General features: G+C 69.3%; 55 protein-coding genes (1 of these 55 running past the window's edge). 27 read left to right on the top strand and 28 right to left on the bottom strand.

Features of this window, described 5'->3' with window-relative positions; all coding sequences use genetic code 11:
• On the top strand, positions 1-974 hold the 3' portion of the coding sequence (locus VHS75_RS02330) for an MFS transporter (RefSeq protein ID WP_329636988.1). 313 nt of this gene lie to the left of the window's left edge; the window shows 974 of its 1,287 coding nt (coding positions 314-1,287); the start codon falls outside the window, past its left edge; its stop codon occupies positions 972-974.
• Complete coding sequence (locus VHS75_RS02325) at positions 971-3,376, top strand: glycoside hydrolase family 31 protein (RefSeq protein ID WP_329636987.1); 2,406 nt, start codon at positions 971-973, stop codon at positions 3,374-3,376. The genes VHS75_RS02330 and VHS75_RS02325 overlap by 4 nt, the downstream gene beginning before the upstream one ends.
• A gap of 64 nt (positions 3,377-3,440) precedes the next feature.
• Here the strand turns inward: VHS75_RS02325 and VHS75_RS02320 are convergent, their stop codons facing one another.
• Positions 3,441-5,675, bottom strand: a complete 2,235-nt coding sequence (locus tag VHS75_RS02320; protein WP_329636986.1) for a TonB-dependent receptor — start codon at positions 5,673-5,675, stop codon at positions 3,441-3,443.
• 234 nt (positions 5,676-5,909) lie between these two features.
• Here VHS75_RS02320 and VHS75_RS02315 point away from each other — a divergent pair, with 234 nt between their 5' ends.
• Both VHS75_RS02315 and uidA read left to right on the top strand, forming a co-directional pair.
• On the top strand, positions 5,910-6,626 hold the full coding sequence (locus tag VHS75_RS02315) for a FadR/GntR family transcriptional regulator (protein ID WP_329636985.1): 717 nt from the start codon (positions 5,910-5,912) through the stop codon (positions 6,624-6,626).
• A gap of 56 nt (positions 6,627-6,682) precedes the next feature.
• Entirely contained in the window at positions 6,683-8,620 is a 1,938-nt protein-coding gene (uidA, locus tag VHS75_RS02310) for a beta-glucuronidase (RefSeq protein ID WP_329636984.1), read from the top strand.
• Positions 8,621-8,748: 128 nt separating this feature from the next.
• Here uidA and VHS75_RS02305 read toward each other — a convergent pair whose 3' ends face one another.
• The 7 genes from VHS75_RS02305 to VHS75_RS02275 form a co-directional block, all read right to left on the bottom strand.
• Complete coding sequence (locus VHS75_RS02305; RefSeq protein WP_329636983.1) at positions 8,749-10,914, bottom strand: TonB-dependent receptor; 2,166 nt, start codon at positions 10,912-10,914, stop codon at positions 8,749-8,751.
• Positions 10,915-11,016: 102 nt separating this feature from the next.
• Positions 11,017-12,243 carry a beta-ketoacyl-[acyl-carrier-protein] synthase family protein gene (locus tag VHS75_RS02300; RefSeq protein WP_329636982.1) on the bottom strand — a complete coding sequence of 409 codons (1,227 nt, stop codon included), beginning with the start codon at positions 12,241-12,243 and terminating at the stop codon, positions 11,017-11,019.
• A gap of 14 nt (positions 12,244-12,257) precedes the next feature.
• Positions 12,258-12,515, bottom strand: a complete 258-nt coding sequence (locus VHS75_RS02295) for an acyl carrier protein (RefSeq protein WP_329636981.1) — start codon at positions 12,513-12,515, stop codon at positions 12,258-12,260.
• Between the two features lie 134 nt (positions 12,516-12,649).
• Complete coding sequence (locus tag VHS75_RS02290; RefSeq protein ID WP_329636980.1) at positions 12,650-13,750, bottom strand: GNAT family N-acetyltransferase; 1,101 nt, start codon at positions 13,748-13,750, stop codon at positions 12,650-12,652.
• Positions 13,751-13,758: 8 nt separating this feature from the next.
• Entirely contained in the window at positions 13,759-14,607 is an 849-nt protein-coding gene (locus tag VHS75_RS02285) for an alpha/beta hydrolase (RefSeq protein ID WP_329636979.1), read from the bottom strand.
• Positions 14,604-15,524, bottom strand: coding sequence for an arginase family protein (locus VHS75_RS02280; protein ID WP_329636978.1), 921 nt, complete (start codon positions 15,522-15,524; stop codon positions 14,604-14,606). Before VHS75_RS02280 ends, VHS75_RS02285 begins: the two co-directional genes overlap by 4 nt.
• Before the next feature lie 11 nt (positions 15,525-15,535).
• Positions 15,536-16,930 carry an aspartate aminotransferase family protein gene (locus tag VHS75_RS02275; RefSeq protein WP_329636977.1) on the bottom strand — a complete coding sequence of 465 codons (1,395 nt, stop codon included), beginning with the start codon at positions 16,928-16,930 and terminating at the stop codon, positions 15,536-15,538.
• 333 nt (positions 16,931-17,263) lie between these two features.
• Between VHS75_RS02275 and VHS75_RS02270 the strand changes: the two genes are divergently transcribed.
• Entirely contained in the window at positions 17,264-17,548 is a 285-nt protein-coding gene (locus VHS75_RS02270; RefSeq protein ID WP_329636976.1) for a hypothetical protein, read from the top strand.
• A 118-nt stretch (positions 17,549-17,666) separates the two neighbouring features.
• Here the strand turns inward: VHS75_RS02270 and cysK are convergent, their stop codons facing one another.
• Positions 17,667-18,719: a cysteine synthase A gene (cysK, locus tag VHS75_RS02265; protein WP_329636975.1), complete on the bottom strand. Its 1,053-nt coding sequence runs from the start codon at positions 18,717-18,719 to the stop codon at positions 17,667-17,669.
• A 142-nt stretch (positions 18,720-18,861) separates the two neighbouring features.
• On the opposite strand from cysK, the gene VHS75_RS02260 reads away from it, so the two are divergent.
• A complete protein-coding gene (locus VHS75_RS02260; protein ID WP_329636974.1) occupies positions 18,862-19,479 on the top strand; it encodes a sulfotransferase family protein in 618 nt (205 codons plus the stop codon).
• Between the two features lie 11 nt (positions 19,480-19,490).
• Here VHS75_RS02260 and VHS75_RS02255 read toward each other — a convergent pair whose 3' ends face one another.
• The 5 genes from VHS75_RS02255 to VHS75_RS02235 form a co-directional block, all read right to left on the bottom strand.
• Positions 19,491-19,754, bottom strand: coding sequence for a hypothetical protein (locus VHS75_RS02255; protein WP_293365778.1), 264 nt, complete (start codon positions 19,752-19,754; stop codon positions 19,491-19,493).
• 4 nt (positions 19,755-19,758) lie between these two features.
• The gene (locus tag VHS75_RS02250) at positions 19,759-19,920 is read right to left on the bottom strand and encodes a hypothetical protein (protein ID WP_293365777.1); all 162 of its coding nucleotides are present in this window, start codon (positions 19,918-19,920) and stop codon (positions 19,759-19,761) included.
• A gap of 356 nt (positions 19,921-20,276) precedes the next feature.
• A complete protein-coding gene (locus tag VHS75_RS02245) occupies positions 20,277-20,585 on the bottom strand; it encodes a UBP-type zinc finger domain-containing protein (protein ID WP_329636973.1) in 309 nt (102 codons plus the stop codon).
• Between the two features lie 52 nt (positions 20,586-20,637).
• Positions 20,638-22,065 (bottom strand): efflux transporter outer membrane subunit, encoded by a 1,428-nt coding sequence (locus tag VHS75_RS02240; protein ID WP_329636972.1) that lies wholly within the window; start codon positions 22,063-22,065, stop codon positions 20,638-20,640.
• Between the two features lie 11 nt (positions 22,066-22,076).
• Complete coding sequence (locus VHS75_RS02235; protein ID WP_329636971.1) at positions 22,077-23,711, bottom strand: DHA2 family efflux MFS transporter permease subunit; 1,635 nt, start codon at positions 23,709-23,711, stop codon at positions 22,077-22,079.
• A 79-nt stretch (positions 23,712-23,790) separates the two neighbouring features.
• Between VHS75_RS02235 and VHS75_RS02230 the strand changes: the two genes are divergently transcribed.
• The 3 genes from VHS75_RS02230 to VHS75_RS02220 are packed head-to-tail and all read left to right on the top strand — an operon-like array spanning position 23,791 to position 25,960.
• Positions 23,791-24,387 carry a TetR/AcrR family transcriptional regulator gene (locus VHS75_RS02230; RefSeq protein WP_329636970.1) on the top strand — a complete coding sequence of 199 codons (597 nt, stop codon included), beginning with the start codon at positions 23,791-23,793 and terminating at the stop codon, positions 24,385-24,387.
• The gene (locus VHS75_RS02225) at positions 24,384-24,833 is read left to right on the top strand and encodes a PaaI family thioesterase (RefSeq protein WP_329636969.1); all 450 of its coding nucleotides are present in this window, start codon (positions 24,384-24,386) and stop codon (positions 24,831-24,833) included. Before VHS75_RS02230 ends, VHS75_RS02225 begins: the two co-directional genes overlap by 4 nt.
• Entirely contained in the window at positions 24,830-25,960 is a 1,131-nt protein-coding gene (locus VHS75_RS02220; RefSeq protein ID WP_329636968.1) for an HlyD family secretion protein, read from the top strand. Before VHS75_RS02225 ends, VHS75_RS02220 begins: the two co-directional genes overlap by 4 nt.
• 20 nt (positions 25,961-25,980) lie before the next feature.
• On the opposite strand, the gene VHS75_RS02215 is transcribed toward VHS75_RS02220, so the two are convergent.
• Positions 25,981-26,541 (bottom strand): HNH endonuclease, encoded by a 561-nt coding sequence (locus VHS75_RS02215; protein WP_329636967.1) that lies wholly within the window; start codon positions 26,539-26,541, stop codon positions 25,981-25,983.
• An 828-nt stretch (positions 26,542-27,369) separates the two neighbouring features.
• Here VHS75_RS02215 and VHS75_RS02210 point away from each other — a divergent pair.
• Genes VHS75_RS02210 through VHS75_RS02200 form a run of 3 tightly spaced genes read left to right on the top strand, consistent with a single transcriptional unit; the run spans position 27,370 to position 29,762 of the window.
• Complete coding sequence (locus VHS75_RS02210) at positions 27,370-27,999, top strand: TetR/AcrR family transcriptional regulator (RefSeq protein ID WP_329636966.1); 630 nt, start codon at positions 27,370-27,372, stop codon at positions 27,997-27,999.
• 15 nt (positions 28,000-28,014) lie between these two features.
• Complete coding sequence (gene gluQRS / locus VHS75_RS02205; RefSeq protein ID WP_329636965.1) at positions 28,015-28,863, top strand: tRNA glutamyl-Q(34) synthetase GluQRS; 849 nt, start codon at positions 28,015-28,017, stop codon at positions 28,861-28,863.
• Positions 28,860-29,762: a DMT family transporter gene (locus VHS75_RS02200; protein WP_329636964.1), complete on the top strand. Its 903-nt coding sequence runs from the start codon at positions 28,860-28,862 to the stop codon at positions 29,760-29,762. The genes gluQRS and VHS75_RS02200 overlap by 4 nt, the downstream gene beginning before the upstream one ends.
• A 122-nt stretch (positions 29,763-29,884) precedes the next feature.
• Here the strand turns inward: VHS75_RS02200 and VHS75_RS02195 are convergent, their stop codons facing one another.
• The 6 genes from VHS75_RS02195 to VHS75_RS02170 all read right to left on the bottom strand — a co-directional run bounded on the left by VHS75_RS02195 (position 29,885) and on the right by VHS75_RS02170 (position 34,274).
• The gene (locus VHS75_RS02195; RefSeq protein ID WP_329637025.1) at positions 29,885-31,312 is read right to left on the bottom strand and encodes a protein adenylyltransferase SelO; all 1,428 of its coding nucleotides are present in this window, start codon (positions 31,310-31,312) and stop codon (positions 29,885-29,887) included.
• Between the two features lie 74 nt (positions 31,313-31,386).
• Entirely contained in the window at positions 31,387-31,917 is a 531-nt protein-coding gene (locus VHS75_RS02190; RefSeq protein ID WP_329636963.1) for a hypothetical protein, read from the bottom strand.
• A 67-nt stretch (positions 31,918-31,984) separates the two neighbouring features.
• Positions 31,985-32,281: an SDR family oxidoreductase gene (locus tag VHS75_RS02185; RefSeq protein WP_329636962.1), complete on the bottom strand. Its 297-nt coding sequence runs from the start codon at positions 32,279-32,281 to the stop codon at positions 31,985-31,987.
• Positions 32,262-32,813 (bottom strand): SDR family oxidoreductase, encoded by a 552-nt coding sequence (locus VHS75_RS02180; RefSeq protein ID WP_329636961.1) that lies wholly within the window; start codon positions 32,811-32,813, stop codon positions 32,262-32,264. Before VHS75_RS02180 ends, VHS75_RS02185 begins: the two co-directional genes overlap by 20 nt.
• Positions 32,810-33,706, bottom strand: coding sequence for a hypothetical protein (locus VHS75_RS02175; RefSeq protein WP_329636960.1), 897 nt, complete (start codon positions 33,704-33,706; stop codon positions 32,810-32,812). Before VHS75_RS02175 ends, VHS75_RS02180 begins: the two co-directional genes overlap by 4 nt.
• Before the next feature lie 7 nt (positions 33,707-33,713).
• Positions 33,714-34,274 (bottom strand): carboxymuconolactone decarboxylase family protein, encoded by a 561-nt coding sequence (locus VHS75_RS02170; RefSeq protein ID WP_329636959.1) that lies wholly within the window; start codon positions 34,272-34,274, stop codon positions 33,714-33,716.
• Between the two features lie 64 nt (positions 34,275-34,338).
• Between VHS75_RS02170 and nhaA the strand changes: the two genes are divergently transcribed.
• Positions 34,339-35,556, top strand: coding sequence for a Na+/H+ antiporter NhaA (nhaA, locus tag VHS75_RS02165; protein WP_329636958.1), 1,218 nt, complete (start codon positions 34,339-34,341; stop codon positions 35,554-35,556).
• Here the strand turns inward: nhaA and VHS75_RS02160 are convergent.
• Both VHS75_RS02160 and VHS75_RS02155 read right to left on the bottom strand, forming a co-directional pair.
• Positions 35,553-36,485 (bottom strand): alpha/beta hydrolase, encoded by a 933-nt coding sequence (locus VHS75_RS02160; RefSeq protein ID WP_329636957.1) that lies wholly within the window; start codon positions 36,483-36,485, stop codon positions 35,553-35,555. The two genes, nhaA and VHS75_RS02160, sit on opposite strands and share 4 nt — an antisense overlap.
• A gap of 168 nt (positions 36,486-36,653) precedes the next feature.
• On the bottom strand, positions 36,654-38,090 hold the full coding sequence (locus VHS75_RS02155) for an aldehyde dehydrogenase family protein (protein WP_329636956.1): 1,437 nt from the start codon (positions 38,088-38,090) through the stop codon (positions 36,654-36,656).
• 322 nt (positions 38,091-38,412) lie between these two features.
• On the opposite strand from VHS75_RS02155, the gene VHS75_RS02150 reads away from it, so the two are divergent.
• The 5 genes from VHS75_RS02150 to VHS75_RS02130 all read left to right on the top strand — a co-directional run bounded on the left by VHS75_RS02150 (position 38,413) and on the right by VHS75_RS02130 (position 42,392).
• Positions 38,413-39,150 (top strand): SDR family oxidoreductase, encoded by a 738-nt coding sequence (locus VHS75_RS02150; RefSeq protein WP_329636955.1) that lies wholly within the window; start codon positions 38,413-38,415, stop codon positions 39,148-39,150.
• A complete protein-coding gene (gene folB, locus VHS75_RS02145; RefSeq protein ID WP_329636954.1) occupies positions 39,150-39,533 on the top strand; it encodes a dihydroneopterin aldolase in 384 nt (127 codons plus the stop codon). The genes VHS75_RS02150 and folB overlap by 1 nt, the downstream gene beginning before the upstream one ends.
• 67 nt (positions 39,534-39,600) lie before the next feature.
• Positions 39,601-39,996, top strand: coding sequence for a hypothetical protein (locus VHS75_RS02140; protein ID WP_329636953.1), 396 nt, complete (start codon positions 39,601-39,603; stop codon positions 39,994-39,996).
• A gap of 13 nt (positions 39,997-40,009) precedes the next feature.
• Positions 40,010-40,705, top strand: a complete 696-nt coding sequence (locus VHS75_RS02135; RefSeq protein ID WP_329636952.1) for an isoprenylcysteine carboxylmethyltransferase family protein — start codon at positions 40,010-40,012, stop codon at positions 40,703-40,705.
• A gap of 70 nt (positions 40,706-40,775) precedes the next feature.
• On the top strand, positions 40,776-42,392 hold the full coding sequence (locus VHS75_RS02130; RefSeq protein WP_329636951.1) for a pyrroloquinoline quinone-dependent dehydrogenase: 1,617 nt from the start codon (positions 40,776-40,778) through the stop codon (positions 42,390-42,392).
• A 4-nt stretch (positions 42,393-42,396) separates the two neighbouring features.
• Here the strand turns inward: VHS75_RS02130 and VHS75_RS02125 are convergent, their stop codons facing one another.
• Entirely contained in the window at positions 42,397-43,284 is an 888-nt protein-coding gene (locus VHS75_RS02125; RefSeq protein WP_329636950.1) for a branched-chain amino acid aminotransferase, read from the bottom strand.
• Between the two features lie 92 nt (positions 43,285-43,376).
• On the opposite strand from VHS75_RS02125, the gene VHS75_RS02120 reads away from it, so the two are divergent.
• The 3 genes from VHS75_RS02120 to VHS75_RS02110 all read left to right on the top strand — a co-directional run bounded on the left by VHS75_RS02120 (position 43,377) and on the right by VHS75_RS02110 (position 46,181).
• Positions 43,377-44,075, top strand: a complete 699-nt coding sequence (locus VHS75_RS02120) for a response regulator transcription factor (RefSeq protein ID WP_329636949.1) — start codon at positions 43,377-43,379, stop codon at positions 44,073-44,075.
• Entirely contained in the window at positions 44,075-45,433 is a 1,359-nt protein-coding gene (locus tag VHS75_RS02115) for an ATP-binding protein (RefSeq protein WP_329636948.1), read from the top strand. Before VHS75_RS02120 ends, VHS75_RS02115 begins: the two co-directional genes overlap by 1 nt.
• Positions 45,434-45,557: 124 nt before the next feature.
• Positions 45,558-46,181: a class I SAM-dependent methyltransferase gene (locus tag VHS75_RS02110; protein WP_329636947.1), complete on the top strand. Its 624-nt coding sequence runs from the start codon at positions 45,558-45,560 to the stop codon at positions 46,179-46,181.
• On the opposite strand, the gene VHS75_RS02105 is transcribed toward VHS75_RS02110, so the two are convergent.
• From VHS75_RS02105 to VHS75_RS02090, 4 genes are all read right to left on the bottom strand, one after another.
• The gene (locus VHS75_RS02105) at positions 46,178-46,870 is read right to left on the bottom strand and encodes a hypothetical protein (RefSeq protein WP_329636946.1); all 693 of its coding nucleotides are present in this window, start codon (positions 46,868-46,870) and stop codon (positions 46,178-46,180) included. The two genes, VHS75_RS02110 and VHS75_RS02105, sit on opposite strands and share 4 nt — an antisense overlap.
• Positions 46,871-46,872: 2 nt before the next feature.
• A complete protein-coding gene (gene proC, locus VHS75_RS02100; RefSeq protein ID WP_329637024.1) occupies positions 46,873-47,667 on the bottom strand; it encodes a pyrroline-5-carboxylate reductase in 795 nt (264 codons plus the stop codon).
• 54 nt (positions 47,668-47,721) lie between these two features.
• On the bottom strand, positions 47,722-48,225 hold the full coding sequence (locus VHS75_RS02095; protein WP_329636945.1) for a YbjN domain-containing protein: 504 nt from the start codon (positions 48,223-48,225) through the stop codon (positions 47,722-47,724).
• A gap of 138 nt (positions 48,226-48,363) precedes the next feature.
• A complete protein-coding gene (locus VHS75_RS02090; RefSeq protein WP_329636944.1) occupies positions 48,364-48,633 on the bottom strand; it encodes an accessory factor UbiK family protein in 270 nt (89 codons plus the stop codon).
• 123 nt (positions 48,634-48,756) lie between these two features.
• On the opposite strand from VHS75_RS02090, the gene lgt reads away from it, so the two are divergent.
• The 6 genes from lgt (at position 48,757) to VHS75_RS02060 (ending at position 54,392) form a co-directional block, all read left to right on the top strand.
• Positions 48,757-49,632, top strand: coding sequence for a prolipoprotein diacylglyceryl transferase (gene lgt, locus VHS75_RS02085; RefSeq protein WP_329637023.1), 876 nt, complete (start codon positions 48,757-48,759; stop codon positions 49,630-49,632).
• Positions 49,619-50,677: a class I SAM-dependent methyltransferase gene (locus VHS75_RS02080; RefSeq protein ID WP_329636943.1), complete on the top strand. Its 1,059-nt coding sequence runs from the start codon at positions 49,619-49,621 to the stop codon at positions 50,675-50,677. Before lgt ends, VHS75_RS02080 begins: the two co-directional genes overlap by 14 nt.
• Complete coding sequence (pgeF, locus tag VHS75_RS02075) at positions 50,674-51,444, top strand: peptidoglycan editing factor PgeF (protein WP_329636942.1); 771 nt, start codon at positions 50,674-50,676, stop codon at positions 51,442-51,444. Before VHS75_RS02080 ends, pgeF begins: the two co-directional genes overlap by 4 nt.
• Before the next feature lie 59 nt (positions 51,445-51,503).
• On the top strand, positions 51,504-52,439 hold the full coding sequence (locus tag VHS75_RS02070; protein WP_329636941.1) for a ribose-phosphate pyrophosphokinase: 936 nt from the start codon (positions 51,504-51,506) through the stop codon (positions 52,437-52,439).
• 116 nt (positions 52,440-52,555) lie between these two features.
• Positions 52,556-53,644 (top strand): hypothetical protein, encoded by a 1,089-nt coding sequence (locus VHS75_RS02065; protein WP_329636940.1) that lies wholly within the window; start codon positions 52,556-52,558, stop codon positions 53,642-53,644.
• Positions 53,645-53,777: 133 nt separating this feature from the next.
• A complete protein-coding gene (locus VHS75_RS02060; RefSeq protein ID WP_329636939.1) occupies positions 53,778-54,392 on the top strand; it encodes a 50S ribosomal protein L25/general stress protein Ctc in 615 nt (204 codons plus the stop codon).
• Positions 54,393-54,485: the final 93 nt, after the last annotated feature.

Below are 54,485 nucleotides of genomic sequence, written 5' to 3'. Positions count from 1 at the left end.
GCTGGATTTCCTTGGCCTTCTTCCGGGGCCTTCTGGGGCTCAGCGAATCCGCGGCGATCCCCGCCGGGGTGAAGGCGGTGAGCGAGTGGTTCCCGGCCCGGGACCGCTCGGTCGCCATCGGTTTCTTCAACGCCGGCACCTCCCTGGGCGCCGCCATCGCCCCGCCGATCGTGATCTTCCTGTCGCTGGCCTATGGCTGGCGCTCAGCCTTCGTGGTGACCGGCGCGCTCGGCCTCGTCTGGGCTGCGGCCTGGTACCTCTTCTATGACAGCCCGGCCCGGCATCCGGCGCTGAGCCCGCAGGAGCGCGCGCTGGCGCCCTCCATCGTGGAGGCGTCCACCCAGCCGCCCGTTACGCTCCGCTCGCTCTTCGCTCAACGGAGTTTCTGGGGGTTGGCGATTCCCCGCTTCCTGATCGAGCCGGCCTGGCAAACCTTCAGCTTCTGGATCCCGCTCTATCTGGCGCGCGAGCGGGGCATGGACCTGAAGTCCATCGCGCTGTTCGCCTGGCTGCCGTTCCTGGCCTCCGACGCCGGCGGCATCCTCGGCGGCTATCTCTCGCCGTTCCTGATGAAGCGGTTCCGCATGGGCCTGCTGACCTCGCGCGCCACCGGCTTCACCCTGGGCGCGGTGATGATGATCGCCCCGGCCAGCGTCGGCCTGGCGTTCAGCCCTTACACGGCGATCGCGCTCTTCTGCGTGGGCGGTTTCGCCCATCAGATGCTCTCGGTGCTGCTCAACACCCTGACCACCGACGTCTTCCCGCGCGAGAGCGTGGCGCGCGCCAACGGGCTGGTCGGGATGTGCGGCTGGATCGGCGGCTTGCTGTTCTCGCTGCTCGTCGGCGCGCTGGCCGACACCGTCGGCTACGCGCCGCTGTTCCGGCTGCTGGCGGTGTTCGACATCGCCGGCGCGATGATCCTGTTCGCCGTGCTGCGGCCCGTGCGGATGGACGCCCGGAGCGCCTTCGCATGAGACCATCGATCGCCCGACCGCCGCGGTTCAGCCTCGCCGCGCGCGAAGGCGCCCGGGTGACCCTGGCCTCTGACGCGGGCTTCGAGGTCGACGTCTTCGTGCTGGAGCCTGACATCCTGCGGGTGCTGCACCGGTCACCCGGCCGGCTCAGCGGCCCGCGGACCTGGGCCATCGCCCCAGGCGCCGAAGACGTCGCCGACGCGGGCCGCGACCGGCTGGACGTCAGCGGCTTTTCCGGCCCCGACTTCACGCTTGAGGAGGCCGACGGCCGGCTCGTTATCGCGACCGACCGGCTGCGGCTGACGGTCCGTCTCGACGGACTGTTCTGCAAGTGGGAGATGGCCGCCGACGGAGGTTGGATCGCGATCGCCCGCGACCGCCCGACCCAGGCCTACAACTTCGGCTGGTGGGGCCAGGGACCGCGCCACTATCTGGTCCGCGACCCGGCCGAGCAATACTTCGGCCTCGGTGAGAAGACCGGCGAACTCGACCGCGCCGGGCGGCGGTTCCGGATGAGCGACGCCGACGCCATGGGCTATGACGCGCGGACATCCGACCCGCTCTATAAGCACATCCCGTTCTACATCACCCGGCACACGGGGACGGGCGCGGCGTTCGGCCTCTTCTACGACACCTACGCCGATTGCGACTTCGACCTCGGGGCCGAGCGCAGCAACTATCACGGCCTCTTCCGCAGCTTCCGCGCCGAGGCGGGCGACCTCGACTACTATGTGATCGCGGGCCCGCAGGTGGCGGACGTCACGCGCCGGTTCACCTGGCTGACCGGGCGGCCGGCCTTCCTGCCGCGCTGGGGCCTGGGCTATTCCGGCTCGACCATGAGCTACACCGATGCGCCGGACGCCCAGGCGAAGCTGGGCGGGTTCATCGAGAACTGCCGCCGCCACGACATCCTCTGCGACAGCTTCCACCTGTCGTCCGGCTACACCTCCATCGGCGCGCGGCGCTACGTCTTCCATTGGAACCGCGACAAGTTCCCCGATCCCGCCGCCTTCGCCGCCGGTTTCCGCGCCGCCGGCGTGCGGCTGTGCGCCAATATCAAGCCCTGCCTGCTCGACGACCATCCGCTGTTCGAGGAGGCGCGGGCCCGCAAGCTGCTGATCTGCAATCCCGACGGCGAGCCCGCCTGGGTGCAGTTCTGGGATGGGCTGGGCGCCTATCTGGATTTCACCAACCCCGAGGCCCAGGCCTGGTGGCGCGCGCATGTGACCGCCGACCTTCTCGACGTCGGCATCGAGGCCACTTGGAACGACAACAACGAGTTCGAGGTCGTCGATCCCGCCGCGCGGGCCGCCATGTTCGGCGCGCCGGCGGCGGCAATCGACAGCAAGCCGCTGCAGACCCTGCTGATGCTGCGCGCGTCGCGGCAGGCGCAGACGGCGCATGCGCCGGCGCGCCGGCCATTCCTGGTATCGCGGGCCGGCGCGGCCGGGATGCAGCGCTATGTTCAGACCTGGTCGGGCGACAACGCCACCGCCTGGGAGAGCCTCAAGTGGAACATCCGCATGGGCCTGGGCCTGGCGCTCAGTGGGATCTCCAACAACGGCCACGACATCGGCGGCTTCAGCGGCCCGCGGCCGGACCCGGAGCTGTTCGTCCGCTGGGTCGAGGCCGGGGTGTTCATGCCGCGCTTCAGCATCCATTCCTGGAACGACGACGGGACGGCCAACGAGCCCTGGATGCACGCCGACGCGACCGCCACGGTGCGCGACCTGATCCGGCTGCGCTACCGGCTCCTGCCCTACCTCTATGACCTGAGCTGGCGCTGCCACAGCACCTTCGACCCCATCGTCCGGCCGACCTTCCACGACTTCCCCGACGACCCGGACGCCTATGCCGACACTGACGACCTGATGCTCGGCCCCGCACTTCTGGTCGCCTCGGTGGTCGAGCCGGGCGCGACCACGCGCGAGATTCACCTGCCCGCGGGCGCGGCCTGGTTCGACTTCTGGACCGGGAATCGCTTCGAGGGCGGGCGGCGCGTCAGCCTGCCCGCGCCTTGGGGCCAGCCGCCCCTGCTGGTCCGTGAGGGTTCGGCGATCCCGTTGAATATCGCCGAACAGAGCTTCGACCGCCGCGCCGACGCGCGGGCCTTCGCCCTCTTCCCGCCCACGGACGGCCGGGTCTCGGCGACGTGCTTCGAGGACGACGGCGAGACGGAGGCTTGGCGCGACGGCGGCTTCGGCCATTGGGAGCTGACGGTGGACGCATCTGCGGACCGGCTGATCGTGGACGTCCGGGCGACCGGCCCGCGCCCGCCGCAAGGATCCCTGGCCCTGCTGCTGCGCCCCGCGGACAAGCGGCCCGTGCGCCTGGCCTCAGGCGAGGTGCTCGCCGACCGCCTTGAGGAGGGTTGGCGGCGCGTCGACCTGCCACTGCTCTAGCTGAAGCAAGACGTCGCCGGACGGATCGGGGAGGAGACCCGCCCGGCGACTCTGCGCGGCGTTCCTAGAACGAGTAGGACGCGCGGATGCCGCCAAACGTCTTGAAGTCGCGGGGCAGGATCACCTGGTTGGCGAGCATGTTGTTGTAGGTGCCCGCCTGGTCGAAGATGTCGGCGTAGTAGTGCTGATTGAACACGTTGTTCACGAAGGCCGAGACCTCATAGTGCTGGCTCGGATTGCGGATGCCGGCCGTGAGGTTGAGGACCCCGTACCCCTTCTGGATCGTCTGAGGATCCTGGTTCAGCGAGAAGTTGATCTTGCTCTGGTAGGCGTAGGACGCCGTGCCGGTGAGCTGGAACGGCGTGCCGGAAAGCTGATGGACATAGTCCAGGTCGGCCGACAGCTTCACCTTCGGCGACTGGGCCGGCGTGGCGCCCGTCAGGTTCTGGCGGGCTGGCGAGCCGGTGCAGCCCTGGGCCGCCGTCTGCAGCGGATAGCACTGGGCGACGGGGAAGCTGGTGATCTGGGCGTCGAGGAACGCCGCGGAGACGTCGAGCCTCAATTCCTCCGTGAGCCGCGCCATGGAGTCGAGTTCGACACCCTGTGTCCGCAGCTTGCCCACATTGGTCAGGCGGAAGTTGGAGGTGCCGTCCGGCAGGGTCTCGATCCCCTGGGCCTGGAAGTTCTGATACTCGGCGTAGAAGCCCGTGAGGTTCACGGTGAGGCGATGCTCGAAGAACTGGCTGCGCATGCCGGCCTCCCAGCTCTTGGAGGTCTCGGGCCGGATCGGGCCGGCAAGCTGGCGGTTCAGGTTGAAACCGGTGGTCAGGTCGTAGGTCTGGCCCTTGTGACCGGTTGAGTAGGACGCGTAGCCCATGATGTCCTTGGTGAACTGGTGGTTCAGGGCTGCGTGATAGGTCCAGAAATCGTCGGTGGCGTTGCCGGCGAACTTGGCGTTGTTGAGGATGTCGTTGAACGTGTAGTCGATCTTCTCATCCTGATAGCGAAGGCCGCCCGTCAGCGTGGTTCCTGGGATGAATTCCCAGTCCGCCTGTCCGAAGGCCGCCGTCTGTTTTGAGCCCGAAGTGGCGTACCAGCGGGCTTGCGAGAACACCGGCCCGCGGAAGAAATTCCGCACGTAGTCCACGTCAGCATAGAAGGCGCCCACGGTGTAGCGGAACGGCTGGTCGCTGCGGGACACCAGGCGGATCTCCTGGGTGACCTGGCCCGACTTGAAATCACCGATCTGGCGGTTGTCGATCAGGGCGCTGGCCGTCTCGTCCACGTCCAGCAGATCGGTCTCGGTGTAGTTGTCGTTGCCGGTGACCGAGACCAGGGTCGCGAAGCCCAGGTCCCATTCCAGCTTCACCGACTGGCTGTTGTCCTCGTAGTCGGTCTTGGCCTTGAAGTTGTTGGCGAAGCTCGTGTTGTCCGGGCCCACGGTGATGCCCGCCTCGAAGACCGACGGCGGGATGGCGGGGTTGCCTCGAAGCGTCGCGTTGGGGGCCAGCGCGGTGAACGGACGGCCGACGGTGGTCCCGCCGTTCACATAGTTCCAGCCGACGGTGGCGGTGAAGTTCGACATCGGCGTCCACAGGAGCTTGCCGTGGACCGAGTAGAAATCGCGGCCGCCGGCCTTGTCGCCGTTGAAGACGTTGCGAACGTTGCCGTCGAACTTGTCGTAGTTAGCGCTCAGCCGGTACTCGAGCTTGTCCGACATGATCGGCCCCGACACCGAGCCGCCGACGCCATATTCGTCGTCGGTCGTGCCCAGCACATTGAGGTTGCCCGAGAGCGCCGCCGTCGGCGCGCGCGTGGCGATGTTGATCAGGCCGGCGGAGGCCGACTTGCCGTAGAGCGTGCTCTGCGGGCCGCGCAGGACTTCGATGTGCTCGATGTCCGAGAGGTCGGTGAAAGCCCGCGCCTGGAAGGCCACCGGCACGTCGTCCACCTGGATCGCGACCGAGGGCTCGACCCCGATGGAGAAGGCGAAGGTGCCGATGCCGCGGATCGACACCGAGGAATTGACCGGCTGCTCGGCGGGCCGGACCACCAGGGACGGCGCGAGCTTGGTCAGGTCGGTGAACTCGCGGACGCCCGCGGCGGCCAGCTGGTTGGCCGAAACCACCTGCACGGCCTGGGGAACGCTCTGGACGTTTTCCGCCCGCTTCTGGGCGGTAACGATGACCTCGTCGACCGCGGGGGCCTCCGCGGCGTGGACCACGCTCGCACCGCCCACAGCCATCAACCCGGCGATCACACAGTTCGACAGCGACGTGCTGGAAAACAAGCGCCTCATAGTTTCCTCCCCTGGTTCCCGATGAGCGTTATGGTCGCTCCTGGAATTGGTCCTACCATATTGGTAAGGCCAGCCACAATGACTGGTATGGCAGAAATATGAAAACCTCCCGAACCACTAACGGCTTCCGCCTCGGAGCTGCGGATGATGGCGGCGCCCGGTTGTCGCAATTGGCCTGACCAGATATGAAGGGCCATGATCGCAAAGTCCGAGTCCGGCCGACTGTATGAAAGAGTGGCGGAAGACCTCGCCCGCCGGATCGCCGCCGGAGAGCACGCCCTCGGCCGCCGCCTCCCATCGGAACGCGATCTCGCCCAGGCCTACGCCGTTTCCCGCCCGACGATCCGCGAGGCGATCATCGCCCTGGAGCTGGACGGACTGGTGGAAGTGCGACTCGGCTCGGGCGTCTATGTCACCGCCCGCGCGCCGCGCGGCGGCGAGGCCGGGGCGATGGATGTCGGTCCCTTCGAGCTGCTGGAAGCGCGCCGCGCGATCGAGGGCGAGAGCGCCGCGCTCGCGGCGGCGCTGATCTCCGATGACCAGCTGCAGGAGCTGCAGGAGCTGGTCGCCGAGATGCAGGCTGAGAACGCCCGTGACGTGGTGATGTCGGAGGACGCCGACCGCCGCTTCCACATGCTGATCGCCACCGCCAGCCAGAACAGCGCCATGGTCGCCGCGGTCCAGATGCTGTGGGACGCCCGCGCGCGCTCGCCCCAGACCCAGCTGCTCAGCGCCAAGGCCCATGCCGCCGGCGTGACGCCGCGGATCGACGAGCACGCCGCGATCCTGGACGCCCTGCGGCAGCGCTCGCCCGAGGCCGCGCGCCGCGCCATGCGCGAGCACCTGACCCGGGTTCTGGATTCACTCCTCGCCGCCACCGAGGTGCATGAGCTGGAGCAGGCCCGCGCCCGCATCGCGGCCGAGCGCAAACGCTACGGCGCTGTCCGCTAGGCAAGCCGAGGACGACTGCCCGTTCAGGGCGGCGGGACTTTTCCTGGGAGGGAAGCATGGCTGACGATCCGACGCCGCGGGCGCACCCGGCGCTCACGCGCCGTCAAGCGGTTGGCGCTTTCGGCCTGGTCGCCGCGACCGCCGCGACCGCGACGGAGGCCGCCGCCCAGACCCGCCCGATCGTCCGGCGCGCCGAGGCCAGCCTGCTCTATCCGCACGAGAGCCCGACGCGCTCGACCCGCGACCTCTCCGGCCTCTGGCGTTTCCAGCTGGATCCCGGCGACCGGGGCGAGGCCGACCGCTGGTTCGAAGCCGGACTGCCGGCCCCGCGCCACATCCCGGTGCCCTGCAGCTGGAACGACCTGTTCGACGACGCGCGCGACTACTTCGGGACCGCCTGGTACGAGACCGAGTTCCAGCTCGACTCAGGCTGGCGCGGCCGCCGGATTGGCCTGCGCTTCGGCTCGGCGGTCTATCGCGCCCGCGTCTGGCTGAACGGCGACTATCTGGGCGAACACGTCGGCGGCCACCTGCCCTTCGCCTTCGACGTCACCGGCTTGGCGCGGGACAACGCGGCCAATCGGTTGACGGTCAGCGTCGAGAACAAGCTCCAGCTCGACCGGGTCCCCGCGACGCCCGATCCGAAGACGGCGCACTTCTACCTGCAGGACTATCCGCAGACCGCCTACGACTTCTTCCCCTACTGCGGCCTGCACCGGCCGGCGGTGCTGTTCGCCACGCCGGACATCGCCGTACAGGACATGACCGTGACCACCGGCTTCGCCGGGGCGGCGGGGATTGTCGACGTGGCCTTTGCGGTGAACGCAGGCTGGTCGGGCCCCGGGACCTTGGTCCTGGGCGACGGGCCGAAGCCCATCACAGTGCCGGTCCAGGTGAGGGACGGCGCCGGCGCCGGTCAGATCCGCGTGCCGGCGGTGCGCGCCTGGTCGCCGGAGGACCCGCACCTCTACAAACTGAGCGTCCGGCTGGGCGCTGGCGAGACGCCGATCGATGAGTACAGCCTGAAGGTCGGCGTGCGCACCGTCGAGGTGCGCGGCAGCGAGATCCGGCTGAACGGCAAGCCCGTATTCCTCACCGGCTTCGGCAAACACGAGGATTTCCCGATGCACGGCAAAGGCCTCGACCTGCCGGTGCTGGTGCGGGATTTCGAGCTGCTGAAGTGGATCGGCGCCAACAGCTTCCGCACCTCGCACTATCCCTATTCGGAAGAGGCGATGATGCTGGCCGACGAATACGGCTTCCTGGTCATCGCCGAGACGCCGGGCGTCAGCCTGGTGTTCTCCGATCCGCCGCCGATCATCGAGGCGCGCTACCGCCAGCTTGAGACGGCGCTCGGAGAGCTCGTCCACCGGGACAAGAACCACCCGTGCGTGATCCTCTGGTCGCTGGCCAACGAGCCGATCCCCAAGCCGTTCCACACCACCGACGAGGCGCCAGCCGGCACCGTCGAAGCCGGGACCCAGTTCTTCAAGCGCCTGTTCGCCCACGCGCGCAGCCTCGACCACACCCGGCCGGTCGCCCTGGTCAGCGTCCAGAACGGCCCGCCGGAATGGGTCGGCCAGGGCGACGTGATCTGCACCAATTCCTACAACGGCTGGTACGCGGTCTCCGGGCAGATCGACGAAGGCGTGGCGACACTGGAGCGGGAGATCGCCGCGCTGCGCGCACGTCACGGCGACAAGCCCGTGGTGTTCACCGAGTTCGGCGCGGACGCGGTGGCCGGCGTCCATGCCCACCCCTCCGAGATGTGGAGCGAGGAATATCAGGCCGACCTGATCGAGGCCTATTGGCGCGCGCTGCGACGGCATCCCTTCATCGTCGGCGCCCATCCCTGGGCCTTCGCCGACTTCAAGACCGCGCAGAGCATCATGCGGGTAGGATCGCTGAACCAGAAGGGCGTCTTCACGCGCGACCGGCGGCCGAAGCTGGCGGCCACGCGGCTGCGCGAGCTGTGGCGGACGTCACGAACCTGAGCGGCGGCGCGAGCCCTTCCCACTCAGGTTGAATCAACCTGAGTGGACAAGACGGGCTCCAGATATAGGCGACGACCCTGTTCTTTCCCGGCTGACTTGATCCAAGTCAGCCGGGACAGGGTCTAGGGCTACTGCGACTGATAGTCGAAGGCGCTGGGCTTGGCCTTGGCCTGGCCGCCGAAACTGTAGACCAGGCCCACGAAGGCGATGCGGCCGTACTGGTTGCGCAGATAGTCGTCGCGCAGCTGCGGGGTGACGATCAGGCGGTGGAGCTTCTGGCCGTCGAAGAGGTCGGTGACCGTCACCACGGCGGCGAGGTCGGGCCGCAGCTGGCGTCTGTAGCCCAGGTTCACCAGATTGATCGCGTCCACCGAGCCCTGCGGCGTCAGGCGTCTGTCCTGGCGGCTAAGCGAGATCTGCGCCGTGTCGACCTTGGTCGGTCGCCAGTCGAGGCTGGCCTTCAGGTTGAGGCCCGTGGTCGACTTCAGCCCGGAGGCGCCCAGGGCGGTGGCGTCGATCTGGGCGGCGAACAGGTCGCCGCTCAGGTTGTAGGCCAGCTGCGGGCCGAGCTTGCCGTTGGCGGTGAACTCGACGCCCGCCGACCGGCTCTTCGGCAGGTTGGTCCTGGTGCTCAGCACCACCTCGTCGCTGATCGGCCGCACCACGTCGGTGAGGCTGTTACGGTCGAAGCGGTAGTAGGCGGTCGCCCCATAGCTGATCGCCTTGGCGTCGATGTGGTAGCCCGCCTCGTAGGACCAGGTATCCTGCGGCGCGAGGTTGGGATTGCCGGCGCGCAGATTGTGGGTGTCCTGGGTGTCGATGAACGGATTGAGGATCTCCGAGTCCGGCCGGGTGAGCCGGCGGCCGATCCCCAGCGAGAACTTGCCCTCGTCGCCCACGGCGCGGTCCAGGTGCAGGCTGGGGTAGAGGCCCGAGTCGCTGCGGTGGTTCAGGACGTCGCCGTTGATCTGCAGGCCGGTGGCCTCGGAGGCCTCGTACCGCGCGCCCAGCTGCAGCCTCCACGGGCCCAGCGGTGTCTCGTACTGGCCATAGGCGGCGTTGACGGTCTGGTGGTAGCGGAAGTGGTTGGTGATGGTCGGGTTGTCGGTGATCGCGCCGGTGACCGGGTCGATCGTCCCGCCGCGCGGATCAAAACGGTTGCGGTCGCTTTCCAAGTCATAGCCGAGCTTGACCTCCCGGTCGCCGGACAGGGGCAGGTCGTAGTCGGCGCTGAACTCGGTCTTCACCAGGTCGTGGCTGAGCTGCAGCTCATCGAACGTTTGCGCTGAGGGCGGCAGGGCGAAGCTGTTGCGGTAGGCGTTGCTCTCGCGCTCGCGGTCGACGCTGTGCTGCAGGTTCAGGCTGAGCGTCTCGTGCGGCCGCCAGAGCTTCTGGTCGAAGTGCAGGCCCTCGGCTGCATCGACGCTCCAGTCGTGGCCGTCGTCATGGCGCGCGGAGCGATCGGCGATGGCGCCGCCTGCCGGACCGTCGGAGTCGTTCTGGTCGAAGTAACGCCGGCCGATCAGTTCCCGGTGGCTGAACGAGGCGCCGATGGATTGGCTGTCGTTCAGGTCGTAGTCGACGCCGGCCTTGGCCGAAGGCGTCCAGCGCTTCTGGCGCTCGTCGATGCTCTGCTGGCTGGCGACCAGCGCGTTCGAGACCGGGTCGGGGACGTCGCGGTTGGTCGTGGTCAGCCGCTCGCGCACGTCATGGCGCAGGCCGATGCCGCCGGAGATCTTCAGGGGGCCGCTGTTGTAGGCGCCGCTGAGGGCGCTCACCATACGGCCGAACTCGCCGGCGCTGATCTGGGCGCTGCCGGAAAGCCCCGCGCGCCGGGTCTTCTTGGTGATGATGTTGATCACCCCGCCGGAACCCTCCGCCTTGAACTGGGCCGGCGGCGTGGTCAGCACCTCGATGCGGGCGATATCGGCGGCGGAGAACTGCTGCAGGCTGAGGCCGCGGGACGAGCCGGTGAACTGCGCCGAGGGCTTGCCGTCGACCAGGATGGTGACGTTGCCGTCGCCGCGCAGGCTGACATTGCCGTCGGCGTCGACCGCGACCGACGGCACCTGGTTCAGGACATCGGCGGCCGATCCCGAGGTGGCCTGCAGGTCGTTGGTCAGGGAATAGACCTTGCGGTCGAGCAGCGTCTGGGCGGGCGGCGTCTCGGCGGTGACCACCACCTCCGCCACGGAAGGCGTCGGGCTGGACGGCTTGGCCGCGGGCGCCTCGGCGAAGGCTGGCGCTGCGCTGCCGATCGCCAGCAGCGCCATCGAACCGGCTAGACCTCGCATATCCCTCCCACGCGGGCGTTGAGCCCAGCTCAACCTAGGCGGCCGCGGCTGACGGCGGCGTGGGGCGAAAATTGAAGATCGCCAATGTGCGCCGCCGCCGGCTCAGGCGGCCGCGAACATCAGCGCCACATTCAGGCCGCCGAAGGCAAAGGCGTTCTGCAGCAGGAGGCGCGAGGCGATCGGCTGGGCCTCGCCCAACACCAGGTTGAGGTCGCAGGCCGGGTCGCGCTGGTTGAAGTTCTGGATCGGCGGGGCAAAACCTTCGGCCAGGGCGCGCAGGCCGATCACCGCCTGCAGGGCCGCCGAGCCGCCGATCAGGTGGCCATGCGCGCTCTTGGTGGCGATCACCGGCAGGCTCCGCGCCCGCTCGCCGAACACCTCGACCAGCGACTGGGTCTCCGCCGCGTCGTTCAACGGCGTGCCGGTGCCGTGGGCGGAGATCAGGATGTCGTTGCGATCCAGCGCGCCCGCCTGGGTCGCCGCCTGGCGCATGGCGCGGGCCTGACCCTCCGGCGAGGGCTGGGTGATGTGGAAGGCGTCCGACGACATGCCCCAGCCGACCAGCTCGCCCAGGATGCTCGCGCCGCGGGCGGTGGCGCGGTCCCACGCTTCGAGCATCAGGACCGCCCCGCCTTCGCCCAACACCATCCCGTCGCGGTCGGCGGAGAACGGGCGGCAGGTCACTGGCGACATGGCGCGGATCGCCTCCCAGGCGCGCACGGATCCGGCGGTGGAGACCGCCTCGCTGCCGCCCACCAGGGCGCAGTCGACCTGGCCCATGGCGATCATCGCCGCGCCCTGGGCGATGGCGTGGGCCGAAGACGCGCAGGCGCTGGAGGTGGCGAACACCGGCCCCTTGATCTCAAAGGCCATGGCCGCGGCGCTGACCCCGGCGCTGACCATCACCCGCGGCACGGTGGAGGGATGCATGCGCGGCGACTTCTGGCCGAAGAACCGCTCGTAGCCGGTCTCCAAGGTGGCGAGACCGCCGAGGCCGTGGCCGAAGATCACCGCCGTGCGCTCATTGAGCACCGGGTCGCCGCGCAGCCCCGACTGCTCCAGCGCCTCCAGCGCCGGCGCCAAGGCGAAGCGGGCGAAGGGATCGAGACCGCCGGCGACCTGTTTGCCCAGCCGTTCGTCCAGCGCCGCCTCATAGCCCTCGGCGACGCGGGCCATAGGCAGCTCCAGCCCGCCGGGGCCGTAGGGGCTGTCGCCCATGATGGTGCGTGCGATGCCGCCGCGGCCCTCGCGCGCGGCCTGCCAGTTCTCTTCGACCGAAGCCCCGAGCGCCGAGATCGCCCCCAGGCCGGTCACGGCGATGCGGTTCACCTAAGGCGCCTCGCTCAGGCGGAGGCCGTGGCCTGCGCCCGGTCCTTCAGCTTGTCGATCAGCTCGCCCAGGGTCTTGCAGTCGGCGAGCTCCTCGGCCTCGACCACGATGCCGTAGCGCTCCTCGACCTCGAACAGCACGCTGATGACGTCCAGCGAGGCGATGCCGAGGTCTTCCAGATTGGCGCCGCGGGTCAGCGTCGCGCGGTCGATGAGGGCTTCTTTGGAGATCACGTCGAAGAGTTCGTCGTCGCTCGGAACAACTTGGGCCATGACGACGTATCTTCCACCAAAACCGGCCGCCGAAAGCGCGGCCCTACACCCTATCCGGACGCCGCCGGAGGCCTACAGCCTCATCCGGCCGGCGCCAAGCGTCAACCTGAACCGCCGCGGACCACCCGGCCAGCCTAGACGGTGGGGTCGGCTGCGAACATTGGCGCGAAGGCCTGCATGATCGCGTTCACCGCGGCGTTGCGATGGCGGAAATAGATCGAAGTTCGGGTCAGTTTGCAGCCAAGCCGCAGCTTGTTGTCGTAGGCCGCCTGGCCGGGGATGTAGGCGCCCAGCCCGCGCTCCAGGCAGAGCCGTAGATTGGTGAACCAGCTGATGAAATAGAGGTTGAGCGCGCGCCCCCGCGCCGGGTCCATCAGCACGTATTTGTCGAGCAGCGCGGACCCGTCCTGCAGCAAAAGATTGCCGCCCACGAGCTCCTCGCCCTGGAAGTAGAGCACCCAGAGCGCGCGCTCCCCCATCAGCCTTGGCACGCCGGCGAAATAGGCCGGCGTCAGGTGCTCGAAGGCCATGTCGGCCCGCGCGCGGGTGGCCTCGTAGAAAGCATGGAGCTGGTCGGCGACGTCATCGACCTCGCCGCGGATTTCGACGCGCAAGCCATCCAGCGCCCGGAGCTTCCGGCGCATGTCCTTGCGCGCGGTGTAGGTCAACCGGGCGAGGTAGCCGTCGATGTCGGCGAAGTCGATATCGAGGGCCGCGATCGGCAGGCCGGCCATGGGGCGGTAGCCCCGCGGGCGGGCGGCGGCGTCCCACAACGCCTGCTGACCTTGCGGCGCGTCCTTGACCGCGAAGAGACCGCAGCCGGCGGCCCGCGCATCGGCCTCGAAGGCGGCCAGCAGCGCCTTCAGGATGGCCGGCCGGTCGACCTCGGCGACCTGCGGCGCGAACCCCAGGCCCACCGTCGTGGCGCAGGGCGAGCCGAGGCCGGCCAGCCGCAGCGACAGCAGGCCCGGGATCCGGCGTCGCGCGGCCGCGATGGCCCGCTTGGCCGGCCCCACGAGGGTGGTCTCCAGGTCGTATTGTGTGTGGAAAGCCGGCGCGGCGGCGATCAGGGTCCCTTCCTCGCGCACCAGCACATAGCGCCAGCGGAAGTCCGGCAGACTCGCGCGCTCCACGGCCAGCAGGTAGTCGTAGCCTTCCAGGGTCTGTCCCGAGAGCGCGTCCCACTCGGCCCGGCCGACACCGTCCAGGCTGTCGACGACACTGACCTGTAGCATCGGAGGCCTTAGGCCTCGACTGTCGCGCGGGCGAGTGGCGCCGCGACGGCCGCCGCCCCGCCGAAGAAGCCGGCGGTGAGCTCGCCCAGGCGCGCGTGCTCCCGGTCGACGTGGATCATGTGATAGCTGTCCTCCAGCATCACCACTTCGCTGAACCCGCCCAGCGCCCGCTGCAGCCGATAGGCGTTGCGCGGGTTGGCCATGTCGTCCTCCTGGGCGTGGGCGATCAGCACCGGCGCCTGGACCTTGGACCCGATCTTCTCGACGTGCCGCGCCAGGCGGTAGAGCTGGTACATGCAGCCCAGCGGCATGCGGTCCAGGGCGCCCGGGATCAGCGACTCGATCGCGTTTTCCGCCAGGCCCCGGAGGCGCTCGTCCTTGAAGCCATAGGGGTGCGGCTGGACGAAGCTCAGGCGGCGCAGCAGCGGCAGGTTGGCCGCCGCTTGGATGACTGGCGCGCCCAGTGTGATCTTGGGCATGTTCCAGCCGTCGTATTCGAACAGCATGGAATAGACCGCCGCGCCCTTGATCTGCGGGAACTCGGCGCAGAGCTCCAGGCCGATGGCGCCGCCGGCGCAGATGCCGGCCACATAGACCTCGTCCACCTCCTTGGCGAAATCAAGATAGGCCTGCTTGGCGGAGTCCACCCAGTCGCGCCAGTCGGTCTTCAGGAGGTCGGCCTCCGTCCCGCCGTGCCCAGCCAGCATGGGGCCGCAGAGGCTGAAGCCACGCTTGTGCAGGACGCGGCCAACGGACTTCATCTCCTGCGGCGCGCCGGTCAGGCCGTGGATCAGCATCACGCCCTTGCCGCTGTCGCCCAGGATGCGGAAGCTGCGGTCCTTGATCGGGGTCTTCATCGCGGCGCGCCTGAGATCAGGTCGAGGAGTTCGAGATTGACCTCTTCGTTGGCCGCGCAGGCCGCCGCGGCAGGCCGAGACCAGGGCTGGTCCAGCAGGGCCTCGCCGCGCTTCATCAGGCCGGCCAGTGGCCCGCCGCCATAGACCGCCGCAGACCAGTCGCCGACCACGTCGGCCCCGATCACCCGATGGCTCGCCAGCAGGGGCGCGATCAGGCGCTTGAGGAAGTCCAGGCTGGTGCGGCCCTGGTCCCAGTTGGTGGCCGCGTCAGCGGGGGCCAACACGTCCTTGTCGATGGTGATGTAGATCGCCTCGGTGGGCACGCGGCCGGCCAGGAATTCGGCGAAGGCCGTCTCACCCATGGCCTCGATGGTCGGCCATGAACGGCCGCAGAGCGCCACGGCGTCCGCGCCGTCAGGTTCGCGATAGGCGTAGAGTTCCAGCCGGTCCTCGGTCACCAGGTCCAGGTCCGCGCGGCGCGGGTTTGGCCGGCGAATATCGGGACTGCAGACGCCCACGGTCAGCACCCGGGCCACCTGCGGCATCCGCGCGGCCCAGCCAACCCAGGACCCGCAGTGGACGCCGGGGCCGAACTGCACCCAGTCCGGGTGGTTGTCGAAGTGCAGCACCGTCACCGCCGGACAATCCGCCGCTTCCAGGGCCCGCTCCAGCAAGAGCGGGCTGATATGATGGAAATCGCCGGAGCCGGAGAACACCATGGCCGGGCCGGTGCTGGCCGGCAGATCGTCGCGCAGGCGCTGGCGGAGCTGCTCCAAGGCCGGCGGACGGCTCCAGAGGCGCAGCGCCGGGCCAAGCTGGCGCGCGTCCAGGGCGCGCCCGCCGCCCTGCGCCACTCTTTCGGCCAGCGCCTCTTGTCCGGTCAGCGCCGCATCGAGATGGAGGAGCGCCGCGCGCATTGCGGCCGTCCTCAGGTGGTGACGCAGCGGCGCAGCAGCGTATCGAGCAGCTTCAGCGCCAGGTCGATTTCCTCGTAGGTGATGTTCAGCGAGGGGGCGAGCGTAATGACGTTCTTGTGGTAGCCGCCGACGTTGAGGATCAGACCCATCTTCTTGCCGTCGACGTCCAGGTCGCCCTTCAGGCCTTCGGCGACCATACGGTCCATCAACGCCTTGTCGGGGGTGAAGCCGTCCGTCTCGCAAAGCTCGCAGCGGAGCGCCAGGCCCAGGCCGTCGACGTCGCCGATCTGCGGCCAGCGCTTCTGCAGGTCCTTCAGGCCCTCCAGGAAATGCGCGCCCTTCTCCGGCACGCTGCGCTCGTAGTCGGAGTCCATCGCCATCCTCAGGGTCTCCAGCGCGACGGAGGTGCCCATGGGGTTGGCGTTGAAGGTCGAGTGCGTCGAGCCCGGCGGGAAAACGGTCGGATTGATGAAGGCTTCCTTGGCCCAGATGCCCGACAACGGGTTCAGGCCGTTGGTCACCGACTTGCCGAAGATCATCACGTCCGGCTGTACGCCGAAGTGCTCGATCGCCCACAGCTTGCCGGTGCGGTACATGCCCATCTGGACCTCGTCCACGGCCAGCATGATGCCGTACTGGTCGAGGACTGCCTTGAGGTTCTTGAAGAAATTCAGCGGTGGGACGACGTAGCCGCCCGTACCTTGCACCGGCTCGACGTAGAAGGCGGCGAATTCGCTTTCCTGCGCCTTCAGGTCATAGGCGCCGTGGAACTCGCTTTCGAACAACCGGGCGAAGTCAGCGACGATCTTCTCGCCGTACTCTTCCTTGCTCATGCCCTTGGGACCGCGGAAGGCGTAGGGGAACTCCACGAAGTGGGCGCGGTCGCCGAAATGGCCGTAGCGGCGGCGGTAGCGATAGGACGAGGTGATCGACGAGGCGCCCAGGGTGCGACCGTGATAGCTGCCCTGGAACGCCAGCATCCGGCTTTTCCCGCCCGAGGCGTTGCGCACGAGCTTCAGGCTGTCTTCGACGGCCTGGGCGCCGCCGACGTTGAAATGCACCCGGCCCTTGGCGCCGAACTTGGCCTCGGCGTCCCGGGCGATCAGGGCGGCGAGTTCCACCTTTTCCCGATGCAGGTGCGACGAGGCGATCTGCGGCAGGGTGTCGAGCTGGTGATGCGCCACGGCGTTCAGCCGCGGATTGCGGTAGCCGAAGTTGACCGTCGAATACCACATCTGCAGGTCGAGATAGGCCCGGCCCTCGGCGTCGTACATGTACGAGCCTTCGCAAGTTTCGAAGAACTTGGGCTGCGCCAGGTAGTGGACCGTGTCCCCCCAGGAACAATATTGGGCGTCGAGCGCGCGAAGCTCGGCTTCTGTAAGCTGGGGGGCGGGCGCGTCGTACATCCAGGAACTCCGAGAGGCCTCAATCGGCGGGTAACTAACATGGCAATACGGGCGCCCCACCACAATCAGGGGCCCGACCGCCGGTGATGGAATGTGACAGTTGGGCTCACCGCGGGTGTCCCGCGATGGGCCGTGATGCTTTGACGCCCGTGCTCCGACCCACCCCGTCATCTTATGACGCCGTAATGCTCCCAGCGCCTCAGGATGCCAAGTCGTGAGACTGAGGATTTGCGGTCGCGGCTTGGTTGCGGCCGGGGTGAGATACAGCCTCTAGGGACTCGCGCGACTCCATAAGTTCTGTTTTTGTTCTGGACGGCGGACGGAGAGCGGATCATGGCGGACGGCGCATCGCATCGGGCCTTCGACGGCTGGCCGGCCTGGCCCAGACTCGGTCAGGCGCTGGCCGCGCGATCCAGCCTCTGGGCCGTCTGCCGCTGCGGCCGCGAGGCGGTGATCGATCCGCAGCCCTGGGTCGGACAGGGGCTCGGCCGTCAGGCGACGGCGCACCTGGAGACGCGGCTTCGCTGCCTGTGCGGCGCGCGCCGCGCGCGACTGGAAATCCGCGGCCTGGCCGAGGCGCCGAGCGGCGGCGCCGGCGGCATCCACATCTTCCGCTAGAGCCCTTCCACTCAGGTTGGATCAACCTGAGTGGACAAGAAGGGCTCCAGATATAGACGACGACCCTGTTCTTTCCCGGCTGACTTGGACCAAGTCAGCCGGGACAGGGTCTAGGCCGTCAGGCCGCCGCCGGCTCCGTGAACATCGGCGTCGAGCGGAAGATGGCCTGCTCTTCCTCGGTCATCTCGGCCGGCACGTCGGCGAACAGCGGGGTCGAGAGGTAGCGCTCACCGGTGTCCGGCAGCATGGCCAGGATGTTGGTCCCCTTCGGCGCATCGGCGGCGATCTTCAGGGCGCCGGCGAAGGTGGCGCCCGAGGTGATGCCGACGAAGATGCCTTCCTGGGTCGCCAGGTCCTGGCTCATCTTGATCGCCTCGGGCCCGGAGATCGTCATCAGCTGATCGACGTATTTCGCATCCACCGCGTCGCCGGTCAGCTTGGCGATGAAGTCCGGCGTCCAGCCCTGCATCGGGTGCGGCTTCCAGGCCGGATGGCCGGCGGCGGGCGAGCCATCGGGGTTGTAGCTCTGCGGCTCGTGGCTGGCGATCAGGGCGGCGTCGGAGGGCTCGCAAACCACGATCTTGGTCTTCGGGCTCTTGGCGCGCAGCACTCGGCCCACCCCGTTCAGCGTCCCGCCGGTGCCGTAGCCGGTGACCCAATAGTCCAGCTGCTCGCCCTCGAAGTCCTTGAGGATCTCCGGACCCGTGGTGCGGGCGTGCATCTCGGCGTTGGCCTCGTTCTCGAACTGCCGGGTCATGAACCAGCCATGCGCCTTGGCCAGCTCGACGGTCTTGTTGATCATCCCGGTGGCCCGCAGCGCCGCCGGGGTCAGGATCACCTTGGCGCCCAGGAAGCGCATCAGCCGCCGCCGCTCGATCGAGAAGCTCTCGGCCATGGTCAACACCAGCGGATAGCCCTTGGCCGCGCAGACCATGGCCAAGCCGATGCCGGTGTTGCCGCTGGTGGCCTCGATCACCGTCTGGCCGGGCTTCAGCTCGCCGGACTTTTCCGCCGCCTCGATGACGCCCAGGGCGAGACGGTCCTTGACCGAGCCCAGCGGATTGAAGGCCTCCACCTTGACGAAGAGATTCACGCCGGCCGGCGCCAGCCGGTTAATCCGCACGACCGGCGTATTGCCCACGGTCCCCAGGATGCTGTCGTAACGGGCCATTGCCATCTCCTCGTCGGTGGATGAAAGAACGCAGCGGGGTCCGCACGTTCAATTCAAAATCGAACACGGGTCTTGAGCCCGAGACCTCTCTAGGGTCAAGTTAGCCGGGCGCCAATTGTGGGGGGTGATTGTGACATTATCGGTGATCGGATCCGGCTTCGGCCGCACGGGGACCATGTCCCTGAAGCTGGCGCTTGAGCAGATCGGCCTGGGCCCCTGCTACCACATGGTCGAGGTGTTCAAGAACCCGGCCGCGCCGGATATGTGGTCGGCCGCCGCCGACGACCCGGCCCACGCCGACTGGGGCAAGATCTTCGACGGCTACAATTCCACCGTCGATTGGCCCAACGCCACCTATTACAAGGAGCTGGCCGACGCCTATCCCGCCGCCAAGGTGATCCACACCGAGCGCGACGCCGAGGACTGGTATGCGTCGACCCAGGCGACGATCTTCGCCGACCGGGGCCCGATGGACCCCGAGGCGCCCTTCCCGCGGATGCTCGGCAAGGTGATCTTCCCGCTGTTCGACGGGCGCATGGGCGACAAGGATCGCCTGATCTCGGTCTATAAGGCGCACAATGCCAAGGTGCGCGAGACCATCCCGCCGGAGCGGCTCTTGGTCTATCACGTGGCTGATGGCTGGGGCCCGCTGTGCGACTTCCTCGGCGTGGCGGAGCCGCAGGGCGAGACGCCAAAGGTCAACTCACGCGAGGAATTCGGCGCTCACATCGCGGCCCAGGTCGAAGAGGCGATGAACTAGGGCGAGACGACCTAGCGGCCGCCACCGCCGGTGATTTCCTTGATCAGACCCTGGATCGGGGCCTTGCCTCCGGCGCCCCAGACCACCTTCATGAAGGCGAGCGTGCGGCCGGCCGCGTCCTCGAACTTCCACTCGCAGTCGTCGATGCGGCAGTCCTCGAACTTGGGCGTCTCGCCGCCGGAGTAGACCAGGCGGCAATCGCGGAACTCGCAGGACGAGAACACCTCGCCATCGAGCACCACCGTCTCGTGGTTGTAGATCGCATTGTCGGGCATCGGATCAGCCTTGGTCGTCGTCGCTGCGGGGCGTCGCGGACGGATCGGCTTCCAGGCGGGCGCGTTCGCGGGCTTCGGCCTTCGCGCGGGCCTTTTCGGCCACCTTGGCGGCCTTCAGGCGATCGCGCTCGGCGCGTTCGAAATTGTAGTTGGGCTTTCGCGCCATCGTGGGCTCCGTCGAGTGGGTAAGGCGGGGCGCGAGCCGAGCCGGCGAAACCGGGTCTTACACCGAATTGACCTCGCGGCGCATCCCGTACGTGCGCGCACAATGGAAAACGGCCCCTCCACATGGGGTGGAGGAGCCGAAAGCGCCGCGCGGCCGGGGGGGGTGGGTTGGCCGGCGACGCCTGTCTTCCGTGCGGAGCGAGGGGCTCGGGGGGAGGAAAGTCCGCTCTCCGCACGCCGCCAAACTGGCGGGCGTCCGCGGCGCGAGTTGGGCCGCTTCGTAACGCCAATATCTCCGAAAGCCGCGAAATCGGCCCGTCCTGCAATCTAGGTCGCCGGCCCTGCGGCCGGGCGGGTTCAATAGTAGCGCGGGATGGGTCCCCGCTGCGGCGTGCGGCGGTCCCCGAGATCGAACACCACCTCGTCCACATAGCACCAGCCCCAGCCTTCCGGCGGGTCGTAGCCTTCGATGATCGGGTGGCCGCTGGCGTGGAAATGGGCGGTGGCGTGCCGGTTTGGCGAGTCGTCGCAGCAACCGACGTGACCGCAGGTCCGGCAGAGCCGAAGGTGCAGCCAGATCGAGCCGATCTTCAGGCACTCCTCGCAGCCCAGCGCGCTCGGCGTCACGTCACGGATCCCCGCGACATGGGGGCAGGCCTCATCCATCCGCTAAGCCTCCAGCTCGATGGCCATTGATAGCCAAAGCGCTCCGCGGGGCCTAGCCGTCCTGACGCCAGCCGCCGCCCAGGGCGCGGAAGGTGGCCACCGCGGCGCGGGCGGCCGCCACCTTCGACTGCACGAGCTGATCGGAGGCGGTGAGCAGGTCGCGGTCGGCGTCGCGCACCTCCAAGAGGCTCGCGACCCCGCCCTCATAGGCCTGCTGCGCCTGGCGGCGCGCGGTGGTCAGCTGGTCGACCTCACGGCCCAGCGCCTGGGCGCGCAGCCGATCCTGCTGCAGGTCGCTCAGGCTCGTCTCCACGTCCTCGGCGGCGCGCAGCGCCGTGGCGCGATAGGCGGCCAAGGCCTCGGCCTCGCGCCCCCTGGCGGCGGTGACCTCAGCGTCCACCCGGCCGAAATCGAACAGCCGCCAGCGGAAGCCGGCGCTCAGCTGTTGGGCCTGCGCGGGTCCGGTGAAGAGCTTGCCCGCGTCCAGGCTCTCCGCGCCAAACAGCCCGCCCAGGGAGACCTTCGGATAGTAGGCGCTGATCGCTGCGCCGATGCGAGCGTTGGCCGCGATCAGCCGCTGCTCGGCGGCCAGCACGTCGGGCCGGCGGCGCATCAGGTCGCCGGGCTGGACCGTCTCGGACAGCCCCGGCGGCTGCGGCAGGGGCGCGTCCGCTTCCAGCTCGGCGCGGTAGGTCCCGGGCTGAGCGCCCATCAGCACATCGAGCCGGTTGAGCTCGGCGTCGAGGCCGGCGGCCAGCGGCGGGATGGACGCCAGCACGGCTTCCAGGGTGGCCTGGGCCTGGTGGCCTTCGCGCTCCGCCGAAACGCCCTCGTCCAGGCGGCGGTTGACGAGCTTGAGGAGGTCTTCCTCCACCTTGGCCTGGGCCCGGCCGACGGCTAGGCGGGCCTGATAGCCGCGGGCCTGCAGGTAGGCGTCGGCGGCCTCAGCCTCGATGCTGGTTCGGACCGCGGCCAGCTGGACCCGGGCGCCGGCGTCCTCGGCGCGGGCCGCCTCGCGTTCGCGGCGCAGGCCCCCGAAGAGGTCGATCTCCCAGCTGGCGACGACGCCCGCCTGATAGTCGTCGTAGTGGCGCTGGAACCCCGGCAGGTGGCTGCCGATCTCGCCGACCGGGCTCAGCAGCGACTGCCGCCCGTCGGCGGCCGCCCCTTGAGCGTCGAGGCTCGGGGCGAGCGCCGCGCCCGCCGCCTGCAGCGCGGCCCGGGACTGGCGAACCCGGGCGGCGGCCTGGGCGACGTCGAGGTTCTGGGCCGCCGCCCGCTCGACGATGCGGCTGAGCTCCGGATCGCCGAAGCCGCGCCACCAGGCCGTCAGGTCGGTCCTGGCCGGGCCCTCTGCCGGCAGCGGCGCATGGTAACCGCCGGTGAGCGCGGCCTGCGGTTTCTGGTAGTTCGGCCCGACCGCGCAGGCGCTGAGCGCGAGCGCCGCGAGGGCGGTGAAAACGGGGATCGAGCGGGTCATCGGCCGATGTCCTAATGCGCGTCGGCGGGAGCGCCGGCGGCGGTGGCGTTGAGGGGCGCAGGCTTGCAGAACGGGACCATGATCAGGGCGGCCAGGAACAGCCACGCCATCATCCGGAAGACTTCCTGGAAGCCCGAGGTCAGCGCATAGCGGCCGACCACGCGGGCGAGCTCGCCCTGCGCCAGCAGGGCGGCGCGGACGGGATCGGGCGTGGCCGCGGCCATCTTGCCGATCAACTGGCCCATGATGGCGGGCGCCTCGGCGCCGGCGCGGCCCAGGCTCTCGCCCATGCGCGCGGCCTGGATGCGGGCGTTGTCCTGCAGCCAGGTGTTGACCACCGCGATGCCGATGGCCCCGCCCAGGTTGCGCATCAGGTTGAAGAGGCCGGAAGCCGCGCGCAGCTCGGGGCCGACAAAGCCGGTGAGCGCCAGACCGACGCTCGGCACGATGCAGAGCATCACCGAGGCGCCGCGCAACAGCTGTGGTCCCAGGAAGGCGCCGAAGCCCCAGTCCGGCGTCACCTTGGAGGTCAGCCACAGGCTGGTGGCGAAGAGGGTCAAGCCGACGGCGATGATCTTGCGCGGGTCCACCGACTGCGAGAGCCGCGCCGCCAGGATGGTCGAGAGCACCTGAGCGATGCCCACGACGAAGACGGTCGTGCCAATCTGCAGGCTGTCGTAGCCACGCACCCTCCCTAGGAACACCGGCACCAGATAGGTCGAGGCGTAGATGCCGAAGCCGATCACCAGGTTGAAGGCGCAGGCGATGGCGAAGGTGGGCTTCTTGAATGGCGTCAGCCTGACGATCGGCCCGCCGGACCGGAACGAGCGCTCCAGGAACAGCAGGAAGCCCACGAAGGACAGCCAGGCGCCGGTGGCGATGCGCGGGTCGTTGAACCAGTCGTTCTTCGGCCCCTCCTCCAGGACGTATTCCATCCCGCCCAGAAACACCGCCATCGACGCCAGGTGCGAATAGTCGATCTTCTTCAGCATGGAGAAGTTCGGCCGGTCGACGCGGATGAACGTGAGGGCAAGTATCGTGACGATCGCGCCCGGCGCGATGTTCACATAGAAGATCGAGCGCCAGCCGACGGCGCCGGTCAGCCAGCCGCCGACCGTAGGCCCCAGCGTCGGCGCCAGCACCGAAACCATGCCGAGGATCGCCGGGATCATCGCCCGCTGCTTACCCTCGAACATCGAAAAGCCGGTCGCAAAGACGGTGGGCACCATGGCCCCGCCGACGAAGCCCTGGATCACCCGGAACAGGATCATCGACTGGATGTCCCAGGCCAGGCCGCAGAGCGCGCTGGCCACCGTGAACAGGCCCGCCGACAGGGCGAACAGCCATTGGGTCGACAACGCCTGGGCCAGGAAGGCCGCGAAGGGGATCATCACCAGCTCAGCCATCAGATAGCCGGTCTGGATCCAGCTGATCTCGTCCGGCCCCGCCGACAGACCGGCCTGCACGTCGTTCAGCGAGGCGGCGACGATCTGGATGTCGATCAGGGCCATGAACTGCCCGAAGGCCATGATCCCGAAGATCAGGAACTTGCGCGCGTCCGGCAGCGCCATGGGATTGATCGGCGCCATCGGCGCGGCCGGCTTCGCGGATCCCGCGCCCCCAAGGCTCGCTGTTCCGTCGGTCATTGATCTGTCCCTGGCGCGGGCCCTTGCCAGACCCGTGTTCGTAATATTATATGCATCATACAATACGGAGCCGCAAGTCATGCGCTACGATGCCGACCACAAGCAGAGGTCCCGCGAACGGGTCATCGCCGAGGCCGCCAAGGCCATCCGCTGCGACGGACCCCACGCCATCAGCGTCGCCGGCGTGATGGGCGCGGCGGGCCTGACCCATGGCGCTTTTTACGCCCACTTCGAATCCCGCGACGCCCTGCTGCTGGCCGGGATCGACCGGATGTTCGAGGAGGGCCGCGCCCGCATCCTCAGCGAGGTCACCAAGGGCTTCCCGGCGAAGACGGCGCTGACCAACTACATCGGCTTCTACCTGTCGCGCAGTCACCGGGACTCGCGCACCGCGGGCTGTCCCCTGCCCTTCCTGGCAGCCGAGGCGCCGCGGCTGAACGCGGAGATGCGGGCGCGCTACGCCGAGGGCGCGCGGAACCTGACCGGCGCACTGGCCGACCTGTTGCGAGAGATGGACTTCCCGGAGCCCGACACCACCGCCGCCTCGGTGCTGGCCGAAATGGTGGGCGCGGTGTCGCTCGCCCGCGCCGAGCCCGATCCGGACCGCTCCTACGCCATCCTCACCGCTTCACGGGCGTCGCTGAAGGCGCGCCTCGGCCTGGAAGACCTGCAATGAGCCTGATGGAGCAGATCGCGCCCGGTAAGACGGGCGCCGAGCAGCTGCGCGCCATGATGGCGCCCGGCCGCGGCCCGGGCATCGCCAAGACGCTCGGCTTCCAGCTGATCGAGGTGGGCGACGGGATCGCGGTGTTCGAAGGCACGCCGGGCGAGCATGCCTACAATCCCATCGGCACGGTGCACGGCGGCTATGCCGCGACCCTGCTGGACTCCGCCTGCGGTTGCGCGGTGCATTCGAAGCTGAGCGCGACCCAGGGCTACACGACCCTCGAACTCAAGGTCGCCTACCATAAGGCGATGACCGCCGGGACCGGTCCGGTCCGCGCCGAAGGCCGGGTGGTCACCCTCGGCCGGCGCACGGCCTTCGCCGAGGCCCGGATCGTCGACGCCAACGGTCGGCTCTACGCCTCGGCCACCTCCACCCTGCTGGTGATGGACAAATGAACGACGCGACCTTCGCCCTGCCCCCCGGCGTGACCGCAGCCCCGCCGCCCAAGGCCGGTTTCAAGCCGCCCTTTTTGCGCAAGACCGCGCTGGCGGTGGGCGGAGCGGTCGTCCTGGCGGCGGCCGGCGCGGGCTACATCGCCATGCCGAAGGCCTCGGTCTCCACCGACGCGGCCTATCTGGAGGCCGACAGCTCTGTCGTCGCGCCGCGGGTCAAGGGGCTCGTGGCCGAGGTGCTCGTGCGGCACAACCAGGCCGTCCATCGCGGCGATCCGCTGGTGCGCATCGATCCCGAGGAGTTCGACGCCCGGGTCAACTCGGCGGCCGCCGATCTGCAGAACGCCCAGGCGCAGGTGCAGGCCGCCCAGGCGGCGCTCGCCGCCCTGACGCCGGAGGAGCAACTCGCCGCCTCCAACGTGCGCGCCGCCGCCGCGGTGATCCGCTCTGCCGACGCCCAGAGCGATCGCGCCCAGAGTGACCGCCAGCGCTTCGAACGGCTGGTCGCCGATGGCGCGGTGTCGAAGCGCGACGCGGATGCCTACAAGGCCGCCGCCATCAGCGCGGACTCCGACGCGGTGAAGACCCGCGCCCAGCTTGACGTCAGTCGCAATCAGGTCGCCGTCACCGCCGCCAAGCGCGCCACCCTGGCCGCCAGCCTCGCCCAGGCGCAGGCCGGCGTCGGCCGCGCCCAGGCGGCACTGGACCTCGCCCTACAGGATCAGGGCCACACGGTGATCCGCGCCGCCATCGATGGCGTGGTCGGCGACCGCCAGGTCGAGCCCGGCGACTATGTGCAACCGGGCACGCGGCTCCTGACCCTGGTGCCGCTGAAGTCACTCTATGTGGTCGCCAACTTCAAGGAGACGCAGGTCTCGCGCATGGTGGCGGGCCAGCCGGCGACCATCAAGGTCGACGCCCTGCCGGGCGAGCCCCTCAAGGGCGAGGTCGACAGCTTCGCCCCGGGCTCCGGCTCGCAGTTCTCACTGCTGCCGTTCGAACCCGGCACGGGCAACTTCACCAAGATCGTCCAGCGGGTGCCGGTGCGCATCCGCTTCGAGCCCGGCCAGTCCGGCCTCGACCGCCTGCGGCCCGGCCTGTCGACGACCGTGACGGTGAGGCTACGCTGACGCTGCGGCGGTGAACGCCGTCAGGCCTCCAGCTCGATGTCCCAGTAGAGGTAGTCGAGCCAGCTTTCGTGCAGGTGGTGCGGCGGGAACCTTCGGCCATGCTGCTGCAGTTCGAAGGCGGACGGCCGGTGCGGCGTGTGCAGGGGATGCATATGCGCTTCGCGCGGCGTGCGCCCACCCTTGGTCAGATTGCAGCGGGCGCAGGCGGTGACGATGTTCTCCCAGGTCGTGCGCCCGCCGCGGGAGCGCGGGATCACGTGGTCGAAGGTCAGGTCCTCGCTGCAGCGGCAATACTGGCAGGTGAAGGCGTCGCGCAGGAACAGGTTGAACCGCGTGAAGGCCGGCGGCCGGTCCTGGGTCACGTACTGCTTCAGCGACACAACGCTCGGCAGCTTCATCTCGAAGGAGGGCGAGTGCACCACCTGGTCGTAGGTTGAGACCACGTCGACGCGGTCGAGGAAGACCGCCTTGATGACGTCCTGCCAGGGCCAAAGGGAGAGCGGGTAATAGCTGAGCGGCCGGAAGTCGGCGTTCAGCACGAGGGCCGGCATCCCCGACGGCGGGCGGCTAAGCACCTGCATGGTCGGCCTCCGCATTTGCGGGGATCGGCTGGCGCGAGGCGCCTGGATGGTACGCGGATGAACTGAAGACAGACCCCTGTTCGCGACGCTTTCAGCGGCGACGGGCCAGGTCAGGAAGCCCAGGCTGTCCCGCTATCGGGACCCTTATAAGAAAGATTCGGAGACATCTCCATGACGGAGAAGGCCGCAGCCTCGCCCAAGCTCATTGTCGGAGCGGGCGAGGCTTATCGGCATCGCATCTGGAACTAGGCCGCGGCGGCGAAGGTGGCGCCGGCGATGGCCAGGCCCAGGGCCACGATCGCGAAAGAGATCACGACATCCAGAACGCGGTTGAGACGGATCGACATGAGAAAAGTCCTTCTTCTTCACTATGGCCCCCGGGTTTCCCCGGCAGCCCTTGTCCGATGTGGACGATGCTTAGATAGCACTGATCTGAACGCTGTCTAGATACCTAATTGTGCAGTGCAGCTATGCAGAATTGCATGGCCTAGCTTCGGCGGCCCAGCCCGATGAAAAAGGGCCCCTTTTGCAGGGCCCTTTTCCAGATCGCCGGCTCTTGGGGAGGAAGCGGCGATCAGCCGCCGATGGCGGCAAAGGCGGCGGCGAGCGAAGATCCCCCATTTTTAAGATCGGGGGTCAGGATCAGGGCCGGCGCGATACGCTCGAAGAACCGTCCGAGGCGGGAGATGGACACAGGGACACATGCTTTCAAGTTGGAACCCCGAGGACCCGGGGCCGTTGACATCTAAGCAGCGTCAAGATAGAGCATATCTAAGCAGCGTCAAGATATCTTTACGGCGCATAGATTGCGACATATGGTGAGTGGCGATGAGAGACTCTCAAGCGGCAGAGGCCCGGCCCTATCACCACGGCGATCTTCGCCGCGCCCTGATCGACGCCGCCAGCCGGGTTCTGGAGGCCGAGGGGCCGAGCGCGCTCTCGCTCCGGGCCGTGGCCCGCGAAGCCGGTGTCAGCCCCGCGGCGCCCTACCACCACTTCAAGGACAAGAGCGAACTCCTGGAAGCCGTGGCCCACGAGGGCTGGGAGCTGCTGGACGCCGCGCTGGCCAAGGCCAAGGCCGAGGCCCCCTCGCCGCAGGAGGCGATGAACAGCCTCGGCGTGGCCTACGTCTGCTTCGCCCGCGAGAACCCGGCTCTCTACCGCGTCATGTACGACCGGGCCCGCGACAGCGAGGACCTGCCGGACCGGATGCAGGACGACAAGGACAGCGCCTACTGCAAGGTGCGCGACACCCTGGTCGAAGCCGGCGCGAACCCTGAAGAGACCCTGGATATCGAGCTGGCCACCACGGCGGCCTGGTGCTCGGCTCACGGCCTGGCCGAGATGGCCGGCTTCAAGCAGTTCGACCATCTGAAGGAAGCCTGCGGCGGCGAAGTGCCGTTCCTGCGGGCGATCTTCCAGCACATGGGTCTGGCTCCCCGGCCCATCGCGGACTAGACCCCGGCGGGCGCCATGTCCGCCTTCGTCACCCGCTTCGCCCCCTCGCCCACCGGATTTCTGCACCGGGGCCACGCCTTTTCGGCGCTCACCGCGTATCAGGCCGCGCGCGGCGCCGGCGGCCGCGTCCTGCTGCGGATCGAGGACATCGACCGCACCCGCTGCCGACCGGAGTACGAGGCGGCGATCTATGAAGACCTCACCTGGCTGGGGCTCGAATGGGAGCGTCCGGTCCGCCGCCAGTCCGATCACGTGGCCGACTATGGCGCCACTCTGCGCGACCTCTCCGAACGCGGCCTGACCTACCGCTGCTTCCGCACCCGGCGCGAGGTGGCCGAGGCCATCGAGAGCGCACCGCACGGCGCTCTGGAAGCCTTCCGCGGCGCGCCGCTGCCACCGGACGAGGAAGCCCGCCGCGTCGAGGCCGGCGAGCCCTATGCTTGGCGCCTGTCGCTGGACGCCGCCGAACGGGCCCTGGGCGGCTTCTCGGCCCTGACCTTCGTGGAGGAGGCCGAAGGTCCGGACGGCGAGCACGGCCTGGTCCAGGCCCGCCCGCAGCTCGGCGGCGACGTGGTCCTGGCGCGCAAGGACGTGGGCGTCGCCTACCACCTCGCCGTGGTCGCGGACGACGCCCTGCAGGGCGTGACGCACGTCATCCGCGGCCGTGACCTCTTCGAGGCGACCCACGTCCAGCGCCTCTTGCAGGCGCTGCTGGCGCTCCCCACGCCGGCCTACCGCCACCACCGGCTGCTCACCGGCCCCGACGGCAAGCGCTTCGCCAAACGCGACGGCGCCCAGACGCTGCGCGAACTGCGCGCAAAGGGTATGACGCCGCAGGATCTGCGGGGAGAGCTGGGCTTTTGACCGACGCGGCGATGCACGAGGACAGCGCCCACCGCTGGCAGGCGATCGGCGCCCTGCTGTTCGGCGCCTGCGTCATCGGCTTTTCCGGCATCCTCATGCGGCTCACCGGCACGGGCCCGGCCGCGGCGGGGTTCTGGCGGCTGGCCTTCGCCCTGCCCTTGCTGGCGGTGATGACCCGTCGCGCGAGCGGGCCTCTGGGCCGGCCCACGCCGATCGCCCTGCTCGCCGGCCTGCTCTTCGCGCTCGATCTAGGCTTCTGGCACTACGGGCTGAAATACACCTCCGTTGGCGCCTCCACGGTCCTGTCCAACTTAGCGCCCGTGGTGGTGACCGCCTTCGCCTGGATCTTCCTGAAGCAGCGGCCTCGCGCCCTTTTCCTGATCGCGATGGGCGTGGCGGTGGGCGGCGCCTGGATGATGGGCGCGGGCCGCGGAGCCGGGACGCCGGTGCTGAACGCGCCGCTCGGCAATCTGCTCTCGATCGCCACCGCCTTCTGGTACGCCCTCTATTTCCTCGCCCTCGCCCAAGGCCGCAAGACCCAAGCCGCCAGCCGCCTGATGTTCTGGTCCGGGGTGGTCGGCGCGCCGCTATTGCTGGCCGCAGCCCTGCTGATGGGCGAGCGCATTCTGCCCGCCACGGCCGCAGGCCTCGCCGCCTGCGCGGGCCTGGGCCTCGTCCATGTGGCGGGCCAGGGCTCGATCGCCTGGGCCATGGGGCGGCTGCCGACCTCGCTAGCCTCCGTCGTGGTGCTGGTGCAGCCGGTGGTCGCGACCTACGCCGGCTTCCTGTTGTTCGGCGAGGCGCTGGGCCCGCTGCAGACGGCCGGCGCGGCCGTGGCGCTAGGCGGCGTCGTCCTGGCGCAGTGGGCGGCGCGGCCGAGGCCGCAAGCCGCCGCCTAGGCTATCAGGCCGAGCACATAGGCCGCGACCACGACCGACGAGGCTCCAGCGATCCACCACATGACGTCCTTCATCGCGCCACATCCTTCCAGCCCTTGCGGCCGGAACGGCGCATTTCGGGCTCAGGTTCCCTGGGCAGGCAATCCCCATGCCAGGCGGGCGGATTCGATGCCGGCGAGCTTGGCGTGGAAGGCGCTCCAGTCGTCCTGTTCGACGATCGGCGCCCACAGCGCCTCGATCTGGTCGTAGAGCAGCTCCTCCGGCTCGGAGCGGCTGAAATAGGGGTCCGCCAGCCGCTCCGGACGGTCCGGGGAAAAGTCTGCCAGGAGGCCGCGGAAGGCGACAAAGCCATCGCGCCCGTAAAGCTCGGCGCGCGGGCCCGACAGCGCCCGGGCCTCGTCGCCGCAGAACCAGTCGAAGAAGAACGGCTCCCAGCGCAAGGCCTCGCCACCCTCGGCGAAGGCCTGGAAGGCCGCCTGGACCAGGGCCGCGTCCGTCTCGCCGTCGCGCCGCCGGACGCCCAGCCGATCCAGCATCGCCGCCGTCAGCTCGTCGCGATAGGCCGAGCCGAAACCGTTCAGCGCCGCGATCAGGCCGTCACTGTCGGCCACAAGGCTGAGCGCGCCCGCCAGCTGCTGCAGGTTCCAGAACACCGCCTCCGGCTGGCGGCCAAAGCTGTAGAGCCCGGTGTGGTCGAAATAGGCGGCGGTGAAGTTCGGGTCGTTGTGCGGCAGGAACCGGTAGGGCCCATAGTCGAAGCTCTCGCCGGTGATGTTCATATTGTCGGTGTTGAGCACCCCATGGACGAAGCCCGCCGCCATCCAGCGGGCGGTCAATCGGGCGGTATGGGCGACGACCGCGTGCAGCATAGCCAGCGGCCGGTCAGGCGCGTCCGCCAGCTCGGGGTAGTAGGTCTCGATCACATGATCGACGAGGGCCCCGATCCGGTCGGCGCGCTCGAAGAAGGCGTGGCGCTGAAAGCTCCCGAAGCGGATGTGGCTCCAGGACAGGCGCACCAGCACCGCCGAGCGGGTCGGGCTGGGCTCGTCGCCGCGCTCCAGCCCCTCGCCGGTTTCGATCAGCGAGAACGAGCGCGAGGTCGGCACGCCCAGCGCCTCCAGCATGGCGGTCGCCAGCACCTCGCGCACACCACCCTTCAGGGTGAGCCGCCCGTCGCCCGACCGCGACCAGGGCGTGCGCCCCGAGCCTTTGGTCCCCAGGTCCAGCAGCCGGCCCGTTCCCGCCTCGCGCATCTGGGCGAAAGTGAAGCCGCGGCCGTCGCCAAGCTCGGGGTTGTAGGTGCGGAACTGATGGCCGTGATAGCGCTGCGCCAGGGGCGGATCGATGTTCCCGGGCAGCGGCTCGAAGCGTCCGAAGTGGGCGATCCACTCCTCGTCGGTCAGAGCTTCCAGCCCCACGGTCGCCGCCGCCCGGTCGTTGCGGAACCGCAGCAGGGTCTTCGGGAACACCTCGGCCCGCACCGGATCGGCGAACTCGGGGCCGAGCTGCGGATAGCGCGCATCGGGTCGATAGGCAGGCGAGACCGGCATGGTCGCGACATGGCCCGGGCTCGCGTGCGACGCAAGGGACGCCACGGCGGTTCACGCCCCGTCGGTCGGCGGGGTCAGAACGCGGTGAGCAGGCCGTGGATCAGGAAGCCCACCACCAGGCCCAGGACCAGAAGCGAGCCGCGCAGGGTCCATTCCCGGCGCACCTCCTTGCGGCGGCGCTGCGGCCCGTGCCGCTTGTGGACCTCCGCGAGCCGCTCGTCAGCCCTGCGCACCAGCCGTTCGCTCAGCTTCGGCGCCTCCTCCTTCAGGAGCGGCTTCCAGGGATGGGTGAGCTGGTCAAACGCCAGCGCCCCGGCGATGCCGGCCTCCACGCTCACGCCGATCCGGGCCCGGATCGCGTCCTCCCAGTGGGCGTTCGAGGCGACCGGCTGGCTGAGGGCCTCGTCATAGCTGGCCACCGCCTCGTCGATCGCCGGGTCGACCGTATGCTCTATGGCTTCGGTGAGCGTGAAGGCGAGCCGGCTGGTGTCCTCGGCCTGCAGGCTTTCGGCGCGCGCCTTCGCCCTATCAAGGGCGGTGTGCAACGCCTCATCGCAGCGCACGAAGATGCTGCGCAGGGTGGTCTCGAACGGCTGTGCCGGCATGGCGGCGGCTCCGTGACGCGCTCCCGAGCCTCCGCTGCGCCGCCCCGGGCGTCAACCTGGCGGTGTGTCAGCCGATCCGGACACCCATGCCGCCGTCGACCGGTAGGATGGCGCCGGAGATGAATTTGGCCTCGTCGGAGGCCAGGAACAGGGCCGCGTAGGCGGTATCCCAACCGTCGCCCATCTTGCCGCCCAGGGGCACCCGGGCGTCGCGCTCGGCGCGCACCTCGGCGGTCGGGCGGCCGGTGGCGCTGGCGATGCCGCTGACCGCCATGGGCGTGTCCATGTAGCCCATCATGATCGCGTTGCAGCGCACGCCGTAGCGGGCGTTCGACTGAGCGACGCTAGTGGTCAGGCGATTCACGCCTGACGCTAGTGGTCAGGCGATTCACGCCCGCCTTGGAGACCTCGTAGGCGAACTGGATGCCGCCGGCCCGCGCCGCCAGGGACGAGATGTTGACGATGGCGCCGCCGCCCTGCTCGCGCATGGCCGGCAGGACGGCCTTGATGGTCAGCCACATGCCCTTGAGGTTGACCGTCATGATCCGGTCGAAGGCGGCCTCCTCCAGGCGGTGCGCCGGCGCGTCGCCGCCGCCAATGCCGACGTTGTTGATCAGGATGTCGAGCCGGCCGTGGCGGTCCTTGGCCGTCTCGACGATCCTCGCGCAGTCCGCGCCCTTGACGATGTCGGCCGCGAGGAAGGACGCCGCAAAGCCTTCCTCGGCGATCAGCGCGGCGGTCTCCTCGGCGCGCTCCTCGATGCGGTCGACGCAAAGCACGCTGGCGCCTTCGCGGGCGAACAGGATCGCCATCGCCCGGCCATTGCCCACGGTCTCGCCCGGCGTCTGGCCGGCGCCCACGACCACCGCGATCTTGCCTTCAAGCCTGCCTGTCATGTCCGGACCTGTTCGCTGGGATGCAACCGGCTGATGCACCAGTCCTGCCGATGTAGCCAGCAGCTGGGCGCCGCTTCGTGACGGTCGAGGCGGACCGATGCGATCACCGAATAGTCCGGCGCCTCCATGGCCTCGCGCAGACGCTGCTCGCCCTCGTCGGAGCGCAGGCTGTGGCTGGTGGTGATGTAGGGCGTCGACACGAAGGCCGCGGAGAACCGGTCGTTCGAGTGGGGCCGGATTTTCAACGTCACGCCGAGGCCGATGGTCCGGAATTCCGGGCTGGTGAAGGTCAGCGAGACCACCAGGGCGCCGCTCGGCGCCAGGCCGTGCAGCCACGCCGGCGGCAGGTCGGATATCCCTGCGTGGACCAGCATCAGGTCGGCGCTCTCGATCTTCAGTTGAGAGCCGTCTCCGACGAAGAGGTCGACCTGCTCCATCGCGGCGAGGTTCCGTGCGGCCTGGGCGCCGATGGGGCGGTGGACCTCCGCCGCCGAGACCCGGCCGTCCTCGCCCACCAGATGCGCCAGGATCGCGGTGTAGTAGCCGAGCCCCGCGCCGATCTGCACCACAGACCCGCCCACCGGAGGCGTGGCGTCCCGCAGCCACGACGCAATGACACTCGGTAGGCCGTTGTTGATGAAACTGCCCGGCTCCAGCTCGATCGAGACGTCGCGGTAAAGCTCGTCCGGACGGTCGCTCACCGTCGTCTCATAGTCGAAATAAGGCGGAGCCTGGGTCGCCCGATAGACCTTCCATGGCCCCGGCGGTGAGAAGGCCTCCCGCGGGACCGATGCGAAGGCGTCCTGCACCCTCGGGTCGACGACCCCGGCTGTAGCACACACCTCGCGAGCATACCTCGCGCGGACCTCCTCACCGGACTGCGGGCGAGGCATGGCGGCCCTAGCCCTTCAGGTCAGGGTCGAGGGTCTGGCCTTCGTCGAGCTGCACCCCGAAGGTGTTCAGCATCATCGAGACCTGAGTGTACTGGCCGCAAGTGAAGACCACGTCCATCCGCTGCTTGTCGCTGAAATGCTGGCCCAGCTCGGCCCAGGTCGCGTCGGTGATGAACTGGTCGGCGTGCAGTTCGTCCGTGGCCTTGATCAGCACCGCGTCGGCGGGGGCCCAACCGGCGCCCGCGCCGCCCTTGATCCGCTCGATCTCATCCTCCGTCAGGCCTTCGCGCAGCCCGATGCGGTGGTGCTGGGTCCACTCATAGCCGGATTTGCAGAGGAAGCCGGTGCGCAGGATCACGATCTCCCGCTCGCGCGGCGGCAGGTCGTTGCGGCGCGACAGCACGTAGCCGCCCCAGGCGTTGAACCGGGTTAGCGCCTTCGGCGCACGCACCAGGGTGCGGAAGATGTTCAGCACCGGCCCGGGGCGGAAATCCTTCAGCGCCTCGTCCTGTTCGGGGCTCATCTCGGCGTCGCTGAGCGGTGCAAACCGGGGCTTGGTCAGTCGCATGGAAGTCCCTCCATCGCCGGCCTGAGGCGGCGCCTCCGGATACCTTAGCGGCGGGCGCACGGCCATGCTAACCCAAGCCATGGCCAAGCGGATCACGCTCGATTTCCTGAAAACCGAAAGCGCCTCGGGCCTGATCCTGGCCACCGCGGCGCTCGCCGCCATCGCGCTCGCCAACTCGCCCTGGGCGCACGTCTATTTCGGCTTCATCGGCGAGCCCTTCACCGTCCAGCTGGGCGCCTTCACCGAGACGCTGTCGATCATCGACTGGGTGAAGGAAGGCCTGATGGCGGTCTTCTTCTTCGTGGTCGGCCTGGAGATCAAATACGAGATCGTCCGCGGCGAGCTGGCCAATCCGCGAAGGCTCGCCCTGCCGATCATCGCCGCGCTTGGCGGCATGGCCGGGCCGGCGCTGATCTACCTCGCCATCAACATGGGCCACCCGCCGCTTCTTGAGGGCGCCGCGCCGCAGGGGTGGCCGGTGCCGGTGGCCACCGACATCGCCTTCGCCATCGCCGCCCTGGCGGTGGCCGGCCCCAAGCTGCCGCCCAACCTGCGGGTCTTCCTGCTGACCCTGGCCATCGTCGACGACCTGGGCGCGGTGGGCCTGATCGGGCTGCTGTTCACCGACCACTTCCGCATCCTGGAGCTGGCCGGCGCCCTGGTGGCGCTGACCGGCATGGGGCTGCTCGGCCGCTGGCGCCGCGCGCCTTACCTGCTCTACGCCCTGGGCTTCGTGGTGGTCTGGGGCTTCACTCTGAAGTCGGGCGTCTCGACCTCGCTCGCCGGGGTCGCCGCGGCGGCGACCATACCGCTGGAGGCCCGCAAACTCGGTCGGCCCGGCGTGCTGGAGGACTTCATGGAGGGCCTCCACCCCTACGTCGCCTTCCTGATCCTGCCGCTCTTCGCCTTCTGCGCGGCGGGCTTCAGCGTGCGCGGCCTCGGCGTCTCAGATCTCTTCGGGCCCGTGGCGCTGGGCGTCGCCGCAGGCCTCTTCTTCGGCAAGCAGATCGGGGTGTTCGGGGCTGCGGTGCTGGTGATCGTGCTGAAGCTGGCGCGCCGGCCGACCGGCGCGAAATGGATCGAACTCTACGGCCTGTCGCTGCTCTGCGGGATCGGCTTCACCATGAGCCTGTTCATCGGCCAGCTCGCCTTCCCCTCCACCGATGTCGCTGCCGCGGCGCAGGTGCGGATCGGCGTGGTCGTGGGCTCCCTGCTCTCCACCGTCGCCGGCATGGCCATCCTCGCCTGGGCCCAGAAGCGGCGGGCCGGGGAAGAAGACTAGCTCAGCGCACGTTTCAACGCCGCCGCGGTTTCCGCCGCCGCCTTGGCCACGGCCGGCGAAACGTCATGCATGATGTAGAAGTCATGGACCAGCGCCGGGTAGTGGGTGAGCGTCGCCGCGACGCCGGCCGCCCGCAGGGCCTCGGCGTAGTCGCGGCCCTCGTCCTGTAGCGGATCGAAGCCGGCGGTGACCACCAGGGCCGGCGGCGCGCCCTTAAAGTCCCGCGAGCCCAGCATGGCGCGCTGGGCGTGCGGGTGGCCGACCGCGGCCAGCAGCTTCTCGAACCAGGCCAGTGCTTCGCGTGTCAGCACCGGCCCGTCCAGGTCCTTGCGCGACTGGGTCTCCTCGTCCGGCCAGATGCCCGGATAGAGCAGGAGCTGGAAGGCGATCTTGCGGCGCGTGTCATCCTTCAGGTCCAGCGCCACCGAGGCCGCCAGGTTGCCGCCGGCGCTGTCGCCGCCGACCGCGATGCGGCGCGGGTCGACGCCCAGGTCCGAGGCGTTGTCGAAAGCCCACTTCGTCGCGGCCAGGGCGTCGTCGTGGCTGGCCGGGAACGGATGCTCCGGCGCCAGCCGATAGTCGATCGCCAGCACCCGGCAGGCGCCGTCCTTGGCCAGCCGGCGGCAATGGCCGTCGTGGGTCTCCAGGTCGCCGATCACGAAGCCGCCGCCGTGGAAATAAACCAGCAGCCCCGACGGATCGCCGAGCCCCGCGGGCCGATAGAGCCGCGCCGGGATCGTGTCCGCCACCGTCAGGTCGCGGGTCTCCACATCCTTCGGCGCATTCTGGTCCTGCGCCTGGCGCTGCAAGCGGTAGCCCGCCCGCACCATCTCCGGCGGCAGGGCGTCCAGCGGCGGCAGCGGCTGGGCCTTGGCGGCCTCAGCCTGGGCGTCGAGCAGGGCGGCGAATTCGGCGTCGAGGGCAGACATCAAGACCTCCTATCCCTCCACTTTAGGGGAGGGTGGACGAGGCGAAGCCTCGGACGGGTGGGGATCTCAGGGCCAGGACTCCGAAGTCAGAGCTTGAACGCGATTCCCCCACCCTGGCCGCTGGCGCGGCCTGTCCCTCCCCTAAAGAGGAGGGATGGGACGCCGGATTTACTCCGCGGCCTGCTTCGGCGTGTAGCCGAGGATGGCCTTGGTTTCGAGGAACTCGTGGAAGGCGAAGTCGCCCCACTCGCGCCCGTTGCCGCTCATCTTGAAGCCGCCGAAGGGCGCGGTCATGTCCGAGGCGCCGTTGATCGACACCTGGCCGGCGCGCAGCTGGCGGGCGATGGAGCGGGCCTGCTCGATATCGGCGCCGTTCACATAGCCGGCCAGGCCGTACTCGGTGTCGTTGCCGATCTCGATGGCCTGGTCGACGCTCTCGTAGCCGAGGATCGACAGCACCGGGCCGAAGATCTCCTCCTGGGCGATGGTCATGTCGTTGGTGACGTTGGCGAACACCGTCGGCTTCACGAACCAGCCCTTCTCGAGGCCCTCCGGACGGTCGGGACCGCCGGTGACCAGGGTGGCGCCTTCCGCGATGCCCTTCTTGATCAGGCCCTGGATCTTGTCCCACTGCACCTTGGAGACCACCGGGCCCATGGTGGCGTTGCCGTTCGGGTCGCCGACGGTGATCTGCTCGGCGGCTTCCTTGGCCGCGGCGATCGCCTCGCCCATGCGCTGGGACGGGACCAGCATGCGGGTCGGCGCGTTACAGGACTGGCCGGTGTTGGTCATCATGTGGCCGACGCCGCGCGCCACCGACTTGGTCAGCACGTCGTCGTCGAGCACGATGTTCGGGCTCTTGCCGCCCAGCTCCTGGTGGACGCGCTTGACGGTCGGGGCCGCCGCCTTGGCGACCTCAATGCCGGCGCGGGTGGAGCCGGTGAATGAGACCATGTCCACGTCCGGGTGGCTGGAGAGCGCCGCGCCGACGGTCGGGCCATCGCCATGCACCAGGTTGAACACGCCCTTGGGCACGCCCGCCGCATGCATGATCTCGGCGAAGATCTGGCCGGAGAAGGGAGCCACTTCCGAGGGCTTCAGCACCATGGTGCAGCCTGTGGCGATGGCCGGAGCCACCTTGCAGGCGATCTGGTTCAGCGGCCAGTTCCAGGGGGTGATGAAGCTGCAGACGCCGATGGGCTCCTTGACGATCATCGTCTGGCCGCGGTCTTCCTCGAATTTGAAGTCCTTCAGGATGCCGGCGGCGGTGGCCAGGTGGCCCATGCCGGCTGGGACCTGCGCGCGCTGCGCCAGCGAGGCAGGCGCGCCCATCTCCTCGGTCACCGCCGTGGCCAGGTCGCCGAAGCGCTTCTGGTATTCGGCCAGGATGCGGCCCAGCACTTCCAGGCGCTCTTCGCGGCTGGTCTGCGACCAGGACGCGAACGCCTTGCGGGCGGCCTTCACGGCCTTGTCCACGTCAGCCGCTGAACCCAGGGCGATCTTGCCGACGATCTGCTCGGTGGCCGGGTTCTCGACATCCAGCGTCTTCATCTCGACCGGATCGACCCATTCGCCGTCGATATAGAATTTGAGGTATTCGCGCATTGACGTCCTCCCGGGATCGTTCGGTTTTGGCGGATCACCGGATGACAGGGGCCCGTCCGGCTTCACCAGCCATTTTAGTGATCGACGGTAAGTGGGGAAGCCAGATTCCCTAAAAAAGGGGCGGCGCGCCCTCAGCGTCGGCGGATCGACGGCGCGTCGCCGCTGGACAAGCGCTTGCGGCCACGGCGCCGCGCCGATAAAGCCCGGACAACCGAGTTTGGAGAGCCCCATGGGTGTCTACGTCATCGTCGCCTTCATCGCCGTGATCGCGATCCTCAACCGCGTCGAATTCGGCCGGTTCGACTGAGCCTCCTGACCACCCATGGGTGAGCGAGGCGCCGCCCTGATCACCGGCGGCGCGCGGCGCATTGGCCGCGCCCTGGTCTGCGCCGCCGCCGACGCCGGCTACGACGTCGCCATCCACGTCCGGGCGGTGGACGACGAGGCCGAGGCCGCCGCGGCCGAAGTCCGCGCCAAGGGCCGCAAGGCCGCCATCCTCCCCTGCGACCTGCGCAAGGAATCCACCACCGTCGCCCTGGTGGGCGAGGCCGAGACCGAGCTGGGCGCCGTCACCCTGCTGGTCAATTGCGCCAGCGTCTTCGAGGAAGACGCTTTCACCGACATGAACCGCGCGTCCTGGGACGCCCACATGGAGACCAACCTGCGCGCGCCCCTGGTGCTGGCGCAGGTCTTCGCCCGGCGCCTGCCGCCAGAGCGACACGGGCTGATCGTCAACATCCTCGACCAGCGGGTGCTGGCGCCGGGGCCGGACTTCTTCTCCTATTCGCTCTCCAAGACCGCGCTCTGGGACGCCACCCGGATGCTGGCCCAGGCTCTGGCGCCGAGGATCCGCGTCAACGGAATCGGCCCCGGTCCGACGCTGGCCTCGGTCCATCAGGACCAGGCCGCCTTCGACGCCGAGGTCGCCGCAACCCTGCTGGGCCATGCCGTAGCGCCCACCGAGATCGCCCAGGCCCTGCGCTACCTGATCGACGCGCCGGCGGTCACCGGCCAGATGATCGCCGTCGACGCCGGCCAGCACCTTTCGGGACGCGGCTGATGGCGCCCGCGATCCCCGCCGCCATCCGAACGGCCATGACCCGGGTCTTCGTCACCGGCCTGAAGGTCCAGGCCGAGATCGGCGTCTATAAGCACGAGATCGGCCGCGTGCAGCCCCTGGTCGTCGACGTGGAGCTGGACGTCCCCACCGCCGGCGCCGACCGGCTCTCCGACACCTTGAACTACGAGACCATCCTGGCCGCCGCCCGCGCCATCGCCGGCGGCGGGCATATCGAGCTGGTGGAGACCTTCGCCGAGCGCCTGGCCCACGCCTGCCTGGCCGACCGGCGGGTGACCAAGGCCCGCGTGCGGGTCGAAAAGCCCCTGGCGCTGGCGCCTGACGCGGTGGCGGCGGGCGTCGAAATCACGCTCGTGCGCGACTGAATCTTACGAAAGCTTATCTGGCGCTCGCGCCCGATTGCGGCATGATCCGAGGCGAAAGGGAGGTCTCATGACCGAAACCCATGACTTCAGCGCCCGAGAGGACCGCACCCTGCCGGCGGTCGTCTACGCGCTCTACATTGTCGGCCTGACCCATGGCCTGACGATCATCATCGGCCTGATCATGGCCTATGCCTGCCGGAACACCGCCGGCCCCATCATGTACAGCCACTACACCTTCCAGATTCGCACCTTCTGGCTGTCGATCGGCCTCTTCCTGGTGGGCGCCGCCATCGCCTTCTGGGGCGGGATTTTCTCATTGATCCTGGTCGGACTGCCGTTCCTCTGGCTCGGCCTGACCATCTGCGGCCTGACCTGGGCCTGGTTCCTGGTCCGATCGATCCTGGGCGTCATCGCGCTCGCCCGCGAGGAGCCCTATCCGCGGCCTTACGCCTGGATGTTCTGAAGGGGTCGAGCCGATGGCCGCTAGGCCGCGCCTGATCGGGCTGCTGCTGGTCGAGATGGTGCTGCTGATGGCGGTGCTCGGCGGGCTGCTGTTCGGCGCCGCGGGGACGCTTCTCTGGCCCAGCGCCTGGGCCTATCTGGCGCTGTTCTTCGCCCTCGGCATGGGCGTCAGCCTCTGGCTCGCCCGGGTCGATCCCGGGCTGCTCGAAGAGCGGCTCAAGCCCGTCTACCAGCGCGACCAGAAGGCCTGGGACAAGGTGTTCCTGACCTGCGTCATCGTCCTCTACGTGGGCTGGACGGTGTTGATGGGCATCGATGCGCGGCGGATGGCCTGGTCGCACGTCCCGGTCTGGCTCCAGACGCTGGGCGCCGCCCTGCTGGTTGTCAGCTTCCTGGGCGTCGCCTGGGTGTTCGCCACGAACAGCTTCGCGGCGCCGGTGATCAAGATCCAGGCCGACCGCGGCCAGACGGTGATCGACACCGGCCCCTACGCCATCGTGCGCCACCCGATGTACGCCTTCGGCCTGCTGCAGTTCGTCGGCGCCCCGCTGGTGCTGGGCTCGTGGTGGGGCCTGATCCTGGTCCCGCCGGCCATCCTCGGCCTGACCTACCGCACCCTGGGCGAGGAGAAGATGCTCCGCGAGGAACTGGCCGGCTATGACGACTACGCCCGGCGCGTCCGCTGGCGCTACGCGCCGGGCGTCTGGTGAAGTCCTAGGAACCAAGCTGCGCCACGGGCGTTTCGCGGCAAGCTAGCTTAGCGAAATCGGGAGCCCGACCATGGATCGCTTGACGGCAACCCTGATCGGGGCGGCCCTGTTGGCCGGCGCCACCGCCCAGGCTCAGCCGCGCCAGACCAACGACTGGCCCTCCTACAATCGCACCCTGCAAGGCGACCGCTTCGCGCCACAGACCGCGGTTACGCCCGCCAGCGCCGCCCGGCTCAAGCCGATCTGCAGCTACGATCTCGGCCGCCAGACGAGCTTCCAGACCGGCCCCCTGGAGATCGGCGGGGTGATCTATGTGACCACCGACTTCGACACGATCGCCCTGGACGCCGCCACCTGCGCCGTGAAGTGGAAGACCACCGAGGCCTACAAGGCCGCGAGCCCCCTGAACGTGAACCGGGGCGCGGCGATCGGCGGCGCGCGCCTGTTCCGCGGCACGCAGGATGGGCGTCTGCTGGCCTACGACCTGGCCACCGGCAAGCGGCTCTGGGCCCAGACCCTGGCCGATCCGGCCTTGGGCGAGACGATCCCGGCGGCCCCGATCGCCTGGAACGGCATGGTCTTCGTGGGCAACGCCGGCGGCGACAACAAGGGCGTCAAGGGCCGCATCTACGCCCTCGACGCGGCGACAGGTAAGATCCTCTGGGAGCAATACCTCGTCCCCCGCCAGACGGGCGACAAGGCCCGCGGCCCCGCCGCGCCGCCGCCGGCCATGCCGCCCGGCGGCTGGGGCAATGCGCCCGGCGTGCCGATCACCGGCGGTGGGACCTGGACGAGCTACGCCCTCGATCCGGCGGCAGGCGTCCTCTATGCGCCCGGCGGAAATCCGGCCCCGGACTTCGCGGCCCAGCTGCGGCCCGGGACCAATCCCTACGCCGGTTCCCTGGTGGCGCTGGACGCCCGGACCGGGGCGCTGAAGACCGCCTTCCCCATCGTCGAGCGCGACTTCCACGACTGGGACGTCTCGGCCGCGCCGGCGATCGTCACCACCCGCGGCGGCGTCCGGTTGGCCGCCGAAGCGATCAAGAACGGCCACGTCTACGGCCTCGATACCGCCAGCGGAAAGCAGCTCTGGAGCACGCCGACGACAACTATCCTCAACGCCACGGCGCCGCTGACCGCGACCGGCACGCGCTTCTGTCCCGGCACCCAGGGCGGCTCGGAATGGAACGGCGCGGCCTATTCGCCGGCCACCAACCTGCTCTACGTCGGGGCGGTCGACTGGTGCGACACGGTCAAGCTCGCCCCGCCGGCCCAGGTCAACGCGGTCCAGCCCGGCGAGCCCTGGTCCGGCTCGGCCGACGCCAAGAACGTCTTCGGCAAGCTCGATCCGCCCGGCCATTGGTCCGGCTGGGTCAATGCGGTGGACGCCGATAGCGGCAAGGTCGTCTGGAAGCGCAAGCTGCCTGCCCCGGTGCTGGGCGGCGTCACCCCGACGGCCGGCGGCGTGGTCTTCGCCGGCGACATGGCCGGCGACCTCTACGCCCTCGACGCCAGGACCGGCGCCACCCTCTGGACCGCCAAGCTGGATGGCGCGGTCGGCGGGGGGATTATCAGCTATTCGACGGCGAGCGGTGAGCAGCGGGTGGCCATCGCCACGGGCATGACCTCGCCGATCTGGCCGACCGCCAAGGTCAACGCCCGCCTGGTGGTCTACGGCCTCAAATGAGGCCTCAGACGCTTACCAGCTCGCGGCGGACCATCTTGGAATAGTCGTCCGCCAGGCTGAGCGAGATGTTGCCGGGCGTGAACCGGTACTCGCCGATCTCCGACACCGGCGTTACCTCGGCCGCGCTGCCGGTGACGAAGCATTCGGAGAACTCCGACAGCTCCTCGGGCCGGATGTGGCGCTCGATGACCTCGAAGCCCCGCGACCGCGCCAGCTTGATCAGCGACTGGCGGGTGATGCCGTTCAGGAAGCAGTCCGGGATCGGCGTGTGGATCACCCCGTCCTTGATGAAGAACACGTTCGAGCCGGTGCTCTCCGCAACATAGCCGCGGTAGTCGAGCATCATGGCGTCGGTGTAGCCGTCCTTCTCCGCGGCGTGCTTGGAGATGGTGCAGATCATGTAGAGGCCGGCGGCCTTGGCGTGCACCGGTTCGGTCTCCGGCGAGGGGCGCTTGTACTTGGCCCAGCACATGCGGATGCCTTTGGCCTTGGCTTCAGGCGTGAAGTAGCTCGGCCAGTCCCAGCAGGCGATGGCTACATGGATCTTGGTGTTCTGCGCCGAGACCCCGATCATCTCCGATCCGCGCCAGGCGATCGGGCGCAGATAGGCGTCTGCCAGGCCGTTCTTGGCGCAGGTGTCCTTGCAGGCCTGATCGATCTGGGCCACCGTGAACGGGATCTGGAAGTCGAGGATCTCGGCGGACTTGAAGAGACGCTCGGTGTGCGCCGTCAGCTCGAAGATCTCACCCCCGTACATCCGCTCCCCCTCGAACACGGCCGAGGCGTAATGCAGACCATGCGTCAGTACGTGCACCGTCGCCTCGCGCCAGGGCACGAACTGGCCGTCCAGCCAGATCCATCCATCGCGGTCGTCGAAGGGAACGAGAGACATGAGAGGGTGACCTCCTTTCGCAAGACCCCTCTAGAACCCTCCGTGGGCGACCTCGTCAAACAAAATGGGCTGGGCTCGACAGGAGCTTGGCTATGAGTGCGCCGGCGCGCGCGCGGCATCTGCTGGTGGTCGACGATGACGACCGTATCCGCGAACTGCTGAAGGAATATCTGGCGCGGGCAGGCTTCCGGGTCACCGCCGCGGCCGGCGGCGCGCCGGCCCGCAAGCTGATCGGGACGCTGGATTTCGACCTGGCGGTGTTCGACGTGATGATGCCCGGCGAGGACGGCTTCTCGCTGACCCGGTGGCTGCGCGAGCAGCGGGGCCCGGCCGGCAAGACCCCGGTGTTGATGCTCACCGCCATGGGCGAGGCGGGCAGCCGCATCGAGGGCCTGAAGCTCGGCGCGGACGACTACCTGGCCAAGCCCTTCGAGCCGGAGGAGCTGTTGCTGCGCATCGAGGCGATCCTGCGCCGCGCGTCGGACCGGCCGGCCCAGGGCGGACCCCTGTCGCTCGGCCGCTGCGTCTTCGACCCCGACCGCGGCGAGCTCACCTGCGACGGCGAGCCGGTCAAGCTGACCGAGGCGGAAGTGGCCCTGTTGCGCCAGCTCGCCCGCACGCCTGACGAGCCCGTGGAGCGGCTGGAGCTGGCCCGCGACACGGTCGACCCCTCCGGCCGGGCGGTGGATGTGCAGGTGACCCGGCTTCGGCGTAAGATCGAGGCCGACCCCAAGGCGCCCCGCTATCTGCAGACGGTGCGCGGCATAGGCTACCGACTGGCTCCCGACTGATGGCCCGTTCGCCCCGTGTGATCGGCCGCTGGATCAAGCGGCAGATGCCGAAGACGCTTTTCGGCCGCTCCCTGCTGATCATCGTCCTGCCAGTGGCGATCATGCAGATCGCGGTGACCTACGTCTTCTTCGACGCCCACTGGCAGACCGTCACCAGCCGCCTCTCCGAAGGCCTGGCCGGCGACATCGCCTGGGCGGTGGAAAGCTATCGCGACGACCCCAGCCCGGCGGCGTTCGCCAAGCTCTCCAAGCGGGCGGAGGACTCCATGAGCCTTTCCATCGCCCTGCAGCCCGGCCGCAAGCTGCCGCCCTACAAGCACGACGCGCCGGTGATCTATCAGCCGTTCCTGGCGCCCATCGACCAGTCGCTGCAGCGCGCGCTGTCCGAGCGCCTCGACCAGCCGTTCTGGTTCGACACCACCCGCTACCCGGCCTACGTCGACATCCGCGTCTCGGTGCCCGGCGGGGTGATGCGCATCCTGGCGCCGCGCGACCGCGCCTTCGCCACCCAGGGCCACATCTTCGTCCTCTGGATGACCGTGGCGACGATCCTGCTCACCACCATCGCCATCCTGTTCATCCGCAACCAGGTGCGCGCCATCGAGCGGCTGGCCAACGCCGCCGAGGCCTTCGGACGCGGCGCCGACGTGGAGGCCTTCAAGCCGCACGGGGCCAAGGAGGTGCGCCGCGCGGCCTACGCCTTCCTCGACATGCGCGCCCGCATCCAGCGCCACATCGACCAGCGCACCACCCTGCTGGCCTCGGTCAGCCACGACCTTCGCACCCCGCTCACCCGGCTGAAGCTGGCCCTGGCGCTCGCCGAACCCTCCAAGCGCAACACCGCCATGAAGGGCGACCTGGCCGAGATGGAGCACATGATCGACGAGTACCTGGCCTTCGCCCGCGGCGAGGGCGGCGAGGCCGCCGAGACCATCAACCTGCGCGACCTGCTGCAGCAGGTCAGCGAAGGGGCGCTGCGCGCCGGCGCCCAGGTGATCGTCGCCGCCGATCCGCTGCTCACCGCCTCGGTGCGGCCCAATGCGCTGAAGCGGGCGCTCTCCAACCTGATCATGAACGCCGCCGTCCACGGCGAGCACGTCGAGGTCGCCGCCAAGGTGCGCGAGCAGGGCGGCGTCGAGATCGTCGTCGACGACGACGGCCCGGGCATCCCCGAGGCCCAGTATGAGGAAGCCTTCAAGGCCTTCGGCCGCCTCGACGAGGCCCGCAACCTCAACACCAAGGGCGTGGGCCTCGGCCTCGCCATCGCCCGCGACGTCGCCCGCGGCCACGGCGGCGACATCGTCCTGTCCCGCTCGCCGCTGGGCGGGTTGAGGGCGGTCGTGCGCCTGCCGGGCTAGGGCTGTTCCCGTACAGGATCGAGACACGACGCCGGGCCCGCGCCGCCGAACGTGACGGCGAATTCATGTTCCGGCCCGCATCCGTTTCGCGCCCCCGTAGCGACTAACAGGCATGAGCGACACGATGAGCATCCTCATGCATCAGGCGATGAAGCCGCATGGCGCCCGCGGCGTGGTGATGGGCTGGCTGATGGGCAGCCTCAATGCGCTGCAGAACCGGGCCACGGTAGACGCGCTGGACCCGCCGCCGGGCGGCGCGGTGCTGGAGATCGGTTTCGGCCCGGGCCAGGCGCTGCAGATGCTGGCGCTCAGCCGCCCGCTCGGCCTGGTGGCCGGGATCGACCACTCCGAGCTGATGGTGGCCCGCGCGCGTCATCGCCTGCGCGCCAACCGCGGTGACGCTGCGCTGGACCTGCGGATCGGCGACGCCGGCGACCTGCCCTTCCCGGACGACAAGTTCGACGCGGCCTTCGCGGTCAACTCCTTCCACCTGTGGCCCGACCAGGAACGCGCGCTCGCCGAGATGACCGGCGTGCTGAAGCCCGGCGGCGACCTGATGCTGTCGATCCGCGACTTCCGCGTGGCCGGCCGCTTCGAGCCGCCTGGCAGGGGCGCCGAGACAGCCAAGGTGGCTGCGGAGATGCTCAAGGACCTTGGCCTGCAGGTGCGCTTGCGCGAGGTCGTCCACTCCCCGCGCCGCGCCACCCTGCTGGTCCGCGGCCGCAAGTGCGGGCGGGCCGACGACTAGAGCGTCTTCACTTCGGCATGGGCGCAGATGGCGTCCAGTGGGCAGGCCAGGCAGATCGGGACGCCGCGCTTGCACCAGGTCTTGCCGAGCTCGCGCAGCAGGTGGTGGGCGTCGACCAGCCAGTCGCGGTCGGTTCGCCCGGTCGCTTCCAGCACCTCGATCCCGGCGCGATAGTCGGGACCGTAGGCCCCGCCCTCCTGGAAGAACCCGAGCCGCGCCAACGACCGCAGGCCGTTGGATTCCAGGCACGGCCGGGCGGCGACGCCGGAGAACAGCAGCACCTTGTCCGCCCCGGCGTCGGCGATGACTGGGAAGGTCTTGAGCAGGGTCCGCGCCTTGGCGAGCGGCAGGGCGCGCAGGGTCGCGTCGAGGTCGCCGTCGCATCGCTCGATCACGATCCGCGCGATAGTGCGCCAGCGCTCCACGCGGGTCTCCGGCCGCATCCCGCCGCGCTTGGCCATCGGGAACAGGGTGGCGTCATCGGCTGCGGCGATGGCGTGAGCGTCCACGCCCACCGTCGCCTCGAATGCGTCGAACAGAGTGCGGCGGCGCGCGTCGTCGACCAGGTAGCCGATGTTCTCCCACAGGATCATGGCCAGCGGTTCGATCGGGACCGGCGCGGGCGTGAGGTGGCGGCCCAGCGTCTCCACCACCGCGATCAAGTCGCCGGCGGGACGTGGCGTGTGCATGGCTAGGCGCCCAGTTCCCTGGACCGGCGTAGGGCCGCCGCCACCGCCTCGCGCATCAACGGCGGCAGGCCGTGCTCGCCCAGCAGCACATTCATCGCCGCCTCGGTGGTGCCGTTCGGCGAGGTCACCTGGCGGCGCAGCTCCGCCGGCTGCTCGCCGGTCTGGGCCAGCAGGGCGGCTGCGCCGGTGACGGTCGAACGCGCCAGGCGGCTGGCGTCCGCCGCCGACAGGCCCGCGGCCATGCCGGCCGCCTCCAGCGACTCGATGAAGGCGTAGAGATAGGCCGGGGCCGAGCCGGAGACGGCGGTGGCCGCGTGGATCTGCGCCTCGTCGGTCAGGTCGACCACCGTGCCCAGCGGCTCGAACAGGGCGTGCGCGCGGCTGAGCGCCGCCGGGTCGTCGGCGTAGAGGCTGGCGGTCCCCTGGCAAATGGCCGCGGCGGTGGTCGGCATGACGCGCGCCACGGTCCGACCACCGAATTCCTTGGCGATGGCCTGCGAACCCACGCCCGCGGCGATGGAGATGATCACCGCGTCGGGCGACAACCAGCTGGCGTACTGGCCGGCGGCCTCCAGCCACTTTTGGGGCTTCACGGCCAGGATCACCGTGCGCGCCGCGGCGAGGTCGGAGTCCGGCGGATTGAGCCTGGCGCCCGCACGGGCGGCCGCCAAAGCCACGTCCGACGGCTGCGGATCGACGATCATCAGGTCGGAGCCTGCGAAGGCCCCGGCCCTCGCCCAGCCCTCAACGATGGCGCCGCCCATGCGCCCGGCGCCCAGCATCAGGATTGGCGTGATCATCCGCCGACCCTAGCGGCCGGCGCGCTCAACGCCAACGCCGGGGTCGCGCCGTCAGGCTTCGCCGATGGTCTCGAACATGCAGGCCGCGATGGCTTCGGCCGGCGACTTCGAGCCCTGCACCAGGAAGTCGAACGCCGGGTAGAAGCGGTCGGCGCCTTCTACGGCAACGTCGATCATCGCCGCGGCCTGGGCCAGGCTCGGCTGTTCGCCGGTCATCAGGGCCATGCCATGACGGAAGATGACTTCGCCGTCCTCCCACAGCTCGAAGTGGCCCAGCCACACCCGGGGATTCACCTGGGCGATCAGCTCCTGGGCGGCGGCGCGGTGTTCGGTCGGCACCGTCAGGTCCATGGAGCAGCAGAGCTGCAGGCAATCGCCCTCCGGTCGCCAGGCGAACCAGAGTTCGTAGTCCTTCCAGTCGCCGGCCAGGGAGAAGGCCAGGTCGCCATCTTCCGTGCGGTCGAAGGGCAGGTTCTCCGCGGCGAGCACATGCTCGACCACATCGAGGGGATCGGCGCCGAGCTGGACGCTGTCGTCAGACGGGCTGGTGTCCATAAGACCCCTTTCGCAGCGGGCGGGGAGCAGACGGCCGCCCCCGAATCGCCTGCGATACGGAAGCTAATCTGCTTCGCGGCTTGAGCGTCATCCGGTTCTTCGCGGAGGAAGCCCACATTGTTGTGTGCGGTTGCGTTTTCAGGCGACTGCGTCCGGTTTCGGCGTCTTCGTCGCGGCCTTGGGCGCGGGCTTCGCCGCCCGTAGCGCCTCGACCTCGGCCCGTAGCGACGCCACCTCGGCCTTCAGGGCGTCGAAGTCGTCGCGACGGATCAGGTCGAATTCGGCGGCCATCCGGTCGGCCTGGGCGCGGAACGCGGCCTTGGCCTCCTCGCTGGCCGCCTGGGCCAGGCCCATGGCCGCGGTAGAGAGCTTGGCCATTTCGTCGAGGAAGGGATTTTGTGTCTGCATCTCATACTCTGGTCGGGCGGAAACGGACCGCCCGGATGGCCCTTATATGGGCCCAAAGGGGTGAAAGCGAAGAGGTTCTCCTCTAAAGCGACAGTCAACCCTAACGCCGGAGCGATGGTCCTGCTGCATTTCCCCAACATCGACCCGGTTCTGGTCCAGATCGGCCCCTTCGCGATCCGCTGGTACGCCCTGGCCTATGTGGCGACCATTCTGCTGGGCTGGCGCTACGTGGTCGCCATGGTGCGCAATCCGAAGCTGTGGACCTATCGTCCGCCGCCGGCGACGGCGCTGGAGATCGACGACCTGATCCTGTGGCTGACCCTGGGCGTGATCGTCGGCGGCCGGCTGGGCCACGTGCTCTTCTATACCCCGGCGCTGATCTGGACGAACCCGGTCGAGATCCTGAAAACCTGGCACGGCGGCATGAGCTTCCACGGGGGAGCCATCGGCGTTTTTGTCGCAGGCCTGGCCTTCGCCCGCGCCAAGAAGATCGACGCGCTTCGCCTCGGCGACATCATCGTCGCGGCCGAGCCGATCGGCGGCTTCCTGGTGCGCGTCGCCAACTTCATCAACGGCGAGCTCTGGGGCCGGCCCACCACCGCGCCCTGGGGCATGGTGTTCCCCGATGGCGGACCGCTGCCGCGCCACCCGAGCCAGCTCTATGAGGCGGCGCTGGAGGGGATCGCGCTCTTCTGCCTGCTGCGCTGGGCGACGCATCGCCGCCACTGGCTGAACCGCCGGGGCGTGGTCATGGGCCTGTTCCTCACCGGCTACGGCCTGATCCGCATCGGCCTGGAGAACGTCCGCGAGCCGGACAGCTACATGCCAAACTTCCCCCTCGGCCTGACCATGGGGATGATGCTCTCGGCGCCCATGGTGCTGATCGGCGCCTGGCTGGTCTGGCGCGGCCTGAAGGAGCCCCTGCCGCCGCTCATCGCCGCCGAAGAGGCCCACCTCGCATCCCCAGGGTCGACGAAGGGCGCTGATGCCCCTGCGTGATCGGCTGGTCGCGCAGATCGCCGCGGGCGGCCCCCTCAGCGTCGCCCAGTATATGAGCGCCTGCCTGCACGACCCGGACTTCGGCTATTACGCCACGCGCCCCGCCATCGGCGAGGCCGGCGATTTCATCACCGCGCCCGTGGTCAGCCAGATGTTCGGCGAGCTGATCGGCGTCTGGGCGGCGGCGTCCTGGGAGCTGATGGGCCAGCCGGACGAGGTGCGGCTGGTGGAGATGGGCCCCGGCGACGGGACGCTGATGAGCGACATCCTGAAGACCATCCGCCACGCGCCCGGCCTGACCGAAGCCGCCGACGTCTGGCTGGTGGAGACCTCCGCGCCGCTCCGCGCGCTGCAGGCCGAGCGCCTGGGCGAGCGCGTGCAGTGGGCCGCCAGCCTCGCCGAGGTCCCGGATGGGGCGCCGCTGATCCTGGTCGCCAATGAGCTGCTGGACTGCCTGCCGGCCCGCCAGTTCGTGCGCACGACCATCGGCTGGGCCGAGCAGGTGGTGGGCCTCGACGCCGACGGCGAGCTGATGTTCGGTCTGGCCTCAACGCCGGCCCCCGGTCTCCTGCCCGACGCCGCGCCCGGCCAGGTCTTCGAGCAGTCGCCGGCCCAGGCCGCGCTCGGCGCCGAGCTCGGCGCGCGGATCGCCGCCGACGGCGGGGCCGCCTTGCTCATCGACTACGGCCGCGACGCGCCCGGCTTCGGCGACACCCTGCAGGCGCTCAGGCGCCACCATAAGGTCGACCCCCTGGAGCGGCCCGGCGAGGCGGACCTCACCGTCCACGCCGATTTCCCCGCCGTGATGGCCGCCGCGAGGGCGGAGGGCGCCGAGGCCGCGATCCTCACCCAGGGCGAGTTCCTGGCCCGCATGGGCATCGGCTCGCGCGCCGAGGTCCTGGTCGCCGCCGCGCCGAACCGCACAGACGTCATCGGCCGCCAGCTCACCCGGCTGATCGCCGCCGACGAGATGGGCGAGCTCTTCAAGGTCTGCGCGATCCATTCCGACGACTGGACCCCGCCCGCGTTCGAGACCGAAGCATGAGCGACCTGCCCGTTCTGACCTCTCGCCTGCTGGAAGCCCCCGGCGTGCGCCACGCCTTCTTCACGCGGCGCGGCGGCGTCAGCCAGGGGATCTACGCCAGCCTGAACGTCGGCCTGGGCTCCAACGACGACCCCGACGCCGTGCGCGAAAACCGCCGCCGCTGCGCCGCCCATTTCGGCGCCGGCGACATCGTCACCGTCCACCAGGTCCACTCGGCGACCGCGCTGCCCGCCGACGGCCTCTGGCCCGGCGACGCGCCCCAGGCCGACGGCCTGGCCAGCGCCACGCCCGGCGTGGTCCTGGGCGCGCTGGCCGCCGACTGCGCGCCTGTGCTGTTCGCCGATCCGCTCGTCCGCGTCGTCGGCGCCTGCCACGCCGGCTGGAAGGGCGCGCTGACCGGCGTGGTCGAGGCCACGGTGGCCCGGATGGAGGCCCTCGGCGCCGACCGCGACCGCCTGCGCGCCGCCGTCGGGCCCTGCATCGGGCCCCAGTCCTATGAGGTCGGCCTGGAATACCTCGACCGCTTCGTCGCGGCCGATCCCGCCTACGCCCGGTTCTTCAGCCCCGGCGCCGCGCCCGATAAGCGGCTATTTGACCTGCCGGCCTTTGTCCTCGGCCGGCTCGCCGCCGCAGGCGTGAAGGCCTGCGAATGGGTCGGCCACGACACCTGTGCGCAGGCGGACGAGTTCTTCTCCAACCGCCGCGCCTTCAAGACCGGCGAGCCCGATTACGGCCGGCTTCTCTCAGCGATCATGCTGGAGGGATAGACTCACAGCCCTCCCCTGCTACAAGCCCGCCGCATAAGCACAACCTCCGTGGGGCCCCGATGAAGCTGCTGGCCGGCAACTCCAATCGCACGCTGGCGGAGGCCGTGGCGTCCCACCTCGACCTGCCGCTCACCAAGGCCCAGGTGAAGCGCTTCGCTGACAACGAGGTCTGGGTGACCATCGATGAGAACGTCCGCGGCGAGGACGTCTTCGTGATCCAGTCCACCAGCTACCCGGCCAACGACAATCTGATGGAGCTGTTGATCTGCATCGACGCGCTGAAACGCGCCTCGGCCAAGCGGATCACCGCGGTCATGCCCTACTTCGGCTACGCCCGGCAGGACCGCAAGACCGGCGGCCGCACCCCGATCTCGGCCAAGCTGGTCGCCAATCTGATCACCCGCGCCGGCGCAGACCGGGTGCTGACCATGGACCTGCACTCCGGCCAGATCCAAGGCTTCTTCGACATCCCCACAGACAACCTGTTGTCCGCCCCGATCCTGGCCGCTGACATCAAGGACAACCACAAGAAGGCCTCCGAGCTGATGATCGTCTCGCCCGACGTGGGCGGGGTGACCCGCGCGCTGGCGGTCGCCACGCGCCTCAACGCCGAGCTGGCCATCGTCGACAAGCGCCGCTCGGGCCCCGGCAAGAGCGAGGTGGCCAACATCATCGGCGACGTCTCCGGCCGCCGCTGCATCCTGTTCGACGACATCATCGACGGCGGCGGCACGCTGACCAACGCCGCCCAGGCCCTGGTGGACAACGGCGCCTCCGAGGTCTCGGCCTACGTGACCCACGGGGTGATGTCGGGCGCCGCGGTCGAGCGGGTGAACGCCTCGATTCTCAAGGAGCTGGTGATGACCGACTCCATCGCCCCGCCGGACCGCGCCACCGAGGGCGGCAAGATCCGCTATGTGAGCTGCGACAAGCTGATCGGCGAGGCGATCCGCCGCATCGCCAACGAGGAGTCAGTGTCGAAACTGTTCGACTGAACACACGGGTTCGCTGCGGCGACGCTTGCTCATCGGGCGTTTACTGTGCGAGTCCACAATCCTGTCGGGGGACGAATCTGAGCGTGACGCCACGCGACTGTGGGGAAAGCCTTTCGATGACCTCCGCAAATCCTGCCCGCCGCGCCCCAGCATCCCGCATCCATGGGCGCCTCGCCCCAGCGGCGCTCGCCCTGGCCCTGGCCCTGATCCTGGCCGCCTGCTCCTCCGCCCCGCCGCCGGCCCCGCCGCCCGCGCCGGCGCCGGTCGCCGCTGTGGTCCCGCAGGTGAACCTGTCGCCGCGGGTCGTCGAACTCGCCAGCGCCTATCGCGCCTATGTCACCCATGCCGCGGCCATTTCCCCGGGGTTCGCCACCGGCGCGGACGTGGCCCAGGGCCTGAAGACCGGCGAAGCCTATGAGCCCGACCAGTTGCTGCGCGGCGCCATCGCCTATGGCGCGGTGGTGGCCCTGCAGGACCCGACCTATGTGGCCGGGGTGCGAAAATACGCCGGCGACCCCGATCAGCGCCGCACCGTCGCCTATGAGATCATGAAGGACCCGGCCTATGCCGTGGGCTTCGCCGGCTCCGCCAACGCGGCGGGCCTGGTGATGAGCGCCTTGGGCGAGGACGGGCGCAAGCTGATCGACCTGGGCCGCGACGTGCACAAGGCGGCCTATGACGTACAGCACCAGGCCTGGTCGAAGGCCGACGTGCCGGCCCGCGAGAGCCGGCTGGCGCTGGCCAAGCAGCTCTCCGAGACCCAGGCCCTGGGCGATGTCTCCGAGACGGCGCGCCTGCAGACCGCAGTGTCCGGTTCCGGCCAGATGGGCCTGACGCCGATGGCCGCCGAGCCGCCCTATACGCCGGAGGTGATCCACGCCCTGGCCGTCGCCGCCCTGGCCGCCCTGGGCTATGCCGACGATGCGAGCCTGGCGCAGGTGATGCCGATCCTGGCCGAGCCGGCCGGCGGCGTCTGCCTGAACATGGCCAAACTCAACCTCTACCAGTGCCTGGCGGTGGCCCGGCCGCACTACGAGGACGTCTTCTGCCTGGGCCAGCACATCCTGGAGGACACCGGCCACTGCCTGATGAAAGGCGCCGGCGTCGCTGAGCCGATCGATCCGCGCGTCCAGGCGCTGGCCGACGCCGCGCTGACCAAGGCCTCGACGCCCGCCACGTCCCGCTCGAAGATCAAGAAGCGCTGACGTACAATTAAGCCCCGCGCCCGTTGCGCGGGCGGAGGCTTTTGTGTATCTACGCGCACCTTTCGGCCCTGATGGGTCGCATCCTGCGTCGCCGCGCACCCTTCGCGCGGCGGTTTCGTTTTGAGGCAAGGCCATGGCCGATATCGTTCTGAACGTTGAAGTCCGCGAGCGCACCGGCACCGGTGGCGCGCGCGTCGCCCGCCGCGAAGGCCTGGTTCCCGGCGTCCTCTATGGCGGCGACAAGGACCCGGTCGCGATCTCGGTCAAGATGAACGAGTTCAAGAAGGCGCTCTACACGGGCAAGCTCCTGGGCCACCTAGTGACCCTGAAGTACGGCTCCGAGACCCAGCCGGTGATCGCCAAGGCCGTGGACATGCACCCGGTCACCGACACGCCCTGGCACTTCGACCTCTATCGCGTCGACGCCCACCAGCAGATCAAGATCGAAGTGCCGCTGCACTTCCAGAACCACGAAGCCTCGCCGGGCCTGAAGCGCGGCGGCACGCTGAACGTGGCGCTGCACGAGGTCGAGCTGATGGTGCCGGCCGACCAGATCCCCGAGGCGCTGGTGATCGACCTGACCGGCCTCGACATCGGCGACAGCGTGCGCAGCGGCGCCCTGACCCTGCCCAAGGGCGCCAAGCTGTCGGCCCACGACCGCGACGCGGTGGTGGCCTCGGTCGCCACCTCCTCGGCCATGCAGTCGGGCGAAGCGGCCGAAGAGGAAACCCCCGACGCCGCGAGCTGAGGCCCGCCTTCTCCAAACGTCCGTGGTCCCGCTCACGCGCCGGACGGCTCCTCATCCCTTCTCCCCTTGCGGGAGAAGGAGGGGCCCGCGTCG

The sequence above is a fragment of the Phenylobacterium sp. genome, from assembly GCF_036264965.1.
Classification (GTDB): Bacteria; Pseudomonadota; Alphaproteobacteria; order Caulobacterales; family Caulobacteraceae; genus Phenylobacterium.
Note: the sequence above shows the minus strand (reverse complement) of the source record. Positions and strands in the feature narration are given on the sequence as shown.

What these genes read in the sequence shown, in the direction of transcription:
- VHS75_RS02325 (WP_329636987.1), top strand. Translation starts at nt 971, where the DNA reads ATGAGACCATCGATCGCCCGACCGCCGCGGTTCAGCCTCGCCGCGCGC.
- VHS75_RS02320 (WP_329636986.1), bottom strand. Translation starts at nt 5,675, where the DNA reads ATGAGGCGCTTGTTTTCCAGCACGTCGCTGTCGAACTGTGTGATCGCC.
- uidA (WP_329636984.1), top strand. Translation starts at nt 6,683, where the DNA reads ATGGCTGACGATCCGACGCCGCGGGCGCACCCGGCGCTCACGCGCCGT.
- VHS75_RS02305 (WP_329636983.1), bottom strand. Translation starts at nt 10,914, where the DNA reads ATGCGAGGTCTAGCCGGTTCGATGGCGCTGCTGGCGATCGGCAGCGCA.
- VHS75_RS02295 (WP_329636981.1), bottom strand. Translation starts at nt 12,515, where the DNA reads ATGGCCCAAGTTGTTCCGAGCGACGACGAACTCTTCGACGTGATCTCC.
- VHS75_RS02290 (WP_329636980.1), bottom strand. Translation starts at nt 13,750, where the DNA reads ATGCTACAGGTCAGTGTCGTCGACAGCCTGGACGGTGTCGGCCGGGCC.
- VHS75_RS02285 (WP_329636979.1), bottom strand. Translation starts at nt 14,607, where the DNA reads ATGAAGACCCCGATCAAGGACCGCAGCTTCCGCATCCTGGGCGACAGC.
- VHS75_RS02280 (WP_329636978.1), bottom strand. Translation starts at nt 15,524, where the DNA reads ATGCGCGCGGCGCTCCTCCATCTCGATGCGGCGCTGACCGGACAAGAG.
- VHS75_RS02275 (WP_329636977.1), bottom strand. Translation starts at nt 16,930, where the DNA reads ATGTACGACGCGCCCGCCCCCCAGCTTACAGAAGCCGAGCTTCGCGCG.
- VHS75_RS02270 (WP_329636976.1), top strand. Translation starts at nt 17,264, where the DNA reads ATGGCGGACGGCGCATCGCATCGGGCCTTCGACGGCTGGCCGGCCTGG.
- cysK (WP_329636975.1), bottom strand. Translation starts at nt 18,719, where the DNA reads ATGGCCCGTTACGACAGCATCCTGGGGACCGTGGGCAATACGCCGGTC.
- VHS75_RS02255 (WP_293365778.1), bottom strand. Translation starts at nt 19,754, where the DNA reads ATGCCCGACAATGCGATCTACAACCACGAGACGGTGGTGCTCGATGGC.
- VHS75_RS02250 (WP_293365777.1), bottom strand. Translation starts at nt 19,920, where the DNA reads ATGGCGCGAAAGCCCAACTACAATTTCGAACGCGCCGAGCGCGATCGC.
- VHS75_RS02245 (WP_329636973.1), bottom strand. Translation starts at nt 20,585, where the DNA reads ATGGATGAGGCCTGCCCCCATGTCGCGGGGATCCGTGACGTGACGCCG.
- VHS75_RS02240 (WP_329636972.1), bottom strand. Translation starts at nt 22,065, where the DNA reads ATGACCCGCTCGATCCCCGTTTTCACCGCCCTCGCGGCGCTCGCGCTC.
- VHS75_RS02235 (WP_329636971.1), bottom strand. Translation starts at nt 23,711, where the DNA reads ATGACCGACGGAACAGCGAGCCTTGGGGGCGCGGGATCCGCGAAGCCG.
- VHS75_RS02230 (WP_329636970.1), top strand. Translation starts at nt 23,791, where the DNA reads ATGCGCTACGATGCCGACCACAAGCAGAGGTCCCGCGAACGGGTCATC.
- VHS75_RS02225 (WP_329636969.1), top strand. Translation starts at nt 24,384, where the DNA reads ATGAGCCTGATGGAGCAGATCGCGCCCGGTAAGACGGGCGCCGAGCAG.
- VHS75_RS02220 (WP_329636968.1), top strand. Translation starts at nt 24,830, where the DNA reads ATGAACGACGCGACCTTCGCCCTGCCCCCCGGCGTGACCGCAGCCCCG.
- VHS75_RS02215 (WP_329636967.1), bottom strand. Translation starts at nt 26,541, where the DNA reads ATGCAGGTGCTTAGCCGCCCGCCGTCGGGGATGCCGGCCCTCGTGCTG.
- VHS75_RS02210 (WP_329636966.1), top strand. Translation starts at nt 27,370, where the DNA reads ATGAGAGACTCTCAAGCGGCAGAGGCCCGGCCCTATCACCACGGCGAT.
- gluQRS (WP_329636965.1), top strand. Translation starts at nt 28,015, where the DNA reads ATGTCCGCCTTCGTCACCCGCTTCGCCCCCTCGCCCACCGGATTTCTG.
- VHS75_RS02195 (WP_329637025.1), bottom strand. Translation starts at nt 31,312, where the DNA reads ATGCCGGTCTCGCCTGCCTATCGACCCGATGCGCGCTATCCGCAGCTC.
- VHS75_RS02190 (WP_329636963.1), bottom strand. Translation starts at nt 31,917, where the DNA reads ATGCCGGCACAGCCGTTCGAGACCACCCTGCGCAGCATCTTCGTGCGC.
- VHS75_RS02180 (WP_329636961.1), bottom strand. Translation starts at nt 32,813, where the DNA reads ATGACAGGCAGGCTTGAAGGCAAGATCGCGGTGGTCGTGGGCGCCGGC.
- VHS75_RS02175 (WP_329636960.1), bottom strand. Translation starts at nt 33,706, where the DNA reads ATGCCTCGCCCGCAGTCCGGTGAGGAGGTCCGCGCGAGGTATGCTCGC.
- VHS75_RS02170 (WP_329636959.1), bottom strand. Translation starts at nt 34,274, where the DNA reads ATGCGACTGACCAAGCCCCGGTTTGCACCGCTCAGCGACGCCGAGATG.
- nhaA (WP_329636958.1), top strand. Translation starts at nt 34,339, where the DNA reads ATGCTAACCCAAGCCATGGCCAAGCGGATCACGCTCGATTTCCTGAAA.
- VHS75_RS02160 (WP_329636957.1), bottom strand. Translation starts at nt 36,485, where the DNA reads ATGTCTGCCCTCGACGCCGAATTCGCCGCCCTGCTCGACGCCCAGGCT.
- VHS75_RS02155 (WP_329636956.1), bottom strand. Translation starts at nt 38,090, where the DNA reads ATGCGCGAATACCTCAAATTCTATATCGACGGCGAATGGGTCGATCCG.
- VHS75_RS02150 (WP_329636955.1), top strand. Translation starts at nt 38,413, where the DNA reads ATGGGTGAGCGAGGCGCCGCCCTGATCACCGGCGGCGCGCGGCGCATT.
- folB (WP_329636954.1), top strand. Translation starts at nt 39,150, where the DNA reads ATGGCGCCCGCGATCCCCGCCGCCATCCGAACGGCCATGACCCGGGTC.
- VHS75_RS02140 (WP_329636953.1), top strand. Translation starts at nt 39,601, where the DNA reads ATGACCGAAACCCATGACTTCAGCGCCCGAGAGGACCGCACCCTGCCG.
- VHS75_RS02135 (WP_329636952.1), top strand. Translation starts at nt 40,010, where the DNA reads ATGGCCGCTAGGCCGCGCCTGATCGGGCTGCTGCTGGTCGAGATGGTG.
- VHS75_RS02130 (WP_329636951.1), top strand. Translation starts at nt 40,776, where the DNA reads ATGGATCGCTTGACGGCAACCCTGATCGGGGCGGCCCTGTTGGCCGGC.
- VHS75_RS02125 (WP_329636950.1), bottom strand. Translation starts at nt 43,284, where the DNA reads ATGTCTCTCGTTCCCTTCGACGACCGCGATGGATGGATCTGGCTGGAC.
- VHS75_RS02120 (WP_329636949.1), top strand. Translation starts at nt 43,377, where the DNA reads ATGAGTGCGCCGGCGCGCGCGCGGCATCTGCTGGTGGTCGACGATGAC.
- VHS75_RS02115 (WP_329636948.1), top strand. Translation starts at nt 44,075, where the DNA reads ATGGCCCGTTCGCCCCGTGTGATCGGCCGCTGGATCAAGCGGCAGATG.
- VHS75_RS02110 (WP_329636947.1), top strand. Translation starts at nt 45,558, where the DNA reads ATGAGCATCCTCATGCATCAGGCGATGAAGCCGCATGGCGCCCGCGGC.
- VHS75_RS02105 (WP_329636946.1), bottom strand. Translation starts at nt 46,870, where the DNA reads ATGCACACGCCACGTCCCGCCGGCGACTTGATCGCGGTGGTGGAGACG.
- VHS75_RS02095 (WP_329636945.1), bottom strand. Translation starts at nt 48,225, where the DNA reads ATGGACACCAGCCCGTCTGACGACAGCGTCCAGCTCGGCGCCGATCCC.
- VHS75_RS02090 (WP_329636944.1), bottom strand. Translation starts at nt 48,633, where the DNA reads ATGCAGACACAAAATCCCTTCCTCGACGAAATGGCCAAGCTCTCTACC.
- VHS75_RS02080 (WP_329636943.1), top strand. Translation starts at nt 49,619, where the DNA reads ATGCCCCTGCGTGATCGGCTGGTCGCGCAGATCGCCGCGGGCGGCCCC.
- pgeF (WP_329636942.1), top strand. Translation starts at nt 50,674, where the DNA reads ATGAGCGACCTGCCCGTTCTGACCTCTCGCCTGCTGGAAGCCCCCGGC.
- VHS75_RS02070 (WP_329636941.1), top strand. Translation starts at nt 51,504, where the DNA reads ATGAAGCTGCTGGCCGGCAACTCCAATCGCACGCTGGCGGAGGCCGTG.
- VHS75_RS02065 (WP_329636940.1), top strand. Translation starts at nt 52,556, where the DNA reads ATGACCTCCGCAAATCCTGCCCGCCGCGCCCCAGCATCCCGCATCCAT.
- VHS75_RS02060 (WP_329636939.1), top strand. Translation starts at nt 53,778, where the DNA reads ATGGCCGATATCGTTCTGAACGTTGAAGTCCGCGAGCGCACCGGCACC.